This window comes from Mycobacterium gordonae (assembly GCF_001417955.2).
GTDB classification, from domain to species: domain Bacteria; phylum Actinomycetota; class Actinomycetes; order Mycobacteriales; family Mycobacteriaceae; genus Mycobacterium; species Mycobacterium gordonae_B.
The window spans coordinates 1-56,834 of record NZ_LKTM01000057.1 but is presented as its reverse complement, the minus strand read 5'-3'; the positions used below and the strand labels follow the sequence as shown (position 1 = coordinate 56,834).

The window sequence follows — 56,834 nt, the reverse complement described above, 5'->3', positions numbered from 1 at the left end:
CACCGGAATGCGGGCGCGCACGGGCAACTATCCCGGTGTCACCGTCGCCCGCCGGGTCGGCACCGGACGGTACCGCACCGACGACGAGACGAAAACGTTCATCATCGAGGACGTCCCGGGGTGCTACAGCCTGCAACCGGTCAGCCCGGACGAACAGGTGGTGGCCGACCTGTTGCGCGGCGAATTAACAGACGTCCCCGCGCCCGAAGCCCTCGCGGTGGTGGTCGATGTCACCGTGCTGGAGCGGTCGCTGTCTCTGGTGTCTCAGGTCCTGGCGCTGGGCAAGCCCACGATCGTCATCCTCACCATGGGAGACGAACTGACGGCCCGTGGCGGCCAGCTGGACACCGAGCAGTTCGCCGCCGCGCTCGGGGTCCCGGTGGTCAGCGTCATCGGCAGCCGGGGCAAAGGGTTCGAACCGCTGCGGGCCCTGCTGGCGGCGCCGCAGACCTGGCAGCGCGTCGCCATCCCGCCGCCCTCGGATGATGCGGAGTACAACAGCTGGATCGCGTCGATCCTGCATGCCGGACGGTACCGGGCGCCCGAACCGGACCTGCGCAGCGCGCGGATCGACAGGGTGCTGTTGCACCCGGTGTGGGGATCGCTGTTCTTCATCGCGGTGATGTTCGCGTTCTTCCAGATCATCTTCACCCTGGCGGCACCGCTGCAGGATGCGATCGAGAAGTCGTTCGGCTGGCTGGGCGCCCTGGTGGACGACAACGTCAGCAACCATGCGGTGGCGGGTCTGCTCGGGCACGGGGTGATCGGCGGCGTGGGCGCCGTGCTGGTGTTCATCCCGCAGATCGTGCTGATGTTCCTGCTGATCTCACTACTGGAGAACATCGGCTACATGACGCGCGCCGCCTTCCTGGTGGACCGCATCATGGCGACCACCGGGCTCGACGGGCGGGCCTTCGTGGCAATGCTGTCGTCGCTGGCCTGCGCGGTGCCCGCGATCATGGCCACCCGCACCATCCCGTCGTCGCGCGACCGGCTCGCCACCTGCATGGCCGCCCCGCTGATGACCTGTTCGGCCCGCCTGCCCGTGTACATCCTGCTGATCGGGATGCTGGTCAGCCCGCAGGACCGGTGGGGGCCCGTCTCGCTGCAGGGCGTGGTCATGTTCGGGATGTATCTGCTGGGCGGCGTCTCGGCGATGCTCACCGCCTGGCTGTTCAAATCGGTGGTGCTGGGCGGCGATCTGCTGCCCTTCTACATGGAGATGCCGCCCTACCGCTTCCCGTCGGTCAAGTCGGTGGTGATGACCGTGTGGGACTCGGCAAAGGTGTTCCTGCGCAAGGCCGGAACGATCATCCTGGGCACCTCCGTCGTGTTGTGGTTCCTGCTCAACCTGCCGGTGCGCACCGCGCAGACCGCCGGCATGGACCAGGCCGCGGCCACGGCCTACGTCGTCAACCACTCCTTCGCCGCCGGCCTGGGCAAGATTCTGGAGCCTGTGTTCGCGCCGTTGGGTTTCGACTGGCGGGTCTGCGTCGGCCTGATCGGGGCGATGGCGGCGCGCGAGGTGTTCGTGGCCACGCTGGGACAGATCTTCGCCACCGGCGAATCGGGTGACCTGGTCTCGGCCACCCATTCGGCGGTGTTCACCTCCGGCCCGCACCACGGTGAGCTGGTATTCACGGCGCCGACCATCATTGCGTTGCTGGTGTTCTTCGCTTACGCCCTGCAGTGCATGTCCACCATCGCCACGCTGCGCCGCGAGACCAACTCGTGGCGCTGGCCGCTGACGGCGTGGGGGTACATGTTCGTGCTCGCCTGGGTGGCGGCGTTCGCGGCGCGGCACATCACGATGTGGCTGACGGGCTGAGCGTGCCGGTACCGCTGCTGCACCCGCAGGCCACCGATGACCCCCGCCTGATGCGGTGGCTGATCGGGACCCGGCAACTGCCTGGTGTGCCGCCGCAAGTACGCGCCCTGATCGATGAGGGTGTGCTGGAACGGGCGGAAGTGGGTCCGGGCGAGGTGCGAACATGGTTGGGCGCCAACCGATCCTGGGATGTCGACGGACCCCGGGTGCGCTCGGCGCTGTTCGATGCGCTGTCGGCTCAGGCCGCCGACGTCAGCGAACAGGAGTTGCGCGACGGGATCGACGAGATTCTGGCCAGGGAGGTGTCGCCGGTAGCCGCCTCACACGGGGGTGCGATCACGGTGCACTCGGTGCGCGACGGTGTCCTCACAGTGGAGCTGACCGGAGCCTGCCTGGGCTGCCCGCTGAGCGGTCGGACCCTCGGCGACCTGATCACCCGCAGCGTGCAGGCCCGCTACCCGCAGATCCGCGAGGTCAAGGCGGCTCAGCCGCGCCGCGCGTGGCTGAAATTAAAACGACGGTAGCGCGAGGGTGAGCTCAGCCGGCCGGGCAACCCTCGCGGTTGGCCCCGTCGAGCGCCTTGGGCGCGTCCTCGATCGCCTTGTTGAGCGTGTCCAGCACCTGCGGATCCCACGTCAACGCGGTGTTCCAGTCCAGCTTGGCTTCGTTGGAGACATAGATGCTGTGGGTGTCGTCGAAGGTGTAGCAACGCCGGTGCGGCAACACCGGATCGCTGATGTCCTTGGCCAGCGCGCTCTGCAGCGCCACCAGACCGTCGTTGGGCCACACTGCCGGGTTGACCTGACCCGGTTTGGCGAATTTCTTGCCACCGATCAGCACCACCGGGATCTTGTCGAGGACACCCGACTGGAAGTCGTTCCAGCCGTTCTTGCCCATCAGGAAAGCCTGGTTGACCTCTCGGCCGGAGCCGGCCATCAGGCGCAGGACCTCGTCCTTGAATCCCTTCATCGCGTTTTCGCAGAACGTGTCACCGACGCAGTCGGTCAGCGGAACGATGCCGTTGGCGTAGTCCGACAGGTATGAGCCCTGCCAGGGCGTGCCGATCGTGGTCAGCGAGCGGACGTGCACCGGCGCGTTGGTGGTGGCCAGGACGCGAATCGCGGCTCGTGAGTACAGTCCGCCCATCGAGTGGGCGACGACGTCGACGTCGGTGACACCCTTGTCGGTGTGCAGGTAGTTGAGGAACCGGGCGAGGTGCTCACCGGCGGTGTCGATGCTTCCGGTGGAGTCGACGGTCATGTTCTCCGGCAGCGTGACCGGGCAGACGCCGAATGGGCCGAAACCGGTTTGGTCGACCACCTGCCCCCGTCCGGCCATCGCCGGTGAGGTGTAGGCGGTGTAGCCCCGCTTGAGCAGGTATTCGCGGATCGCGGTGTCGGTGTTGCCGGCGGCCAAACCGGTGGCGCATGCCTGGTCGGGGGTGGTGTACGGGCTGGTCGCGTCTCCGCCGGACACGATCACCACTGCCTGAGAGGCCGGGCGTTTGCCGGATTCGTCGGACTTGTGTCCGCACCCGGGCAGCATCGTCGCCAGCGCCATCACAACGGTCAGAACCAGGAGTCGTCGCACGTCACAGGATGCTAGACCGACTGGAAGGGTGACTTTGCCGCTGGCCGACGTCGGAGGGTTCGACGCGATGTGAGAAACCCGGCCCGAGGCGATGAAAGCCGCGGCGCCCGGCTCCATGCGACGCGGTCGGCGCGCGTAGTTGGGCGGCGCCCAGTCGAGCAGGGGTGGGGCGACAGTTGCCGTATCGACTTCGCCCGCGCGGTGGCCCGCGCGAGTCGGAGAACCTATCGTCCTAAATGGTGGATGGGTGATTGCGGTACGCCCGAGCACTGGCACGCAATTCTTGATTTCGGGCGCGATGAATGGGGAAGCTGATGCGACGGATCCAGGCGCCTCTTGGAAAAAGCGGCTCAACGGCCCAACTGGCGCGCCGGGCTGCCATGTCAGCCTTCATCCGCTGCGCGACGCTCTTCCCGGCGAGTGTGGTCTCGGTGCTGCTTGTCGGCTGCGTTGCATGCCCGACGGCCCGGGCCGAAACCACCTACGGGCCCGGTACCTACACGGTGCCCGGCCAACTGCCCCACGGCATCTACACCGCGGGTGCGGACATGCGCGACTTTGCGCCAGCCTGCTCGTTCAGCACGTGGACCAGCGATGGGAAGTTCATCAATGGCGACAGCGTCACTGCGGGCAAGACACTGACCGCAAACATTTCGGCATCCGTGGTCGCCCAGTTCATTACGCACGGCTGCACACCGTGGATCAAGCAGGAATGAGTCAGGAGCGAAGTTTGGCGCCCTGACCGCGTCTGCCCGGTTCAGACGGTGTCCGATCCCGGCACGCGCGCCGCCGCGGAGCCGACGTGGTTCATTCGCCTGATGATCGCGTACTTGTGCACCTCCGTGGGCCCGTCGTAGAGCCGGAATCCACGAATGTCGCGGAAGATCATCTCGATCGGTGTTTCGTCGGTGACGCCGATTCCACCCATCACCTGTATGCACCGGTCGACGACCTTGAAAAGCTCCTCGGACACAAAGGCCTTGCTTATCGAACTCTCGTGTCGCGCCTTGTGCCCCTGGTCCAGGACCCAGGCCGTGTACCAGATCGCCAAGCGGCACTGCGTGAGCGCAATTTCGTTGTCTGCCAGCAGGAATCCGACGCCCTGGTGGTCGACGATCGGGGCGCCGAACGCGGTGCGGGTTTTCGCATGCTCCAAGGCGATGTGCTGGGCGCGGGATGCCGCACCCAACCAGCGCATGGCGTGGGTCAGACGCGCGGGGGCCAAACGCATCTGCGCGTAACGCATGGCCTCACCGACTTCGCCGAGCACGTTGAACGCGGGCACCCGCAGGTCGTCGAATACGACGACGCCGTGTCCTTCGACATAGTTGCGGTCCATCGAGTTCATCACCCGCTCGATGACGATGCCGTCTTCACCGCCCTTGGCCAGGAAAAGCGTTGGTCCGCAGTGGTTTTCGTCACCGACCACGTTGGCCATGATGATCCAGGTGCCTGCCCCGTTAGCGCCCGTGATGAGCCACTTGCGGCCGCTGATGACATAGGAGTCGCCGTCGCGTCGCGCCTCGGTGAGCAGTTGCGACGGATCCGAACCCGCTCCTCCGGGCTCGGTCATCGCGAAGACCGATCGCACGGTGCCGTCGAGAAGGGGCTTCAGGAAGACGTCGGCCTGCTCGTCGGTCGTCAGCTTGTCGAGCAGGAACATGTTGCCCTCGTCCGGCGCGGCGCAGTTCATCGCGACGGGTCCGAGGGTGGACCATCCGGCCGCCTCATAGATCACGGACTGCTCGATGTGCGAAATGCCCTTGCCGCCGAACCGGGCAGACGCCTGCGGGGTCAGCAGCCCTTCCTTGCGGGCCAACTCGACCAGCTCCTGCCGCAACTCGTCGTTGGGGCCGTGCTGTGTGAGTCGGGGATCGCGCTCGTAAGGGATGATGGCGTCGATGACGAATCTGCGGACCCGTTCGCCGAGTGCCGTCAGTTCCGGGGGTACGGAGAAGTCGATCACGGAGCCATCCTTTGGGTAGTGGGTGATCAGATGTGTTCTGCCGAAAGGGAATCGGCGGTAGCAACCAGGACCGCCGTCGCGATGCGGTTGAACGCGGCGTACTTGGGGCCGACGAGCGCCCCGCGTTGATGCAGCACGTACAACTGTTGCCAGGCGATCGCGAGCCGCAGCCGGCCCAGCGCCAGATAGAAGCCGACCGGCACCGCTTCGCGTCCAGCCGCGGCGAAGTACCTGGCCGCGAGTTCTTTTCGGTCCGGGAAACCCGGCTGCAGGGACGGGGACAATCCGAGTTCGCGGATGACGTCCGCGTCGTCGGCCTGCGCCCAGTAGGACAGCGTGACGCCCAGATCGAAGAGTGGATCCCCCAGCGTCGACATGTCCCAGTCGATCACGGCGGTCGCCGCGCCGGTGGCATCGAAGATCACGTTGTCGAACTTGAAATCGTTGTGCAGCACGGTCGGTTTCGTTGACGGGTCGGGTGCGGTGGCACCCAGCCAGGACACGATGTGCTCGACCGTCGTCGGCGGTGATCCGTCGAACGCGTTGTGCGCCCGCCGATTCCAGCCGGAAATCTGTCGTGCGATGAATCCGCCGGGCCGACCGAGCTCGGCGAGCTCGGGATGCGAGTCGAGGTCGATCGAGTGCAGGTCTGCCAGGGCCGTCACGAATTCGTCGGCGAGCCGGGCGGTCGGGATGGCGGCGAGCTGCTCCGGAACGGTGTCCGACACGACCGTGCCGGGCCGGTATTCGATCAGCTGGAAGGGGCTGCCCAGTACCGAGGGGTCCTCGCAGAAGGCCACCGCCCGCGGGGCGCGGGGGTAGTGCGCGTGCAGTCGGCCCAGTACCCGGAATTCGCGCGCCATGTCGCTGGCACCCTCGGCCAGCTGTCCACCCGGTGGCCGGCGCAACACCATGGGCCGGCCGTCGACGGAGATCAGGTAATTCAGATTCGCCAGACCGTTGGCGAACTGGCGCGGCTCATCATCGTCGAGCGCCATCCCGCGGCCACGCAGCCAGACGCTCAGCGCGTCCCAGTTCTGCGGCGAGCAGTCGGTGCGAAAGGTCTGCTGTTCAAGGGCGGCACCAGCGTCACTGTGATCGTGGCGTGTGGTCATCGGGCTCCTTCAAGACATATCGCGTCACTCGGACCTTACGGCCGACCCCGATAAGCGTGAACAAGCCCCGAGGCGTCCGTTGATCTGATCTTCTGCCTACGCCCCTATGTACGCGCCTCAAGCCGCAAGAAGAGTCCCGAATATGAGGGTCAAAAGACACTAGCCAGAGCAGTTTTCGACTGCTGAGACTGAGTGGTGAAGATCGGACTGGCGGCGACCGCTGCTAATTCCAGCCGATGGCGACACAGTATCGCACGGCAACCGCGGACTCCGGTGACGTCTTCAAAACTTCAATGGTGTTGCCGCAAAGGAGATCTCGGTGGAAGACCCGCCTGAAACTCACGCCACCTGCGAAGAACAGGATGTTTCACGAACATGAGCCATAAGCAGTGGTGCCAGTGGGTCTCACCTGACATCGACCACATCGAGGCATGCCCGGGCCTTCCAATTCCGCCGGATGGTTCGCTGTGAACAAACATATGCCGCGCCTGTCGGCACGTTGGCGCCACGGCGAAATCGGAGAGTTACTTTGAGTAATTTGATTATCAACGAAAAGATATTCTCGGTGAGTGGCGAATTCTGGGTGACGGACCAGGCCGGATATCCTCGCTATCAGGTCAAAGGTAGTTTTTTAAAGATTCCAAAAGAATTTCGCATCTACGACAGCCAAGGTCGCGACCTGGCCAGGGTCACTCATACTATGATTTCGTTGATGCCGCGCTTTACGCTGGAAATTGGCGGCGTGCAGGTGGCGACCATTCAGAAAAAGTTCAGCTTTTTTAAGCCCAAGTACAGCATCGATGCCTACGGCGTCGAAGTCGTGGGCAACGTGTGGGGCATGAATTTTGAAATCCAGCGCGGTGGTGCCGTGATCGGGCGAATCGACAAGCGATGGTCGATCCGTGACCAGTACAGGGTTGAGGTGCCGGATCCCCGCTACGAGCTCCTGGTGCTGGGCCTGGTGCTGGCCATCGACTACGTCAAACGGCAAGAGGCCGGACGACGGTCGGCAACTCCCGGACTGCCTTCGGCCGGAATGACATGGCACCCAGGCTGATCGACGCCACCTGGTCACGTCGGCGCGCGGCCGGGACCCGCCCGCATGGCCTGCGCCTCGGCTTCCATGACGGGCGGGCACATGCTGCTCATCGACCGCGAGAATTGGTGATAATCCTGACGAACTATGTGACGTGTCGCAATGAACCCGATAGGGGCCTGCGGCCACACCACCGCTACCGCCCGGCTCGTATCCGGATCCGGGTGGAAGCGGGCAGCGCTACTGGGACGGCAGCGTTTGGTCGGTATACCGCATGAATTCACCCGCCAGCCCACCGGCCGTTGCAGACACACCCGTACCCGACATCAAGTTGGCGGTCTCGCCGCTGCGCTGGATTTTCTGGGGTGCGCTGATTTGTCTTGTCGACCTCACCTACAGCCAAACGGTCAATGGTGTCGGATGGAAGTTTGATTTCGCCAACGACGCGGTCGGGGTGTTGATCATCCTGTGGGGAATATCCCGACTGGCCAGAATTCGGGTCCACGATCGATACCGATCTGCCCTGCGCTTCGTGAAAGTCACGGTGGTCTTTTCGCTCGTGGATGCGATCCACGCCCATTTCATTTACGACACTCCTGCGGCAATTTCACTGTTCTTCTCGCTGGTGAATGCCGCGGAGATGGTCGCCACGGTGGTGTTCTGCGTTGCGATGCGCTGGCTGAGCGAAGCGGCGGGCCTCCAGCGATCAGCGAAGAGCTGGAAAATCACCACGTTGCTGTTCGTGATCATTTACCTGATTCCCTTGGGAGCGCTTTCCTGCGCCGCAGCGATCGCGATTGCGCTGAGATCGCCTTTCCACCTCGATATGGGACCGGCCGGTCTGTGGCTCCTGCCGGTGTTCGCCGCCCCTTTGATTCACTTCTTCGTCTCGACCACGCGGATGAAGGCCGACGCCCAATCGCCGGCACACGAACCTCCCCCGCACCCGCCACAAGCCAGTCAGCAACCCGACCGGACCAGAAGACGCCCGCTCCTGCGCGTGCTGGCGGCGGCGAGCGTGGTCGCGGTCGCGGGCATGTTTGCTCTGCTCTATTACCGGTCGCAGGCGGCAAAACCCGTGATACCGCCCACCGTGCAGGTCGACAACGGCCCGTACGCGGTGGCGGTGGATCCGGGCACCCACACCGTCTACGTCACGAACACGAAGGACAACACGGTGTCGGTGATCGACGGAAAGACCCGCACCGTCACCGCCACCGTGTTCGTCGGCGATTATCCGACCAGTGTGGCGGTAGATCCGAACACCCACACCGTCTACGTCGCCAGCCTTCACGACGGCACGGTATCGGTGATCGACGGGAAGACGCACGCCGTCACCGCCACCGTCAACGCCGGCAAGAACCCGGTCGCCGTGGCGGTGGATCCGGCCACCCACACCGTCTACGTCGCCAACTATCAAGACGTCACGGTGTCAGTGATCGACGGGAACACGAATGCCGTCACCGCCACGGTGAAAGTCGGCCCCCAGCCGAACGGGGTAGCGGTGGATCCGGACACCCACTCCGTCTACGTCACCAATTCTTACGACGGCACGGTATCGGTGATCGACGGGTCGACGCGCACGGTCACCGCCACCGTAAAGGTCGGCGAGTGGAACGACCGCCAGTTCAACACGGTGGCGGTGGATGCGGGCACCCACAGCGTTTACGTCGCGAACCTTCAAGGCGGCAGGGTTTCGGTGATCGACGGATCGACGCACAAGGTGACCGCCACCATTGATGCCGGCAAGTACCCGAACGGGGTGGCGGTGGACCCGGACACCCACACCGTCTACGTCACCAATAGCACGCACAACACGGTGTCGGTGATCGACGGATCGACGCACACGATCACCGCCACCATTCCCGTTGGCCGGTGGCCGGACGGCGTGGCGGTGGATCCGGCCACCCACACCGTCTACGTCGCCAACAACAGCGATGCCACGGTGTCGGTGATCGAACGTCGATAGGGCTCAGCACCGCTCATCGTTATGGCTTAAACCGTCAGACCTCATCGCGATCCCCTCGGCAGCTTCACCACCCGATCGTTGCGGGCATCGGCGACGTACACGGCGCCCGAGCCATCGACCGCCACCCCGCCGGGGTCATCCAGGCCACGGACCCGCAATCCGGTCTGCGTGCTGGACCCGGGCGCCAGCGTCAGGACTCGACCGGCGAGGCTTTCGACGACGTACACGGTGCCCGAGCCATCGACCGCCACCCCGGTGGGATATTCGAGGCCAGTGAAGGGCAGCGCCGTCTGGGTACTGGATCCGGCCGCCAGCTTCAGCACCCGACCGTGGTAGTAATCGGCGACATAAACGGCCCCCGCGCCGTCCACCGCGACCCCGGCGGGGTTGCTGAGGCCATGGAACCGCAATCGGGTCTGCGTGCCGGATCCGGCCGCCAGCGTCAGCGCCTCGTCGCGAAGCCTGTCGACGACGTAGAGGTTGCCGGCGCCGTCCACCGCCACCCCGGTTGGGTCTTGAAGATCGGTGAACGGCAGCACGGTCTGGGCGCCTTCCCCCGCAGCCAACTTCACCACCCGACCGCTGGCGTTGTCGGTATCGGTGACGTACACGGTGCCCGCACCGTCCACCGCCACCCCGGCGGGGTGTTTGAGGCCGGTGAACGGCAGCACGGTCTGGGCGCTGGATCCGGCCGCCAACTTCACCACCCGACCGTTGTCCCGGTCGGCGACATACACCGTGCCGGCGCCGTCCACCGCCACCCCGGCGGGGTGTCTGAGGCCGGTCAACGGCAGCACCGACTGCGCACCGTACGAAGGCTCAATGTTGCTGACGATCAGCCTGATAGCGGCAGCGGCGATGGCGACGCTCAGCAGGACGGCGGGGATCAGGACTGCCTTGCGGCGCCACCACCGGCGGGGGGCACCCGCCCCGTTCTCCACCACGGCCCTCCCTCTACCAAGCTCGCAACCACGGATAACGCGACCTGAAGCTCAGTCCTGTTCTTTGCAAGAACCGGCGACAGCTTCGCTACCGGCTCGATGGCCTCCCGTTGTGTGGTGGCTGATTGCTAACGCGACGTCAATCGTCTCGCCGAGGGTGCGGTATGCAGCAGGGTATTTCGACCCGTACCGGCGCGGTCTTTGGTAGCCCAAGACCCCCTGCGCTCACAACGAATACACATTCTCGAAGCTCACGAACGTGCCATGACTGGTGCGGTCGTTGACGCCCCCCGTGGCCTGCGCGAGAAGACGCAAAGTCACCTCATTTCGGCACGAGATGGGTGACTTTGCGTCTGCTCGCCATGGGAAAAGTGGGCGCGGACGGTATCGAACCGCCGACCGCTGGTGTGTAAAACCAGAGCTCTACCACTGAGCTACGCGCCCTTGTGCCCCGGCGCAGGCTACACGCCAACAGCCCATCCACCCAAAACTAAACGCGCAACGCCTCCAGCGCCTGGGTCCACACCGCACGATCCCGCGCCTCGCCGGGTTGCTTCATCTCGGCGAACCGGATGAACCCCTCCTTGTCGACCACGAAGGTGCCTCGGTTGGAGATGCCGGCCACCTCGTTGAACACCCCGTATGCCTGACTGACCTCGCCATGCGGCCAGAAGTCCGACAGCACCGGGAACAGGAAGCCGCTCTGCACCGCCCAGATCTTGTGCGAGGGCGGCGGCCCTACCGAGATGGTCAGCACCGCGCTGTCGTCGTTCTCGAACTCCGGCAGGTTGTCGCGCAGCTGGTCCAGCTCGCCCTGGCAGATCCCGGTGAACGCCAGCGGGAAGAACACCAGCAGCACGTTCTTGTCGCCGCGATAGCTGCTGAGCGTGACGGGTTGCTGGTTCTGGTCGCGCAGCGTGAAGTCGGGGGCGGTGGCTCCGACGTCGAGCATCAGCGCTTACCGGCCCGCGACTTCGGCTGCACCAACCGGCTGGCCGCCCAGTTGCCCAGGTTGACCGATGACGTCGGCATCAGGCCCGCGGTGGGGGCCGCCTCCGCGATGTCGGCGGGCAGCACGTGGCCCGGCCGGCCCGTCTTGGGCGTCAGCACCCAGATGACGCCATCCTCGGCCAGCGGGCTGATCGCGTCCATCAACAGGTCCACCAGGTCGCCGTCACCGTCGCGGTACCACATCAGGACGACGTCGACGACCTCGTCGGTGTCCTCGTCAAGTAATTCGCTGCCGCAGGCATCCTCGACATCAGCGCGGATGTCGTCGTCGGTGTCTTCGTCCCAGCCCCATTCCTGGACGACCTGGTCCCGTTGGATGCCCAGTTTGCGAGCGTGATCCGCCGCGACCACCGTGGAACCTCCTAAACAACCGAGCGCAAGACAACCGAGAGCGACGAACGTAATCGTCGCACAGGCACTACTAGCTTCATACGGCTAACCCACGCACATTTTCAACGCCTTGGTCTTGGCGTCGTTGAGCCGGTCGACCCGACGGTTGAACTCACCGGTGGACGCGTGGGTGCCGATCGCGTTGGCCACCTGCCGGGCAGCGTCGTTATAGGTGTTCATCGCGTCGCGCATCTGCCCCGGCAGCGCGTCGCTGTAACTGTTCTCCACCGCCGAGGCGCTGGCGTTGAGCGCGTCGATGGCCGGACCTTCGGCTGGTCCGGTGTTCTTGCCGCCGTTGAAGGCCGCGACGAAGGCGTTGACCTTGTCGATCGCTTCCTTGCTGGTGGTGGCGAGCGTGTCGCACGAGGTGCGGATCGCCCTGGTGGTGACCGACGCGATGCGCTGGGATTCCCGGACGCTGGACGTCACCGACGACGCCGACACCGACGCGGACACCGAGGACCGGTACGCCGGGGCGACATTGGTGTCCGGCGCTCCGGACCCCTCGGTCACCTTCGTACAGCCGACAATGCCGATCGCCACCACAGCGATGGACCCGAGAGCCAGGGCGCCTCGCCTGGGGAACGCCCCCACGCGCCTGCGCGGGACGGCACGCCATCCGATGAGCACGGGATCTGACGTTACCGGGTCCCGATCCCATCTGCCCCACTAGCACCGACTTCGGTGTGGCACCCGCGAGCGGAACACGGGTACCCGCCGGAGACGCCGGTGCGGCACGATAGAGGGACGATCCCTCGAGCATCATCCATGCCGACTACAGGAGCGGAAGTTGACCACCGAGTTCGCCCGCAACGATCTGGCCAAAACCTCAAGCAGCACAAGCGAACCCGATCGCGTTCGGGTGATCCGGGAGGGTGTCGCGTCGTATCTGCCCGACATCGATCCGGAGGAAACCTCCGAGTGGCTGGAGTCGTTCGACGACCTGCTGGCGCGCTCGGGGCCCGCGCGGGCGCGTTATCTGATGCTGCGCATGCTCGAGCGCGCCAGCGAGCAGCGGGTCTCGATCCCCGCGCTGACGTCGACCGATTACGTCAACACCATCCCCACCGAACTGGAACCGTGGTTTCCCGGCGACGAGGACGTGGAGCGGCGCTTCCGCACCTGGATCAGGTGGAACGCGGCCATCATGGTGCACCGCGCGCAACGGCCCGGTGTCGGCGTCGGCGGCCACATCTCGACATATGCGTCCTCCGCGGCGCTCTACGAGGTCGGCTTCAACCACTTCTTCCGCGGCAAATCGCACCCCGGCGGCGGCGACCAGGTGTTCATCCAGGGGCACGCCTCCCCCGGCATCTATGCCCGCGCCTTCCTCGAGGGCCGGCTGAGCAGCGACCGCATGGACGGCTTCCGCCAGGAACACAGCCACGCCGGCGGCGGCCTGCCGTCCTACCCGCACCCACGCCTGATGCGCGACTTCTGGGAATTCCCCACGGTGTCGATGGGGCTGGGTCCGATGAACGCCATCTACCAGGCCCGGTTCAACCACTACCTGCACGACCGCGGCATCAAGGACACCTCCGATCAGCACGTGTGGGCCTTCCTGGGCGACGGCGAGATGGACGAGCCGGAAAGCCGCGGGCTGATCCAGGTGGCCGCCAACGAAGCGCTGGACAACCTGACCTTCGTCATCAACTGCAACCTGCAGCGTCTGGACGGCCCGGTGCGCGGCAACGGCAAGATCATCCAGGAGCTGGAGTCCTTCTTCCGCGGGGCCGGCTGGAACGTCATCAAGGTCGTGTGGGGCCGCGAGTGGGATGCGCTGCTGCACGCCGACCGCGACGGCGCGCTGGTGAACCTGATGAACACCACGCCCGACGGTGACTTCCAGACATACAAGGCCAATGACGGCGCCTACGTGCGCGACCACTTCTTCGGCCGCGACCCGCGCACCAAGGCGCTCGTCGAGAAGATGAGCGACTCCGAGATCTGGAACCTCAAGCGCGGCGGTCACGACTACCGCAAGGTCTACGCCGCCTACCACGCCGCCGTCGCGCACAAGGGCCAGCCCACGGTCATCCTGGCCAAGACCATCAAGGGCTACTCGCTGGGCGCGCACTTCCAGGGCCGCAATGCCACCCATCAGATGAAAAAGCTTGCGGCCGAAGACCTCAAGCACTTTCGCGACGCAATGCGGATCCCCATCACCGACGCCCAGCTCGAGGAGGACCCGTACCTGCCGCCGTACTACCACCCCGGCCCGGACGCCCCCGAGATCCGCTACCTGCTGGACCGCCGGCGGACCCTGGGCGGATTCGTCCCCGAACGCCGCACCAAGGCCAAGGCGCTCAAGCTGCCCAGCCGCGATGTGTACAAGGCGCTGAAGAAGGGGTCCGGCAACCAGGAGGTCGCCACCACCATGGCACTGGTACGCACCTTCAAAGAACTGTTGCGGGACAAGGAGATCGGCCACCGCATCGTCCCCATCATCCCCGACGAGGCCCGCACCTTCGGGATGGACTCGTGGTTCCCGTCGCTGAAGATCTACAACCGCAACGGCCAGCTCTACACCGCTGTGGACGCCGAACTGATGCTGGCGTACAAGGAAAGCGAAGTGGGCCAGATCCTGCACGAAGGCATCAACGAGGCCGGCTCGGTGGGTTCGTTCACCGCGGTCGGCACCTCGTACGCCACCCACGACGAGCCGATGATCCCGCTCTACATCTTCTATTCGATGTTCGGGTTCCAGCGCACCGGCGACAGCCTGTGGGCCGCGGCCGACCAGATGGCCCGCGGGTTCGTGCTGGGTGCCACGGCTGGGCGCACCACGTTGGTCGGCGAGGGCCTGCAGCACGCCGACGGGCATTCGCTGCTGCTGGCGGCCACCAATCCGGCCGTGGTGTCCTACGACCCGGCGTTCGCCTACGAGATCGCCTACATCGTGGAGAGCGGTTTGGCGCGGATGTTCGGCAAAGACCCGGAGAACGTCTACTTCTACATCACCCTGTACAACGAGCCCTACCCACAGCCGCCGGAACCGGAGAACTTCGACCCCGAAGGCCTGCTGCGCGGCATCTACCGCTACCGCGCGGCGAAGGAAAAGCGCTCCAGCACGGCCCAGATCCTGGTGTCCGGCGTCGGGATGCCCTCGGCGCTCAAAGCCGCCGAGATGCTCGCCGAGGAGTGGGACGTGGCCGCCGACGTGTGGTCGGTGACCAGCTGGGGCGAGCTCAACCGCGACGGGGTGGAGATCGAGAAGCAGCGGCTGCGTCATCCCGACAAGCCGGCGGGCGAGGCCTACGTGACGAAGGCGCTGAAGGACACGCGAGGCCCGGTGGTGGCCGTGTCGGACTGGATGCGCGCGGTCCCCGAGCAGATCCGGCCGTGGGTGCCTGGCACCTACGTGACGCTGGGTACCGACGGGTTCGGCTTCTCCGACACCCGGCCCGCCGCACGGCGCTACTTCAACACCGACGCCGAATCGACCGTGGTGGCGGTGCTCGAGGCACTGGCCCGCGACGGGGAGATCGACCCGTCGGTGGCCGTCACGGCCGCCCGGCAGTACAAGATCGACGACGTCCAGGCCGCCCCCGAGCAGACGTCCGACCCCGGCGTGGCGTAGGCCTGCGGGTTCTCTCGTCGAATGCGCGGCCCGCCGCACCCTCGGTGCCGAGTGTGCAGCTAGCCGCACACTCGCGCTGGGGGCGACCAGCCCTTTAGCGGACTCCGACAGAAAAAGGGCGTAGCTTTTAGGAGTGGGCGACAACAACTTGGCGCAGCAGCTCGGGCGTCCCCGGTCGCCGCTGGAGCTGCTGGACACCGTGCCGGACTCCCTGCTGCGCAGGTTGAAGCAGTACTCGGGCCGGCTGGCCACCGAAGCGGTGTCGGCCATGCAGGAGCGGCTGCCGTTCTTCGCCGATCTGGAAGCCTCCCAGCGCGCGAGCGTGGCCCTGGTGGTCCAGACGGCCGTGGTCCACTTCGTGGAGTGGATGCAGGACCCGCACAGCGACGTCAGCTACACCGCGCAGGCCTTCGAACTGGTGCCTCAGGACCTCACCCGGCGCATCGCGCTGCGCCACACCGTGGACATGGTGCGGGTCACCATGGAGTTCTTCGAGGAAGTGGTGCCGCTGCTGGCCCGCACCGAGGAGCAGCTGACCGCGTTGACCGTCGGGATCCTGAAGTACAGCCGCGACCTGGCGTTCACCGCCGCCACCGCCTACGCCGACGCCGCCGAGGCCCGGGGCACCTGGGACAGCCGGATGGAGGCCAGCGTCGTCGACGCGGTGGTCCGCGGTGACACCGGTCCGGAACTGCTCTCCCGGGCGGCCGCGCTGAACTGGGACACCACCGCGCCGGCCACCGTCATCGTGGGAACCCCGGCACCCGGACGCGCCGACGGCGAGGCCGGCAGCGAGCGCGCCAGCCAGGATCTGCGCGACATCGCCACCCGACACGGCCGGGCGGCCCTGACCGACGTGCACGGCACCTGGCTGGTCGCCATCGTCTCCGGTCAGCTGTCGCTCACCGACAAGTTCCTCAAGGACATCTTGGTGGCCTTCGCCGACGAACCGGTAGTGATCGGGCCGACGGCACCCATGCTCACCGCGGCCTATCACAGCGCCAGCGAGGCCATCTCGGGGATGAACGCGGTGGCCGGCTGGCGCGGGGCCCCGCGGCCGGTGCTGGCCCGGGAACTGCTTCCGGAACGGGCCCTGATGGGTGACGCGTCGGCGATCGTGGCGCTGCACACCGACGTCATGCGGCCGCTGGCCGACGCCGGGCCGACGCTCGTCGAAACCCTGGACGCTTTCTTAGATTCGGGCGGCGCTATTGAGGCTTGTGCCAGGAAGTTGTTCGTTCATCCAAACACCGTGCGCTACCGGTTGAAGCGGATCACCGACTTCACCGGGCGTGATCCCACCCAACCACGGGACGCGTACGTCCTGCGGGTGGCGGCGACGGTGGGCCAGCTGAACTACCCGACGCAGAGTCCCAGCGCCGCCAACAACACGGTGCCACAGCTTTCGTCGCCGGTCAGAGGGGGTTCCGGAGCCGTTTCCGGCCGATAGTGATTTAGATGACAGGTAGCGGGTGTATCTCAAACACGTAGCTTACGGAGCTATTTTGTAGGAGGTATACAAAAACCTAAGACCAGGTTCATAATCTGTTACACCCCGCAAAACCGTCTTCACAGTGTTCTCTTAGACACGTGATCGCTTTGCTTGCGCCCGGACAGGGCTCTCAAACTGAGGGAATGCTGTCGCCATGGCTGGAACTGCCAGGCGCGGCGGACCAGATTTCGGCATGGTCGACGGCCAGCGGCCTGGACCTGGCGCGCCTGGGCACCACGGCGTCGATCGAGGAGATCACCGACACCGCCATCGCCCAGCCGCTGATCGTTGCGGCCACCCTGCTGGCCCACCAGGAGCTGACCCGGCGCGGGCTGCTGTCCGGTCAGGATTTCATCGTCGCGGGCCACTCCGTCGGCGAGATCGCGGCCTACGCGATCGCCGGTGTGCTGGCCGCCGATGACGCCGTCATGCTGGCCGCCACCCGCGGCGCCGAGATGGCCAAGGCGTGTGCCGCCGAGCCCACCGGCATGTCGGCCGTGCTCGGCGGCGACGAGTCGGAGGTGCTTGCCCGGCTCGAGCAACTCGACCTGGTCCCTGCCAACCGCAACGCCGCCGGCCAGATCGTCGCCGCCGGACGGCTGACCGCGCTGGAGAAGCTTGCCGAGGACCCGCCCGCCAAGGCCCGCGTCCGCGCGCTGGGTGTGGCCGGAGCGTTCCACACCGAGTTCATGGCGCCGGCCCTGGACGGCTACGCCGCGGCCGCGGCCGGCATCGCGACCGCCGAGCCCACGGCCACGCTGCTGTCCAACTACGACGGAAAGCCGGTGAGTTCTGCCGCCGCGGCGATGCAGACCCTGGTATCTCAGCTGACCCGGCCGGTGCGCTGGGATCTGTGCACGGCTTACATCCGTGAGCAGAATGTCTCGGCGATCGTGGAGTTCCCGCCCGCGGGCACCCTCACCGGTATCGCCAAACGCGAACTTCGGGGGGTTCCGACGCGAGCCGTCAAGTCACCCGCAGATCTGGACGAGCTGGCGAATCTCTAACCGCCCGCTTCGCCCCAGAAACCAAGTACGTCAAATCGGTTTACACACAACACATTACGAAGGGAACTAACTGTGGCCGTCAGTCAGGAAGAAATCATCGCCGGTATCGCCGAGATCATCGAAGAGGTCACCGGTATCGAGCCGTCGGAGGTCACCCCGGAGAAGTCGTTCGTCGACGACCTGGACATCGACTCGCTGTCGATGGTGGAGATCGCCGTGCAGACCGAGGACAAGTACGGCGTGAAGATCCCGGACGAGGACCTCGCCGGTCTGCGCACCGTCGGTGACGTCGTCGCCTACATCCAGAAGCTCGAGGAAGAGAACCCCGAGGCTGCCGAGGCGCTGCGCGCCAAGCTGGAGACGGACAACCCCGAGGCTGCTGCCAACGTCAAGGCGAGGCTGGAAGCGGACAGCAAGTGACCAAGCCTTCCACTGCTAATGGCGGTTACCCCAGCGTTGTGGTAACCGCCGTCGCGGCGACGACATGCCTCGCGCCGGACATCGAGAGCACGTGGAAGGGCTTGCTGGCCGGCGAAAGCGGCATCCACGTTCTCGAAGACGACTTCGTCTCCAAGTGGGACCTGCCGGCCAAGATCGGCGGTCACCTCAAGGAACCGGTCGACATCCACATGGGCCGACTGGACATGCGACGCATGTCGTATGTCCAGCGGCTCGCCAAGTGGCTGAGCGGCCAGTTGTGGGAGTCCGCCGGCAGCCCTGAGGTCGATCCCGATCGCTTCAGCGTCGTGGTGGGCACCGGTCTGGGTGGCGCCGAGCGGATCGTCGAGAGCTATGACCTGATGAACGAGGGCGGCCCCCGCAAGGTGTCGCCGCTCGCCGTTCAGATGATCATGCCCAACGGCGCCGCCGCGGTGGTCGGCCTGCAACTCGGTGCCCGCGCCGGCGTGATCACGCCGGTGTCGGCCTGTTCGTCGGGCTCGGAGGCCATCGCCCACGCGTGGCGTCAGATCGTCATGGGTGACGCTGACTTCGCGGTGTGCGGCGGCGTCGAAGGACCCATCGAAGCGCTGCCCATCGCGGCGTTCTCGATGATGCGGGCCATGTCCACGCGCAACGACGAGCCCGAGCGGGCGTCGCGGCCGTTCGACAAGGACCGGGACGGGTTCGTGTTCGGCGAGGCCGGAGCGATGATGATCATCGAGACCGAGGAGCATGCCAAGGCACGTGGCGCCAAGCCACTGGCCCGCCTGATGGGCGCCGGCATCACTTCGGACGCCTTCCACATGGTCGCCCCTGCCGCCGACGGCACTCGTGCCGGCGGGGCAATGCGACGGGCGATGGAGTTGGCGGGCTTGTCCCCCAGCGACATCGACCATGTCAACGCGCACGGCACCGCGACACCTATCGGTGACACTGCCGAGGCCAATGCGATCCGGGTCGCCGGATGCGAAAACGCCGCCGTCTATGCGCCGAAATCGGCGCTCGGGCACTCGATCGGCGCCGTTGGCGCGCTCGAATCGGCGCTCACGGTGCTGACCCTTCGGGACGGAGTCATACCACCGACGTTGAACTATGAGACCCCGGACCCAGAGATCGATTTGGACGTGGTCGCCGGTGAGCCTCGCTACGGCGAGTACCGCTACGCGATCAACAACTCGTTCGGGTTCGGCGGCCACAATGTGGCGCTCGCTTTTGGACGCTACTGAGTGGCGCTGTTAAGTACGGAAGGAACGTGGCACAAGCCATGACAGAGCTGGTTACCGGGAAAGCCTTCCCGAATATTGTCGTTACCGGCATTGCCATGACGACCGCATTGGCAACCGACGCCGAGAACACGTGGAAGTGTCTGCTCGACGGGCAAAGTGGCATTCGGGTTCTCGAGGACGATTTCGTCGAGGAGTTCGACCTGCCGGTGAAGATCGGCGGGCACCTGCTCGAGGAGTTCGACAGTCAACTGACGCGAATCGAGCTGCGCCGCACGGGTTATCTGCAGCGGATGTCCACCATCCTGGGACGTCGGGTGTGGGAGAACGCCGGTTCACCGGAGGTCGACACCAACCGGCTGATGGTCTCCATCGGCACCGGGCTGGGTTCGGCCGAAGAGCTGGTCTTCGGGTACGACGAGATGCGGGTGCGCGGTTTCCGTGCGATCTCCCCGCTGACCGTGCAGAAGTACATGCCCAACGGCGCGGCCGCGGCGGTGGGCCTGGAACGGCACGCCAAGGCCGGAGTGATGACTCCGATCTCGGCGTGTGCGTCCGGGGCCGAGGGCATCGCCCGTGCCTGGCAGCAGGTTGCGCTGGGTGAGGCCGACATCGCGATCTGCGGTGGTGTGGAGACCAAGATCGAGGCGGTGCCGATCGCCGGTTTCGCCAACATGCGAATCGTGATGTCCACCAACAACGATGACCCGCAGGGCGCGTGCCGCCCGTTCGACAAGGACCGGGACGGTTTCGTGTTCGGTGAGGCCGCCGCGTTGATGGTGATCGAGACCGAGGAGCACGCCAAGGCCCGGGGTGCCAACATCCTGGCCCGCATCATGGGCGCGAGCATCACCTCGGACGGCTTCCACATGGTGGCGCCCGACCCCAACGGAATCCGGGCCGGGCACGCGATCACGCGGGCAATCCAGCTCGCCGGCCTGCAGCCGAGCGACATCAGCCACGTCAACGCTCACGCCACCGGCACTCAGGTCGGCGACGTGGCCGAGGGCAGGGCGATCAACAACGCGCTCGGCAGCAACCACCCGGCGGTGTTCGCACCGAAGGGTGCGCTGGGGCACTCGGTGGGTGCGGTCGGCGCGGTCGAGTCGATCCTGACCGTGCTCGCATTGCGGGATCAGGTCATCCCGCCGACACTGAACCTGGTCAACCTCGACCCCGAGATCGACCTGGACGTGGTGGCCGGCAAGCCCCGATCCGGGAATTACGAGTACGCGATCAACAACTCGTTCGGGTTCGGCGGTCACAACGTGGCGATCGCTTTCGGGCGTTACTAGAAAGCTCCAAGGATCACGGGATAAACCCAGAGCACCACAGGCGAACTAGGAGATCTGCGATGACAATCATGGCCCCCGAGGCGGTTGGCGAGTCGCTCGACCCCCGCGATCCGCTGTTGCGTCTGAGCAACTTCCTCGACGACGGCAGCATCGAGCTGCTGCACGAGCGGGACCGCTCGGGCGTGCTCGCCGCGGCCGGGACCGTCAATGGCGTACGGACAGTGGCGTTCTGCACCGACGGCACCGTGATGGGTGGCGCCATGGGCGTCGAGGGTTGTGCGCACATCGTCAACGCCTACGACACCGCCATCGAGGAGCAGTGCCCGATCGTGGGCATCTGGCACTCCGGTGGTGCCCGGCTCGCCGAAGGCGTCAAGGCGCTGCACGCGGTCGGTCTCACCTTCGAGGCCATGATCCGGGCGTCCGGTTACATCCCGCAGATCTCGGTGGTCGTCGGCTTCGCCGCCGGCGGCGCCGCCTACGGGCCCGCCCTGACCGACGTCATTGTGATGGCGCCGGAAAGCCGGGTCTTCGTCACCGGGCCGGACGTGGTTCGTAGCGTCACCGGCGAGGACGTCGACATGGCGTCCCTGGGTGGGCCCGAAACCCACCACAAGAAGTCCGGGGTGTGCCACATCGTCGCCGACGACGAGCTGGACGCCTACGAGCGCGGTCGCCGGCTGGTCGGATTGTTCTGCCAGCAGGGACATTTCGACCGTAGCAAGGCCGAGGCCGGCGACACCGACATCCGGGCGCTGCTGCCGGAGTCGTCGCGACGGGCCTACGACGTGCACCCGATCGTCACCGCGGTGCTCGACGCAGAGGCTCCTTTCGAGGAGTTCCAGGCCAAGTGGGCGCCGTCGATGGTGGTCGGCCTGGGCCGGTTGTCGGGTCGCACGGTCGGCGTGCTGGCCAACAACCCGCTGCGGCTGGGCGGCTGCCTGAACTCCGAAAGTGCGGAGAAGGCCGCGCGTTTCGTGCGCCTGTGCGACGCGTTCGGCATTCCGCTGGTGGTCATCGTCGACGTGCCGGGTTACCTGCCCGGTGTCGACCAGGAGTGGGGCGGTGTAGTGCGACGCGGCGCCAAGCTGCTGCACGCCTTCGGTGAGGCCACGGTTCCGCGGGTCACCCTGGTGACGCGAAAGATCTACGGCGGGGCCTACATTGCGATGAACTCCCGTTCGCTCAACGCGACGAAGGTGTTCGCCTGGCCGGACGCCGAGGTCGCGGTCATGGGCGCCAAGGCCGCCGTCGGCATCCTGCACAAGCGCAAGCTGGCCGCCGCCCCGGACCACGAGCGCGAGGCACTGCACGACGAGTTGGCCGCCGAGCACGAGCGCATCGCCGGTGGGGTGGACAGCGCCATCGACATCGGCGTGGTGGACGAGAAGATCGACCCCTCGCACACCCGCAGCAAGCTCACCGAGGCGCTGGCTCAGGCGCCGGCACGCCGCGGCCGCCACAAGAACATCCCGCTGTAACAGTTCCCCCGCGAGCAGTCGCAAAGTCGCACGTTTCCCTTCGGGAACGTGCGACTTTGCGTCTGCTCACCCCCTCACCCCAGCGCCAGGATCCTTCCGAGCGCCTGTTGCAGTGCTGCAGCGGGGTCGGGCGGCAACTCCTCGGACCGCCATCCCACGAAGTCGTCGGGGCGCACCAGCAGGGCTCCCGTCGCGCCTAAATCGGTGACGGCCAACCACTCTGGCTCATCGATGCGTTGCATGGCGACCTCCAGACGGTCCGCCGCGGCACGCCACCGCTCGTCGGCCGACAGCACCGTGAACCGGGGACCCAACAGGTCGAGTGTGGAAACCCGCCGACCGTCGCGGTCCAGCCACACATGCGGAACACGCGTGCCCGGTTGCCCCCGCAATTCCGGTACCAACTCGAGGTTCCCGGAGTCCGGGTCGTCGGTCAGCACCGCAGCCGAGCGGTACCGGTAACCGATCAACAGCTCGAACATCGAGCACTCTTCGTCGGGCGCCAATTGCGGCCGCTCGTCGCCTAATTCGAGCGCGGCCAGCGTCGGGCCGCTCAGCGACTGGTGGGCCGCGAACCGGCCGACCGGGTGCCGCTCGCGGTGGTAGGTGTCCAGCAGCGCCGGCCCGGCTCGTCCGTGCAGAACGGCAGCCAGCTTCCAGGCCAGGTTGTGCGCACTCTGAATGGCGGTGTTGGCTCCCCCGGCCTTGAACGGCGGCATGGTGTGCGCACAATCGCCGACCAGAAGGACACGGCCACAGCGGAACTCATCGGCCACCTGTTCGTAGGGCTGCCACGACGCGATCTCGATGATCTGCACCTCGGCCTGCTCGCCGATCGCCGCGGTCACCAACTCGGCGCACCGGTCAGGTGTGAATTGTTGGGCTGTCTCGCCTTTGGCGGGAAAGTAGGTCGTGATGAACATGCCGCGGTCCTCGTCGATCGCGAGGAAGATCCCCGGCGCGGCCGGGTTGCTGATCTGCACGGCATCGCCGGTGTTGACGTAGGGGGCGAACGTGCGCCAGGCGGCCCGAAAGTAGATGAAGACGACGAAGATCGGCAGCGCCCCGTACCCGGAAGTCGGGATCGACAGCGCCTTGCGGATCGGACTGTGCACGCCGTCGGCAGCGATCAGATACTCGGCTCGCACAGTCTGCGTGCTGCCCGAATCCCGTTCCGCGACAGTGGCGGTGACACCCTGGTCGTCCGCCTGAAACGAAACGAGCTCCGTACCGTACCGGACTTCGCTGCCGCGACTTCGCGTCGCTCGCAACAACATCGGCTCCGACTCGCTCTGCGGACAGTACTGCGCGGCAGGTTCGGGACTCACCGCGTCCAGGCCGCCGAAGATTGCGTCCATGTCGATCGCCGGGCGCCCCGGGTCCGTGCTGGCCAGCGTCGGCTTCACCACCATGGTCGACACCCGACCGGCCACCGCGTGTACCTCGTCGCCCAGTCCGAGCCCGCGCAGGATTTCCAGGCTCCGGAAGCTCAGATTGCGCGCCTTGGGGTAGATGAACGTCTCAAGGCGCCGGTCGATCAGCAACGAGCGCACGCCGTGCTGGGCAAGCAACGCCGACGTCGCCAGGCCACCCACCCCGGCTCCGACGATCAATACCCGAGGGTCCTCCCCCGTCACGGTTACGAAACTACAACTCGCGCACGGTTGTCGCGAGAGTCAGCGCAGGGCTCCCAGGAACTCCTCAGCCACGGCGACCACCTTGTCGCGGTCCCTCTGCACCAGCCCAATGCGGGTGCGCCGGTCGAGGATGTCACCGACTTCCAGTGCACCCTCGTGGGTTACCGCGTACTCGAACTCCGCGCGGGTCACGTCGATCCCGTCGGCGACCGGCTCGGTGGGCCGCTCACACGTGGCCACCGCGACGACGTTCGCCGCCTCGGCGCCGTACCGCGCCACCATGGAGGCCGGCACGCTACCCGGGCCCGCGGCGGGCCCGGGATTGGCCGCGGCCCCGATCAGCGGGAGGTTACGGGTCCGGCACTCCCCGGCCCGCAGCTGGCGCACCTTGACCGCCCGGTTGAGCACATCCTCTGCCATGTAACGGTATTCGGTGAGCTTGCCCCCCACCACGCTGATCACCCCGGTCGGCGACTCGAAGATGGCGTGATCACGCGAGACGTCGGCGGTGCGCCCTTCGCCGGTGTCGATCAGCGGCCGCAGCCCGGCGTAGGAGCCGATCACATCCGCGGAAGAAACGGTGGTCCCCAGCGCCGTGTTGACCGTGTCGAGCAGGAATGCGATCTCCGCCGAAGACGGCTCCGGTACATCGGGAATCGGACCGGGCGCGTCCTCGTCGGTCAGCCCGAGGTAGATCCGGCCGAGCTGCTCGGGCATCGCGAACACGAACCTGTTCACTTCGCCGGGGATTGGAATGGTCAGCGCCGCAGTCGGATTGCCGAACGTGGCCGCGTCGAAAACCAGATGCGTTCCCCGGCTTGGCCGTAACTTCAATGCCGGGTCGATGTCACCACCCCACACGCCCGCGGCGTTGATCACCGCGCCGGACTTCACCTCGAACGACTCCCCGGTCCGCTGGTCGGTCAGCCGCACCGAGGTGGCGGTGGCATCGGAGGCTGCGACGTAGGTGAGGATCCGGGCGCCGTGCTGGGCCGCGGTACGCGCCACCGCCGCCACCAGCCGGGCGTCGTCGATCAACTGCCCGTCGTAGTTGAGCAGCCCGCCCGCCAGGCCGTCACGCTGGACGGTCGGCGCCAACTCCGCCACCCGTTGCGCGGAGATCCGCCGCGACCGCGGCAGCGTCGACGACGACGTTCCCGCCAGCACCCGCAGCGCGTCGCCGGCCAGGAAGCCGACGCGCACCAGGGCGCGGTTGAAGTGGTTCATCGCCGGCAACAGCGGAACCAGTTGCGGCATGGCATGAACAAGGTGTGGGGCGTTGCGCGACATCAGGATTCCGCGCTCGATGGCGCTGCGCCGGGCGATGCCGATGTTGCCGCTGGCCAGGTAACGGAGCCCGCCGTGCACCAGTTTGGAGCTCCACCGGCTGGTGCCGAACGCCAGGTCGTGCTTTTCCACCAGCACCGTGCGCAGGCCCCGGGACGCGGCGTCCAGGGCGATGCCGGCGCCGGTGATGCCGCCACCGATCACGACGACGTCCACCTCGGCGCCATCGGCCAGTGCGGTCAGGTCCGCGGTACGACGGGCAGCATTGAGAGCGGTCAGGTTATCCATCAGGACAGGTATCCGTTCAGTGTGTAGGCGAGTTGGGTGGCCAGGGCCTCGTCGTCGAGGATCGGTTTGACGATGTCGGCGGATTGAATGGTGGACTGGGCGATCAGCAGGATCATGGTCGCGAACTGGCGGGGGTCACCGGGCCGGACGCTGCCCGCAAGTTGTGCTTCCGCGAGCCGCTGTGCCAGTCCCTCGATCAGGAACTGCTGGCTGACACCGAGGCGCTCGGTGATGTAGACCCGCGCCAACTCTGAGTGCATGACCGACATGATGAGCTCATCCCGGCGCAACCGGTCGGCGACCGCCACCACCTGCTTGACCAACGCCTCCCGGTCGTTGCCTTCGAACGGGACCTCGCGCATCACGTTGGCGATGTGGTCGGTCAGCAGCGTGGACATGATCGACTGGGTGTCCGGCCATCGGCGGTAGACCGTCGGGCGGCTCACCCCCGCCCGGCGGGCGATCTCGGCGAGCGTCACCCGATCCGCGCCGAAATCGACCACGCAGCTCGCCGCGGCAGCTAATATCCGATCCCCGGTATCCAAATTTGGGTCATTACTCATTGACACCATGTGTAATACTGTAACGCATGACGCACCTCGAGGAACTCCTTCCGCCAATGAAATGGAACGCGTGGGGGGATCCCGCCGCGGCCAAGCCACTCTCCGACGGGATCCGCGGCTTGCTGAAGCAGGTTGTGGGCCTTGCAGATTCGGATGAAGACGAGCTGCAGCCCGAAGAGGTGAAGCTGCGCCCGTGCGCCCTGTCGCAGGCCGACCAGGACGGGCTGGCCAAGATCGTCGGCGGCGAATTCTTCCGTACCGCCGACCGGGACCGGTTGCTGCGCGCCGGCGGCAAGTCCACCCCCGACATGCTGCGCCGCAAAGACCGCGGCGTCCAGGACGCGCCCGACGCGGTGCTGCTGCCCGGCGATGACGACACAGTTCTGGAGATCCTGCGCTACTGCTCCGACCACGGCATCGCGGTCGTCCCGTTCGGCGGCGGCACGAACGTCACCGGCGGACTGGACCCCACCCGTGGCCAGTTCTCCGCGGTGATCTCGCTGGATCTGCGCCGCTTCGACGAACTGCACTCGCTGGACAAGGTGTCCGGGATCGCCGAATTGGGTGGCGGCGTCACCGGTCCGGACGCCGAACGCCTCCTGGGCGAACAGGGCTTCTCTCTGGGGCACTTCCCGCAGAGCTTCGAGTACGCCACCATCGGCGGCTTCGCGGCGACCCGTTCGTCCGGACAGGACTCGGCCGGCTACGGCCGGTTCAACGACATGATCCTGGGACTGCGCATGGTCACCCCGGTCGGCATCTGGGACCTGGGCCGGGTGGCAGCCTCGGCGGCCGGCCCGGATCTGCGTCAGCTGGCAATCGGCTCGGAAGGCACCCTGGGGGTCATCACCAAGGTGCGGCTGCGGGTGCACCCGGTCCCCGAGACCACCCGCTACGAGGCGTGGTCCTTCCCGGATTTCGCGACCGGAGTCGCGGCCCTGCGGGCCATCACCCAGACCGGCACCGGCCCGACCGTCGTCCGCCTGTCCGATGAGGCGGAGACCGGGGTCAACCTCGCCACCCACGAGACGATCGGCGAAAACCAGAACGCCGGAGGATGTTTGGGCCTGACGCTGTTCGAGGGCACCAAGGAGCACGCCGAGAGCCGGCACGCGGAAACGCGCGCGCTGCTGGAAGCCAGCGGCGGCACCTCGCTCGGCGAAGGACCGGCCAGGACCTGGGAGCACGGCCGGTTCAGCGCACCCTACCTGCGCGATTCGATGCTGGCCGCCGGTGCGCTGTGCGAGACGCTGGAAACCGCCACCGACTGGTCCAACATCCCGGCCCTGAAGGCCGCCGTCACCGAAGCGCTGACCAGTTCACTCGCCGAGTCGGGCACCCCGGCGCTGGTGATGTGCCACGTGTCGCACGTCTACCCGACCGGTGCCTCGCTGTACTTCACCATCGTGGCCGGGCAGCGCGGCAATCCGCTCGAGCAGTGGTGGGCCGCCAAGAAGGCCGCGTGCGACGCGATCATGGCCACCGGCGGAACCATCACCCACCACCACGCCGTCGGCGCCGACCACCGGGCCTGGATGCGCGAGGAGGTCGGTGACCTCGGTGTGCAGTTGTTGCGCGCGGCCAAGGCCACCCTGGATCCAGCCGGAATTCTCAACCCCGGCAAGCTGATTCCGTGACGCAGCAGTCCCCCGTCCTGAGCCGGCGCGAGATCGCGAAGATCACCGCGCTGACCAATCCCCTCTCTGGGCACGGCGCCGCGATCGAGGCGGCGCAACGTGCGATCGCCCGTTTCCACAAGCGCGGGATCGAGGTGGTCGAGATCATCGGCGACGGCGCCGAGGACGCCCGCTTTCTGGTCGCCGCGGCATTGGAGAAGGGCACCGACGCCGTCGTCGTCACCGGCGGCGACGGCGTCATCTCCAACGCGCTGCAGGTGCTGGCCCAGACCGATGTGCCGCTGGGCGTCATCCCGGCCGGCACCGGAAACGACCATGCGCGCGAATTCGGGATTCCCACCAAGGATCCCGAGGCCGCCGCGGATGTCGTGGTGGACGGCTGGACGGAAACCATTGACCTGGGCCGCATCAAGGACCAGCACGGCGTCAACAAGTGGTTCGGCACCGTGGCGGCAACGGGATTCGACTCGTTGGTGACCGACCGGGCCAACCGGATGACCTGGCCGCACGGGCGGATGCGGTACTACATCGCGATGCTTGCCGAACTGTCGCAGTTGCGGCTGCTGCCGTTCCGGTTGGTGCTGGACGGGCAGCAGGTGATCGAAACCGACCTGACGATGACCGCTTTCGGCAACACCCGCAGCTACGGCGGCGGAATGCTGATCTGTCCCAACGCCGATCGGTCGGACGGCCTGCTCGACCTCACCATGGTGAGATCGGAGTCGCGGACGAAGCTCATCCGCTTCTTCCCCACCGCTTTGAAGGGCACGCACGTCGGACTCGACGAGGTCACCACCGCACGGGCCAAGACCGTCGAAGTCGAATGCCCAGGAATCAACGTGTACGCCGACGGCGACTACGCCTGTCCACTGCCGGCCGAGATCTCGGCGGTACCGGCCGCGCTGCAGGTGCTGCGGCCGGCCCACCACGTGTAACGAACCGGTCACGCGATGCGACATGTTCAGCATGTCAGCTTTGGGCAAGGCAGCGTGGGCCGTGGTGGTGGCCGCCGTTCCGCTGTGCGTGGCTCCGGCGGCCCACGCGGGTGAAGTCGCTTCCTGGAACGGCGAATACCTCGTCGTGCTGGGCGCCAACGCTAAGTCCGGCACCAGCGTGGCGGCCGGTCAACCGGAGTTCGCGCACCGTTCCACCGTCTCGTTCACCTCGAACTGCGCCGCGGGTGTCTGCGTCGCGACGGTCGACAACCCGCCCGCGCCGAAGAACGAATCGATGCCGCGCACAATCGAATTCACCTGGAACGGGTCACAGTGGGTGCGCGAGATGACGTGGAAATGGGACTGCCTGCTGCCGGACGGCACCATCGAGTACGACCCGGCGAAGTCGATAACGGTCTACACCCCAGGGCAATACGGCATTCTCACCGGCGTCTTACACACCGACATCGCCAGCGGCACGTGTCAGGGCAATGTCGATATGCCGGTGTCGGCCAAGCCCATTTCCGGTCCGGTCACCTAACCCCGCCGAGCAGAAGCAAAATCGCCCGGGAGCGTGCGCTCCAAGGGCGATTTTGCGTCTGCTCGCGGGGCGAACGCTAGCCGACTCCGCGGCTTAGCCAGGTGACCTCACCGGCGTCGCCACCGTCGCGGTACGGCTCGAGGGCCTCATCCCAGGCGGTGCCGAGCACCGAATCCATCTCGGCGGCAAGAGTATCGGCGCCCTGGGCCATCAGCGTGCGCAACCGCATCTCGCCCACCATGATGTCGCCGTTGGCGCTCATCGGCCCGCTCCACAACCCCAGCTGCGGGGTGTGGCTGAACCGGTGCCCGTCGACGCCGGGGCTGGGATCCTCGGTCACTTCGAACCGCAGCACCGACCACGAGCGCAACGCGTTCGCCAAGCGGGCGCCGGTACCGACCGGCCCAACCCAGTTGGTGACCGCGCGCAACTGCCCGGGCATGGCCGGCTGCGGCGTCCACACCAAATTCGCCTTGGCTTGCAAGGTCGACGACAACGCCCACTCGACATGCGGGCACACCGCCGCTGGCGAGGCGTGGACGTACACCACACCGGCCGTCACGTCGGCGAACTGATTCGACGCACGCATCTTCTTGCTCCTTCGGTTCCACGAGGGACGTCTTCCCCAACGACCTGGTGAACCCGATCAAGAGATACTGCGCGATATATTTTCTTGTGTCCTGCGTGTCTATTGTGCCTTGTGATACCTGTGTTGCGCTAGTGTGCATTTTCCTTTCCGGCGTACGCAGCTAAAACCGCGTCCGAAAGCGCCGGCCAGGGCTTCAGTGCCCACTCCCCGAAGTCGCGGTCGGTGAGCACCACCAGCGCCAGGTCAGCATCGGGATCCACCCAGATGAACCCGCCTGACTGGCCGAAATGACCGTAGGTGCGCACCGAGTTGCCCGCGCCCGTCCAGTGCGGCGACTTCGAATCCCGCAGCTCGAATCCCAGCCCCCAGTCGTTGGGCCGCTGGGACCCGTATCCCGGCAGCACCCCGTCGAGACCCGGGAACTGCACGGACGTCGCATCGGCGTGCATCTGCGCCGAAACCGTCGTCGGGCGCAGCAGGTCACCCGCGAACCGGACCAGGTCGTCGACCGTCGAGGTCGCGCCGTAGCCGGCGGTGTCGGCGCCCCCGTCGAGTCGCGTTGAGGTCATCCCCAGCGGCTCGCACACCGCCTCGGCGAGGTAGCGGCCGAACTCGATGCCCGACTCGTGCTCGATGGTCTGGGCCAGCACGGCGAACCCGTAGTTCGAATAGATGCGGCGGGTCCCGGGCCGCGCCAGCACGTCACCGGAAAGCATGGCCAGTCCGGAGGCGTGCGCGAGGAGGTGACGCACGGTGGACCCGGGCGGGCCGGCCTCGGTGTCGAGTTCGACGACGCCTTCCTCGACGGCGACCTGTGCGGCCCGCGCGACGATCGGCTTGGTGACCGACGCCAGCGCGAACTCGCGCACGGTGTCACCGTGGGTGGCCCGCACTCCGTCCGGGCCGACGACCGCGGCGGCGGCGTTGGGGACGGGCCAGTCGTCCAGAACGCTCAGGGCGCTCATTTGCGCGCGATGTAGTAGTTGTTGATCGGGTCCGACTCGACTTCGGCGACCACCACGTCACCGAAGCCGGCATCGGCCAGCATCGAGGTGGCCAGTTGCGTCCCCCAGGCCGCCCCCAGCCCGGCGCCGCCGTGGGCCAGCGACACCGTCATGCAGTGCATCAGAGACACCGTGTAGAGATAGGTGCTCATCGGTACGTCGACGTTGTCCTCGAGCCGACTCGATGCCTTGACGTCTGCCATCAGAAACACGCCGCCCGGCCTCAACGCGCGGTGGATGTTCTCCAGCACGCGCGCCGGTTGGGCCTGGTCGTGGATGGCGTCGAACACCACGATGACGTCGTAGACCGCCTCCTTGTCCAGCGTGGGCAGGTCGTGGCTTTCGAAGGTCACATTGGACAGACCGAGCCGCGCGGCCTCGTCGCGGCCGGCTGCGATCGCCTCCTCGGAGAAGTCGATACCGGTGAACCGGCTGGCCGGGAACGCCTGAGCCATCACGTTCACGGCATGTCCACTGCCGCAACCGAAGTCGGCGACGTCGGCACCCGATCGCAGGCGCTCCGGAAGACCGTCCACCAGCGGCAGCACCACATCGACAAGCCCGGCGTCGAACACCACACCACTCTGCTGAGCCATCAACGTGTGGAAGCGGGGATATTCGCTGTAGGGCAGCCCGCCGCCCGCCCGGAAGCAACCGAGGATCTTCTGCTCGACCTCGCTCAGCAGCGGCACGAACTGGGCCACCAGCGCGAGGTTGTTCGGCCCGGCCGCACTGGTCAGCACCGCCGCGCGCTGGGCCGGCAATGTGTAGGTCCCGCTCTCGGCGTCGTAATCGACCACGCGTCCGGTTGTCATGCCGCCCAACCACTCTCGGACATAGCGCTCTTCGAGCCCAGCGGCTTCGGCGATCTCTGCGCTGCTGGACGGCGGCAGTGCCGCCATGGTGTCCAGCAGCCCGGTCTGATGTCCCAGGCTCAGCAGCAGCGTGAGGCTCGCGTTGTCGATCGTCGACACCATCCGGTCGGTGAAGGCTTGGACAGTTTCGGGAACGGTCTCGGGTGCCGTCATGCGAAGCGACGCTACACCGTAGTTTGGAGGCCATGAGTCAGACAGTGCGCGGCGTCATTTCGCGGAGCAAAGGGCAACCCGTCGAGTTGGTCGACATCGTCATCCCCGACCCCGGACCGGGCGAGGCGGTCGTCGATATCACCGCGTGCGGTGTGTGCCACACCGACCTGACCTACCGCGAGGGCGGCATCAACGACGAGTACCCATTCCTGCTCGGGCACGAGGCCGCCGGCACGGTCGAAGCGGTCGGGCCCGGCGTCACCCACGTCGAACCCGGCGACTTCGTGATCCTGAACTGGCGCGCGGTGTGCGGGCAGTGCCGGGCCTGCCGGAGAGGCCGGCCGCATCTGTGCTTCGACACCTTCAACGCCGAGCAGAAGATGACGCTGACCGACGGCACCGAACTCACCCCCGCACTGGGCATCGGGGCGTTCGCCGACAAGACGCTGGTGGCGGCCGGGCAGTGCACCAAAGTCAATCCGGAGGCCGACCCGGCCGTCGCGGGCCTGCTCGGGTGTGGGGTCATGGCGGGCCTCGGCGCGGCGATCAACACCGGCGGCGTCACGCGTGACGACACGGTCGCGGTGATCGGCTGCGGCGGCGTGGGTGACGCCGCGATCGCCGGTGCCGCGCTGGTCGGGGCGAAGAAGATCATCGCCGTCGACACCGACAACGCGAAGCTGGAGTGGGCCCGCAAGTTCGGCGCCACCCACACCGTCAACGCCCGCGAATTCGATGTCGTGGAGACCATTCAGGACCTCACCGATGGCTTCGGGGTCGACGTGGTGGTCGACGCCGTCGGCCGGCCCGAGACCTGGAAGCAGGCCTTCTACGCCCGCGACCTCGCCGGGACCGTGGTGCTGGTCGGAGTGCCGACCCCCGACATGCGCCTGGACATGCCGCTGGTGGACTTCTTCTCCCGCGGCGGCTCGCTGAAGTCTTCCTGGTACGGCGACTGCCTGCCCGAGCGCGACTTCCCCACCCTGGTCGACCTGTACCTGCAGGGCCGGCTGCCATTGGAGAAGTTTGTCTCCGAGCGAATCGGGCTAGACGGCATCGAGGAGGCTTTTCACAAGATGCACGACGGCAAGGTACTGCGTTCGGTGGTGATTCTCTGATGGTGGTCATCGACCGGCTGGTCACCCACGGCACCTTCGAACTCGACGGCGGCAGTTGGGAAGTCGACAACAACATCTGGCTGGTGGGCGACAACTCCAACGTTGTGGTGTTCGACGCGGCCCACGACGCGGCACCGATCATCGAGGCCGTCGGCGGCCGGCACGTGGTGGCGGTGGTGTGCACGCATGGCCACAACGACCACGTGACGGTGGCTCCGGAGCTCGGTAAGGAGCTCGACGCGCCGGTGTTGCTACACCCCGCCGACGAAGTGCTGTGGCAGATGACCCACCCGGACAGCAACTTTGAGCCGATCTCCGAAGGGCACGCGCTGAAGGTGGGTGGCACTGAGTTGCGGGCCATCCACACCCCGGGGCACTCCCCCGGATCGGTGTGCTGGTACGTCCACGATCTGGGTGTGGTGTTCAGCGGTGACACCCTGTTCTCCGGCGGGCCGGGGGCTACCGGCCGGTCCTACTCGGATTTCCCCACGATTCTGCAGTCGATCTCCGAGCGCCTGGGCAAGCTGCCCGGGGATACCGTCGTGCACACTGGCCACGGCGATAGCACGACGATCGGCGACGAGATCGTGCACTACGAGGAGTGGGTGAAGCGCGGGCACTAGGTCTGTTGCTTTCACCCGCGAGCGTGCACTCAATGCCAGCCGTACCGGCGTGTCGCTGTACATTTGCGCACGCTCGCCGACGACACCAAGCTACAGCCCTTCCATAACCCGCCGCTTCTCCGCCTGGAACTCCTCCTCAGTCAACGCACCCGAGTCCCGCAGCGCGGCAAGAGTTTTCAGGCGCTCCACCCGCACGCCCTCACCAGAGGGCTCATACGCCGCCGGCGGTGCGACGACGGCGAATCCGCCGCCGACAGAAGGCACCGGCCGCCGGCGCACCCGCGCCAGCCACATGATCGACAGCGTCAGGTCGACCAACCCGACGACGAACAGCGCCACGAAGACCCAGACCAGATACCCGTACGAGCTCTGATGCCCGAAAGCCAGCCGCGGGTTGATGTATCCGTTGACCTGGCCATCGGTCACGACCTGGTAGGTGCCGTCGGCCGGCACCTGGACGTTCCACACCCGGATATGCGCGTCGTTGTTGACTGTCGTTGTGCTGCCGATACTTTCGGTGACCTCCGGCTGCGGCACACCATCCGGCGGGGTGATCGAGATGCGCATCGGCGGCACCGGTAGGCCGCCGCCGTCGGTCCCGCCGATGACCAGGGTATGCAGGCTGACGGTCGCCTGCCCGGCAGGCAGATGCACGCTCCCGGATCCCGGTACGGGCACCTCCCCGTAGGCGTCGTAGTCGTCCAGGAAGAACACGTTGAGCACCAGCGTCGTGATGAAGCCGGCGACCGACACGACCAGCGTCACAATCGCCAGGATCAACGAAGCCTTGGCGACGCGTCTGCTATTCATCCAGGCAGTGTGTCACGCACGGCAGCGACAGGGGACACTGTTTGCGACCACAGACGCAGCAACCGGAGAAGGAGTTCTCAGATGGCCAACGATCTCGTCGCCACGGTGCCCGATCTGACCGGCAAGCTGGCAGTTGTCACCGGATCCAACAGCGGCCTCGGCTTCGGCCTGGCCAAGCGCCTGGCCGCGGGCGGTGCCGACGTCGTGATGGCCATCCGCAACCAGGGCAAGGGCGAGGCCGCCATCGAAGAGATCCGCAAGTCGGTCCCCGACGCCAGCCTGACCATCAAGCCACTGGACCTATCATCGCTGGACTCCGTCCAAGCCCTGGGTGCCCAACTCAACGCCGAGGGCCGGCCGATCGACATTCTTATCAACAATGCCGGTGTCATGACGCCGCCCGAGCGCGACACCACCGCGGACGGCTTCGAATTGCAGTTCGGCAGTAACCATCTCGGGCATTTCGCGCTCACCGGGCACGTGTTGCCGCTGCTGCGCGCGGCGCAGGCCCCCCGCGTCGTGTCGTTGAGCAGCATCGCCGCGCGCCGTGGCCGCATCCACTTCGACGACCTGCAGTTCGAGAAGTCCTACGCCTCGATGGCGGCCTACGGGCAGTCGAAGCTGGCGACGCTGATGTTCGCCCTTGAACTGGACCGGCGCAGCCGCCAGGGCGGCTGGGGCATCACGTCCAACGCGGCGCACCCCGGGCTCACCAAGACCAACCTGCAGATCAGCGGACCGTCACACGGCCGGGACAAGCCGGCGCTGATGCAGCGTCTGTATACGACGTCCTGGAAGTACGCCCCGTTCCTGTGGCAGGAAATCGACGAAGGCATCCTGCCGGCGCTGTACGCGGCCGTCACCCCCAGCGCCGAGGGCGGCGCGTTCTACGGACCGCGCGGGTTCGCCGAGGCCGCCGGCGGCGGGGTCACCGAAGCCAAGATACCCAAGCGTGCCGCCAATGATGATGACTGCAAACGACTTTGGGAGATCTCGGAAAGGCTCACCGGTGTCAGCTACCCCGCGCCGAACTGAGCCGCAGCGCAAGGTCCGCCTGCCCGAATCGAGTGTGGTGGTGCGGCCCGAGCCGATGGAATCGGCGACCTACACCCAGTCGTCGCGACTGCAGGCGGCCGGATTGCTGCCCGCCGTCGCGTTGTTCGAACAGGCGGCACAACAGGTGCCGCTGCCCAAACCCCCGCAACCGGTCGTCGTCGCCGACTACGGCGCTGCCACGGGCCATAATTCGCTGCGGCCGATGGCCACCGCGGTCGAGGTGTTGCGCGGTCGCACCCGACACGATCACGCCATCCTGGTGGCGCACACCGATGTGCCCGAGAACGACTTCACCGCGCTGTTCCACACCTTGGCCGACGACCCGGACAGTTACCTGAACAACGACGCGGCCAGTTTCACCTCCGCCATCGGACGGTCCTTCTACCAGCAGATCCTGCCGACCGGCACGGTCAACCTCGGTTGGTCGTCGTGGGCGATCCAGTGGCTGAGCCGGGTCCCCGAGGGCGCCCCGGAGGTCGCCGACCACGTGCAGGTCGCGTTCAGCAGCAACACCGAGGCCCGGCGAGCCTACGAGCACCGATCGGCGCTGGACTGGAATGACTTCGTCGCCTTCCGCGGCAGGGAACTGTGTCCGGGTGGCCGGTTGGTGGTGCTCACCATGGCCCTCGATGAGGACGGCGAGTTCGGCTACCGCCCGCTGAACGAGGCACTGATGGCGACGCTGGAAGAGCTGGCCGAGCACGGTCTGGTGCGCCGGGAAGAGGTGCGGCGCATGGTGATTCCCGTGGTGGCCCGCACCGAGAAGGATTTCCGTGCCCCGTTCGCACCGCGCGGCTGGTTCGAAGGTCTGACCATCGAGCACCTCGATATGTTCAACGCCGACGACCGGTTCTGGGCCAGATACCAGAAGGACTCGGACGCAGAGGCTTTCGGCGCACAATGGGCCGCGTTTGCCCGGGCCGCCCTGTTTCCGACCCTGCGGGCGGGCCTGAGCGGCGGGTTCGACGACCCGCGGGGCATGGATTTCATCGAGCAGCTCGAGGCCGGTGTCGCCGGGCGTCTGGCCAGGGCGCCCGAGCCGATGCGGATTCCGCTTGCGTCCCTCGTGTTGGCAAAGCGGCAGTAACGGGAGTTTCGGCTCCACGCCGATGTGGTAACCCTCACTTTGGGTCGGGTCGCATAGCAACTCCTTAAGGGGGCCACACGTATGAGCGCGCACGAGGAAGAATCGGCTGGTCAGGACGACAGCAAGACCGATGACGGTGCCGTGAGTACGGCCGAGGCCGACGAGAAAGACGACGACAGCAACGACGGCGTCCAGCAGACGGGCGAGAAGCCGGAGCCGGACGAGGATGCCAAAGAGAAGGCCGCAGAGATGATGACGGCCTACGAGGACAAGCCCACCTTGGTGATGCCCGGTTCCGGCAAGACCATTACCGGCACCGCGGTGAACGAATGGCTCGACGACGACGGCAACCCCAAATACGCCGAGGACGAGGATTCGCCTGCGGCCAAGGCCAAGTCAGAGGCGTCCGAGGCCGGCGACAAGAAAACCGACGAGACCGACGACGCGCCCGCCGAGCACAGCTCCAAGGACGGCGATGACGGTAGCCGCGCGAAGAACACCGCCGAAAGCGAGCGGGCGGCCGACGCCGACGAAAATGCCGAGGACGAGAACAAGTCGGTCGAGCAGCTGCAGGAAGAGGCCGAGCAGCGCGTCAAAGACAACATGGAGAAAGACAAGGAATTCAACCAGCAGATCATCGAGGCGACCAAGCAGGACCGGGAGGACCGCGAGAAGGCCGGTACCTAAACGGGTCAGCCGACCTTCGGCACGTGGCCGATTCCGGGGATCTGCGGTAGGCCCGGAATCTGCGGTAGCTGCGGAATAGCCGGTGGTGCAGGCGGATTCGGGTTGGCGGGCCCAGGCAGCTGCGGGATCTGCGGCACCGGCGGCGCGGTCGTCACCGGCGGCTGGGTGGTAACCGGCGGCTGAGTGGTGACGGGCGGCTGGGTGGTCACTGGCGGGGGCGCTTCGGTGGTGGGCGGCGGTGCTTGCGTGGTCTGCACCGGTGCAGGAGCCTGGGTCTGCGGGGGCGGTGCGGGAGCCTGACTCGTCGGCGCGGGTTCGGGTGTCGAGGCCGGCGGCGGCTCGGGGCTCGGGCTCTCGGTGGTCGCGGGCGCGGAACTGCGGGGCGTGGTGTTCACGCCGGGAGACTTGGTGCCTTTGCTGCCGTGCGAGGTCAACCCGATCGCCACCGCGGTGCCGACCAGCAGCACCGCCACGATGGTGCTGATGATGATCACCGCCGGCAGCCGGTACCAGGGCAGCGGCGAGGCCTTGCGCTCGGGTTCGGGTCGCTCTTCGTGCTCGAACTTCATCTGCGGACGGGCGGCCGTGTAGCCCGATCCGGAGCCGGAACCCGGCGAAACCGCGGGCATCACCCGTGACTCGTCCTGGGCTTCCGACCAGGCCAGCGCGGGTTGCATCGCCGACACCGGAGCCGCGGCGGGCACGTCCTGGAATTCCTCCACGGGCGTTGGTTCCGGCGCGGGAACCAACGGCGCGGGCGGCGCGGCCGGCGTCAACGTCGTCGCGCTGACGTCGGCGGGGCCGCGCGCCGCGCGCAGCGCGCCACCGATGGCGGCGGTCAATTGCGGGCGCGGTGTGGTGATCACCGGGACTCCGAACCGCCCGGACAGCGACGTGGTCACCGCCGGGATGGTTGCGCCGCCCCCGAAGGTGACGATCGCGACCAACCCGGTTGCGTTGCGGCGCAACGATTCCTCGAGGACACCCAGTACCCCGGCCAGCGAACCGCGGATCGTCTCCTCGAGTTCGTTGCGGGTCAGCCGGATCTCCCCGCGCAGTCCCGGCACTTCCTCTGCGAGCGTGGTCGCCGTCGTCGCGGAGAGCCGTTCCTTGGCGCCGCGACAGGCGGCCCGCAGCCGAGTCAACGACCCGATCGCCGCGGTGGCGGACGGGTCGAAGGAGCCCGTGGCCGGCATCTCGGACATGACGTAGCTCAGCAGCGACTGGTCGATCAGGTCGCCGGAGAAGTCGTGATGCCGGACCGTGGGGCCCAGCGGCTGGTAGTCGGCGCCGGCGTCGACCAGGGTGATGCTGGTTCCGCTGCCGCCGAAATCGCACACCGCGACGGTTCCGCGCGCCGGAATACCCGGGTTGGCCCGCACCGCGAACAACGCGGCCGCCGCGTCGGGGATCAAGGTGACCGGCGTGGCCTGGTGCGACCATTCCGACACCCGGCTCACCGCGCCGCCCAACGCGTCGACCGCCGTCGGCGCCCAGTGGGCCGGATAGGTCACTGCGACGTTGTCGGGCAGCGCGCGGCCCCCGGTGGTCGCGTAGGCCAGCGCCCGCAACCCGTCGGCGACCAGTGCCTCGCTGCGGTGCACCGAACCGTCGGCCGCCACGATGCCGACCCGGTCGCCCACCCGGTCGACGAAGTCGGTGATCACCAGACCGGGCTCGTCCAGCCGGGGATTCTCCGAGGGGATCCCGACCTCGGGTGGACGCTGCCGGTACAGGGTCACGACGGGTTTGCGGGTGAGGGCATGGTCGGGCGTGACGGCGGCGAGGTTGGTGGCACCGATCGACAGGCCCAGCGCGGGCCTAGCTCCATCTGCCATCTGGACTCACCCCCGTGTCCCCCGACTCATTTTCTCGGTAAAACCTATAGGCATTCTCAGTATCGGCTATGCGCCGGCTGTATGAGCGCTGGTCAGCGGATCGTACCCGCGCCCGGGATGAGTGGCAGATCCAGCGCGGTGACCCAGCCCGGGGAAAGCTCGTTGACCGCCGGAACGGCGTTGAGCGCCCGCAGGCCAGTGGCCAGGCATCCGGCGGCCGCGGCGTCCCGGCCCGAGCCGTCGGTGAAACGGAACGCGGTTTCCTGGAAGATGCTGGGCGTGCCTTCGATATCCACCCGGTAGACGTCGTTGTCGTGGCCCGTCGGCCAGTCCGGGGCGGCGTCGAGCCCGATGCGGTTGACGTGCTCGAGCTGGATCCGCGTCTCGCCCTGGTAGAGCCCGTTGATGGTGAACCGGACGGCGGCGACGTTGCCCGCCTTGATGACGCCCTTGGCCGACTTGCGGTCAGTGGGCGTCACCCACTTGTCCCAGGTGGTGGTCATCTCGTCGAGCATGATGCCGGCGGCGTGCGCGATCATCGGCACGGTGGCGCCCCACGCGAAGATCAGCACGTCGCGGTTTTCCAGCATCGGGCTGAACTCGGGTTCACGGCCGATGCCCATCTCCCGCTCGTAGTCGCCCTCGTAGTTGGTGTAGTCCAGCAACTCGGAGGCGCGTACCCGCTTCACTTCCGAGCACAGGCCCATCAGGGTCATCGGGAACAGGTCGTTGGCGAAGCCGGGGTCGATGCCGGTGGTGAAACACGACGCCTCCCCCAGCTCGCAGGCCTGGGTGATCGGGGCGATCCAGTTGGGCGGGTTCTGCGGCATGGTCGGCCAGATCCACGGCGTCATCGCCGTCGAGCACACATCGATACCGGCGCGCAGGAAGCGGGTGATCAGCGAGATGTTGTCCTTGGCGTGCATCGCCGTCGGTCCGTAGTGCACCAACGCGTCGGGTTTGAGCGCGATCAGCGCGTCGACGTCGTCGGTGGCGGTGACGCCGACCGGTTCGTCCAGGCCGCAGATCTCACCGACGTCGCGGCCCACCTTGTCCGGGTTGCTGACGCCGACACCCGCCAACTCGAAGAGCGGGTGCTTGACGATCTCCGGGATCACCATCCGGCCCACGAAGCCGGTGCCCCACACCACCACTCGCTTAACGCCACTCTGCGTCATCGATCAGCCACCTCTTTCGGTTATCCGCTTCACCCTAAGCGTGCGGCGAAGTGACATCTAGCATGAGACCGTACGAGCGGTACCGGGACTGACTCTGGTGTGGCGCCGCGGGTGATGACACGATGACAACCATGACCAGTCGTCGTGCAGCTTCGATCCTGATTGCCACCGGCACCGCCTTCGGCGCCACCTACGGTGTGGCGCACGCGGATCCTTTCCTTCCCCCGGGCGCATTCCCCCAGGTTCACTACGAGGTCACCGGCACCGGCATGGCCGAGTACATCTCGTACCAGACCCAGCACGGTCAGCAGCGAGCGGTGAATGTGCCGCTGCCGTGGTCGACGGACTTCCAGGGCTTCGGTGGCCAGGTCTACGTGCTGAGCGCGCAGGGGCAGGGCACCATCGCGTGCAAGATCGTGGTGGACGGCAACGTGGTCAATGACGCGCACTCGACGGGGACGCCCGGACACACGATGTGTTCGCACTGACGCGGTCTCGCACTGAGGCGGCCTAGGCTCGCCGGTGGCACCTCCTCAACGGTGAGGAGGCAAAGGAGGATGCATGGACCTCAAGATTGACGCGCACTCGGGACTCAAGCCCAGGGCGAACGGGACGCCTCCGCCCGAGATACCGCTGGCCGACATCGCGCTGGGCTCGCTGGATTTCTGGGCACTCGACGACGACTACCGCGACGGCGCCTTCGCCACGTTGCGGCGCGAAGCGCCCATCTCGTTCTGGCCCGCGATCGAAATGGAAGGGTTCACCGGCGGCAACGGGCACTGGGCACTGACCAGGCTGGACGACGTGTTTTTCGCCAGCCGCCACCCGGAGGTGTTCAGCTCGAGCCCCAACATCACCATCAACGATCAGACGCCGGAGCTGGCCGAGTACTTCGGGTCGATGATCGTGATGGACGATCCACGCCACCAGCGGCTGCGTTCCATCGTCAGCCGGGCGTTCACGCCGAAGGTGGTGGCCCGCATCGAGGCCTCGGTGCGCGATCGCGCCCACCAGCTGGTGACCTCGATGATGGCCAACCATCCCGATCGGCAGGCGGACCTGGTCAGCGAGATCGCCGGGCCGCTGCCGCTGCAGATCATCTGCGACATGATGGGCATTCCCGAAGAAGACCACCAGACGATCTTCCACTGGACCAACGTGATTCTCGGCTTCGGCGACCCCGACCTGGCCACCGATTTCGGTGAGTTTCTTCAGGTTTCGATGGACATCGGCGCCTACGCGACCAAGATGGCCGAGGACCGTCGCAGTTCGAGCGCGGATCATCACGACGACCTGACCACCGCCCTGGTGCAGGCCGAGGTGAACGGCGAGCGACTGTCGTCGTCGGAGATCGCGATGTTCTTCATCCTGCTGGTGGTGGCCGGCAATGAAACCACCCGCAACGCGATCAGCCACGGGGTGCTGGCGCTGTCCCGCTTCCCAGAGGAACGGGACAAGTGGTGGGCGAACTACGACGGCCTGGCGCACACAGCGACCGAGGAGATCGTGCGGTGGGCCTCACCAGTGGTGTACATGCGGCGCACCCTGACCCGTGACTTCGAGCTCAGCGGCACCAAACTGGCTGAGGGCGACAAGGTTTCGCTGTGGTACTGCTCGGCCAACCGGGACGAGGCGAAGTTCGCCGACCCGTGGCGGTTCGACGTGGCGCGCAACCCCAACCCGCATGTCGGGTTCGGTGGCGGCGGTGCCCACTTCTGCCTCGGGGCCAACCTGGCCCGCCGCGAGATCCGGGTGGTGTTCGACGAGTTGCGCCGCGAGATGCCGGAGATCGTAGCGACGGCAGAGCCCCGGCGGCTGCTGTCGCAGTTCATTCACGGCATCAAGGTGCTGCCGGTCACCTGGTGAGGTCGTAGACGATCAGCACCCGCGGGTAGACCGTCAGCCACTGCGGTGGTTGCGGAATCCGTTGCACACTAACGGCTTTCGTGGCGAGCCAGGTCAGTGCCTGGCGGTACTCGTCGAGGCGCGCCGGGCGGAACGGGTAGCGGTGGTAGTGGGCGAACGCCCGCACCTGCGCCTGCAACGCGAGCTTGCCGACCAGCCCCTCGGGCATGTCCTCGAACACCAGGATGCGCCGGCGCGCGACGCGTTCGCATTCGGCGGTCAGCCTGACCGGGTCCTGGCTGTGGTGCAGCACCTCGCTGAGGACGACGTGGTCGAACGAGTTGTCCGGGAAGGGGATTGAGGTGCCGTCGAATTCGGTGAACGGGATGTCGGTCTTGCGGAAGTCCCTGACGTCGATGCCTTCCGGCGCCACCCCGTACATGTCGCGCAGATAGACCGACAACAGCCCGGTGCCGCAACCGACGTCCAACACGCTGTCGCCCTCTGCGACGTACCCCTTGAGGGCTCTGGCCTTTTCGCGGGCTTGCTCGTGTAACCGTGCGGCGGGCTGCATGACATGCTGGGCTTCGGAGAGGCGGCGGCGGAACATCTCGGCCAAAACTAGCACGGTGACCTTGGCAGCGATTGCGCGTGGAAGGAGGCGCCGTGAACGTCAGGCGTATTGCGTTCGCGTGCATGGTGGGGACCACCGTCGAGTTCTACGACTTCTACATCTACGGCACCGCCGCGGCTTTGACGTTCCCCACCGTCTTCTTCCCGAACCTGAGCCCGGCCCTGGCGACGGTCGCCTCAATGGGGACATTCGCCGCCGCTTTCGTGTCACGGCCACTGGGCGGAGCGGTGTTCGGTCACTTCGGCGATCGGATCGGGCGCAAGAAGACGCTGGTCGCGACGTTACTGATCATGGGTTTGTCCACCGTGGCAGTCGGTCTCACCCCGGGTGCGGCGACGATCGGTGTGGCGGCGCCGCTGACCGTGCTGATGCTGCGCCTGTTGCAGGGGATCGCGGTCGGCGGCGAGTGGGCCGGATCGGCGTTGCTGGCAGCCGAATACGCACCGGCGGATCAGCGCGGCCGCTACGGCATCTTCACAGCCGTCGGCGCCGGGATCGCGATGGTGCTGACCGGCGTGACCTTCCTGCTCGTCAACGCCACCGTCGGCGAGACGAGTCCGGCGTTTCTCAGTTGGGGATGGCGAATTCCGTTCCTGCTCAGCGGCTTGCTGGTCGCTTTCGCGTTGTACGTGCGGGTCAGCATCGAAGAGACCCCGGTGTTCACCGCCCAGGCCGCGCCGCCGCGGGTGCCACTCGCGGAAGTCTTGCGACAGCAGTGGGGCACCGTGTTGCTGGCGTCGGGCAGCTTTGTGGCGCTGTTTGCGTTCGTGTTCATGGCCGGCACCTACCTGACGGGTTATGCCCACAGCCAATTGGGCCTGTCCCGCAACGCAATCCTGTTCGCCGGGTTGCTGGGTGGGCTGGTGTGGACGGCGGTGGTGCCGGTCTCGGCGGGCTTGTCGGATCGGGTCGGGCGGCGACCGGTCATCCTGGCCGGGTGGGCGCTGGGCCTGCCGTGGTCTTTCGCGGTGCTGCCGTTGATCGACGCCGACAACGCGACGTTGTTCGCGGTGGCGATCGCCGGCACGTACGGAATCGCCGCGTTCGCCTACGCACCGATGACTTCCTTTGTGCCTGAGCTGTTCACGACGTCGCACCGCTATACCGGCGCCGGGTTGGCGATCAACATCTCCGGCATTCTCGGCGGCGCCGTTCCACCGCTGATCGCCGAACCACTGAGCGTGCGCTACGGCAGCTGGAGCATCGGTCTCATGCTGGCGATGCTGGTGGTGCTGAGCCTCTGGTGTACCTATCGGCTGCCGGAGACGCGCGGGACATCTCTCGACCAGGTGATAGCGCCGGCGATATCACGTTCCGGCGGCAGTCATGCCGAGCTCCGCCGGGACGCGAGTGACTGATGTGACGAGTCCGGCTGTCTGAAACCCGCGCCGAGGTGCAGTGGACTTGAGTCACATCCGTCACTCTCGTCTCTGCAAATCAAGGCATGATGCGGTCGCGATCGTGATAGCGCCGGCGATGTCACCGGCCCGCGGTGTGGGCGGCCTGGGCGCCTGATTCAGCACGAGTCACCCGCAGCTGTTCGGCCAGCTCCCGGATCTCACCGCGCAGTTCGTCGATCTGAGCCGCGGTCGCCACCTGATTGGCCGTGTCGGTTTCGGAAACCCGCTGCACAATCCACGAGGCCAGCGACCCGGTAACCACACCGATCAGGGTGATACCGCCCATCATCAGCAGGACCGCGACCACGCGTCCCGTCACGGTGAGCGGATAGAGGTTGCCATAGCCCACGGTGGTGACCGTGGTGATGGCCCACCAGACCGCCTTGCCGAAGCTGTTGATCGTGGTGCCGACCTGTTGGCGTTCGGCGTCCAACACGGCCAGCGCACCCGTATAGACCAACAGCAGGACCCCGGAGATCGTGTAGATCAGAATCTGCCCCCGCACGGCGTGACCGACGGCCTTCTGCAACACGCCCAGCAGCACGATCAGGCGCACCATCCGCAACGGACGCAGGAACGGAAGCAGGACGATCAGCAAGTCGACGATGTGCAGGAGAAACCACTCGCGGCGGTTGTCCGCCAGCACCAGGCGCGCGAAGTAATCCCCGACGAACATGGCCCAGGCAACCCAGCAGAGGAACCACAGGATGCGCGCCTCCGACCCGTGCGGCCGGGCCAGGATCTGCACCGAGTACATGATCAGGAAAGCGACGGCGACCACGGCCAGCGGCCACTCGGTGCGCTGCCTCCACAGCTGTTCCTTGGAGAGAGAGTGCATGTGCCTCACCCTACGAGCTGGTCGGCGAGATCGGCGAAATCACAAGCGTTGACGTCGAACTCGTCCGAATAAGCAACGTCGGCCACGCCGTCGGCGCCGAATTCAAGCGGTCGCGCGATGAAGGCGGTCCGGAATCCGAGTTGGGCGGCGGCGCGCAGGTCGTATTTGTGGCTGGCCACCATCATGATGTCGGCGGGTGGCAGGCCGAGGTACGTGGCCGCCAATTGGTAGGCGCCCGGATCGGGTTTGAAGACCCCGGCCATCTCCGCGGTGAAGATCGCGTCCCAGGGCAGGCCGGCCCGCTTGGACATGTTGATCACCGCGCTGACGTCGGCATTCGACAGCGTCGCCAGCACGTAGCTGCGGCGCAGCCGGGTCAGCCCCGCCACCGCGTCCGGCCACGGACGCAGCCGCTGCCAGGCCAGGGCGAGGTCGTCACGCTCGGCGGGCGTGAGGTCGGTGAAGCCGGCGTCGGCAAGCACGGTGTCGAGGACGTCCCGGTATACCGAGTGCACCGAAACCCAGGTGTCCTGCTTGGGCCGGCGTTCCAAGGCCGCGAAGTAGCCGGCCCGCCAACTGCGGACGACCTCGGGCCAATCCACGCCGGAGTCGCGGCCGGCGCTGATGCGGCGCGCCTCGTCGCACACCGTCGAGTGAAAGTCGGTCGCGGTTCCCTGGACATCGAATAACAGCGCCTTGAGCACCCGACCGAATCTACGATGTGCACCGTGGCTAGCGACTGTCCCCCCGAAGACGTCATCGAAGAGCAAGAGCCCGACTACCGTTTCACCCTCGCCAACGAGCGAACTTTCCTGGCCTGGCAGCGCACCGCGCTCGGCCTGCTCGCGGCCGCGGTCGCGCTGGTGCACTTCGTCCCGGAACTGGTAGTCGTCGGGGCGCGGCGGATCATGGGCATCGGACTGGCCGCACTCGCGATCTCGACCAGCTGGACCGGATTGCAGCGCTGGCGCCATGCCGAGCGCGCCATGCGCCGGGGGGACCCGCTACCGCGGCACCCGTCGCCCGGCCTGCTGGCGATCGGGCTCATCGTGCTCGGGGTGATCACGCTGAGCATGGTGATCGCGAAGGCGGTTCTGGGTTGAGCAACCCAGGTGGCCCCGCCGAACGTACGACGCTGGCCTGGTCCCGGACATCGTTCGCGTTTCTGGTCAACGGAGTGCTGCTGGCGCTGAAGGACGTTCACGGCGCCGGGCACCAGGTGGGCGCGCTGCTGCCGGCCGGGGTGGCCTGCCTCGCCGCATCGGTCACCTATGTAATTGCGCTGCGCCGCCAGCACACGCTGGCCCAACGGCCGTTACCGACGCCGCTGACCGCCCACCGGCAGGTGTACGTCATCGCGCTGGCGACCCTGGTGCTGACCGTCACCACCGCGATTGCCGAACTGTTGTAACGCTTTTCGGCTACCAGAGGTAGACGACGGCGTCCTTGCCGCCGGTGCACCTGATCCACGGGTTGGCGCCGTCGCCGGTGCACTGCATCAGGAAGTTCGCCGCGTTCTTCGGGTCGCAGTTCGCGCCGGGGACGGTGAAGCAGTCGACGGCTCCGGGCGACGACACGGTGCGGGTGCCGTTGGTGGCGTTGTTGTAGGTGTTCCAGTACGCATGCAGTACCGCGTTGGCGAAGTAGCACGACGTCTGTGGCGAGCCGCGCCCGCCGTGTGAGCCGTATCCGGTGACGTTCATCTGGAAGCCCTGATCGCAGCTCTGGTGGCTGGCGCTCTGGTCGGGCCCGGTCACCAGCGGCGGCGCCGCGTTGGTCGGCCGCGGCGGGATCGGCTCCGGCGTCACCGTGGACGTCTCGCCCGAGTACGGCGGGATGGTCGGCGGCACGGTCGCTGTCGACGCCGCAGGCGTGTCTTCTTTCTTCGCCAGCAGTCCGACCGCTACGCCGATACCGCCGAGGACTAACACCGCGCCGAGGCCGATGACGACGGGAGCCAACCAGCGGCGCTGCGGTGTCGCCGGCGTCGGAGTTGTGCTGGGGACCAGGGGCTGGGGTCCGGATGGGAAGGTCTGGGGGTACATCTGCTGGACTGTCGGCGGCTGTGGCGGGGGCGGTGGCGGCCAGGTGGCCGGCCGGGTCGGCGACTCCTCCGTCGGGTCGACCGCGGTGCGCACCCCGCTGCGCAGCGCCCGCTCGGCCGCCCGCCCGAACGCGCCGGCGCTGCCGTACCGATCGTCGGGTTCCTTCGCCATGCCGCGCGCGATGACCTCGTCCAGGGCCGCCGGAACCCGAGGATTCGTCAAGCTGGGCCGCGGCGGTGGTGCCGACAGGTGCGCGGCCACGAAGCCGCCCTGCGACTCGGCGGGGAACGGAAGCTGACCGGTCAGCGCCTCGTACAGCACGCACGCCAGCGAGTAGATGTCGGCGGACGGCGTGATGTCCCGGTCGGAAAACCGCTCCGGCGCCATGTAAGCCCAGGAGCCGACGCGCATATTGGCCGCGGTCAGGCGGGTGTGCTCCCCCATGGTTTCGGCGATGCCGAAGTCGACCAGATAGGCGAAGTCCGCCTGGGTGACCAGGATGTTCTGTGGCTTGACGTCCCGGTGCACGAGCCCTTCGGCGTGGGCGGCATCGAGCGCCGCGGCGATCTGGGCGACGATGGCAACGGCCCGCGCGGGCTCCAGCGGACCGTTGGCGAGCAGGCCCTCCAGGTCTTTGCCGCGGACCAGGCGCATGTCGATGAACAGCGAGCCGTCGATCTCGCCGAAGCCGTGAATCGGGATGACGTGGGGTTCCTGCAGTGTTGCCGCGGCGTGCGATTCACGCTCGAATCGGGTGCGGTATTTGCGGTCGTTGGCGAACTGGGTGTTGATGATCTTGAGGGCGACGGTCCGGCCGATCTGGTTGTCGTAGGCCTCGTAGACCTCGCCCATGCCGCCCTTACCGACGACACCGGTGATGGTGTATTTGCCGAAAGTCGTGCCGACGCGCTGGTCCACCGCTTGAGCCCTCCTCCGTAGGGATTATGCGGCACCGTGGCGAGATGTCTAAGGGTTTCCCGGGCACTGGCCGGCGGGCAGCTGCGGGAGATGGGAGCTCAGCCAGACGGTGGCTTCGTCGAGGGCGCGGGTGCCGTCTTCGAAAGATCCTGACGCCGGCTCGGCCGCGATGGCGACGGCCAGTCGTCCCGAATTGACGACGCCGATCTGGCGCACCAGGTATCTGCCGGCCGGGGACGGACCCCAACCACCCTTGAACTGCGCGCCGGGCAGCGCACCGAGACCCCAACTTTGTTGCGGCGCAATCTGTCCCATCAACGCGAAAATCGGGTCGTTCTGCTTGTCACAGAACGCCCGCGCGGTGAAGTGGGCCTGATTCGGCAGCGACCAGATGGTCTGTCCGAACGCGGTGAATTCCGGTCGCAGCTTTCGTGATTCGACCGTGGTCGGGTCACCGGTTTCCCGCAGTACCTCCTGCACCTTGCCTGCCGCGGTGACCGGATCGCCGAGTTGCTGCCAAAGCGCTTCGGCCGCTGCGTTATCCGATTCGGTGATGGCAGCCTTCATGGTGGCGGTGACCTGGTGTTGCTGACGGTAAGCGGCGATCGCGAGCGGCACCTTGATGGTCGACCAGGCCGGGCCCTGCGGCCAGTCGCCGTATGTCGTGGGCGGTTCGTTGCTCCCGACGGCGGTGACGGCCAGTCCCATCGAGGCGTTGAGGCGGGCGGCCAGTTGCGCGAATTCCGCGGCGAGGTCGGCGTTCTGTGGCGGCGGGGTGCTTCGGGGGGACGACATCGGTGGCCTTTGCGGAGCGGGGGCGTGCCGGTAGGTGTAGACGGCGGTCAAGGTCACAATCGCGGCCGCCACAACCAATGTTGCGAAGACCGCGATCGCGGTGCGGAGGCTAGCCCGCCTTGGCTTGGAGATAGGCGACGATCCCTTGGGTCACGGCGGACGCGTATTTCGCTCGGCCGTCGGCACTTTCGATCTGGGCGGCGTCCTCGGCGTTCTTCATGTTGCCGAGTTCGACGAGCACGGCCGGGTATTGGGCCAGGTTGAGCCCGGCGAGGTCGGCGCGACCGTAGAGGCCGTCGGAGCCGATGTAGTTCGACGGTTGAAAGCCGGCGGAGATCAGTGCGGACCGCATCGCGTTGGCGAGTTGCATGGCACCGCCGGATTGGGCGTCGTTCAGTGGCGGGCTGGAGTAGTTGACGTGAAATCCGTGTCCGGAGGCGGGTCCGCCGTCGGCGTGGATGCTGACGATCGCATCCGGGTGCATCGCGTTGGCGCGGGCGGCGCGCTCGTCGATGCAGGGGCCGACGGAGCCGTCGTCGGGTCTGGACAGCGCGGTCGTGACGCCCAGGTTCTGCAGTTGAGCCGCGACCAGGTTGGTGACGTCCCAGGTGAACGCGTGCTCGGGGTAGCCGTCGCCGGCCGCGGTGCCCGAGGTATTGCACGGCTTGGTACCGCCCCGGCCGTTGGGCACCTGCTGGTTGATCGACGCGTCGGCGACGGCGTTGTGGCCCGGGTCTAGGAAGACGCTCATTCCGGCGATACCGGCGGCGGAGGCGGGCGGGACGGTGACCATCGCGGCCAGCAGGATCGGTGCTGCGGCGGCGCATTTCAGCACGTCGCGCCTGGAAAATCGGCTCACCGCGCGATGGTAACAACCCGGGCCGGCTTGGCGCCCTTCACCTGTGGCGGCGCACCTGGCGCATCAGCTTGGCTCCCTCGACGCCGTAGATACCGCGGTCGTCGCCCCGCAGCACCCAGCGGTGCTGCTGGTCGGCGCGCGCGGCCACAGCGTCGCGGTAGCGGGCGTACTCGGCCTCGCGTTCGGTGTACCAACGGGCGATGGCCCGGGCCAGGAAGAAGAGGCCGACCAGGGCTGCCGCGCCCAGGATCCACCAGATGAATTTGATAATGAGGCCGATGACCAGCAGTAGGCCGAACACCGCGCCGAAACCACCGCGCTCCATGCGACGCAAACTACTGCGGGCCACCGACAACTCAGTCGATCCGCCCGATCGCAACTTGCGCGAACCGTTTCAGGTTTGCGCACGAGCCGAACCCCTGGGTGACCCGGAGTATCCGTTCGCCACTCAGCAAGACCACCAGCGTGGTGGACGGCGGCGTGGTGGTCAGTTCATCAACGCAGGCGGCCTTGAGCCCGATGCCGTCGACCGCTTCGCCGGTTCCGGTGGCCAGCGCGAACTCGGATGACGCGTCGACGGCGAACGCACCCGAGGTCTGCAGGTCGACTTCCACACCATCGCCGACGTCGTGTGGCTTGTCGTAGATGCAGGCGATATCGACTGAGCCGGGTTCGGCGCCTAACGGTTCTGCGTTCACCGGGCCGCCCATGATGCCTGCGGCCTCGGTCGCGCTCACCCAGTCGCACGGCCGGAATGCCGGCGGTTCCGTCGGGTCTATTTCGGCAAGCTCGACCGTCACCGCATCGTGGCGGCCGACCGGCGTTCCGGTCGCGGGCGATACCGCGACGATGCGGTACGTCTTTTCGGCGGGCCGGGCCGGACGGTTGAGGGGGTCGTGGCCATCCGGCGCCACCGCCTTGAGCTGGTAGCACTCCAGGGCCCCATCCTTGGCCTGATACAGAAGGCGCCCAACAACATTCGGCACCGGGCGGGGCCACGTCTGCGCATCGCAGAGCTGCTGCACGGTTTTCGGTCCTGCAGCCCCCGTCACGGTGGGTCGCGACACAGGGTGGTGTGCCGAACAGGCCGCACACACCAGCACGGCGAGAACGGCGACCAGTCGGCGCGACATCATCCGGCCTCAGCCCACCTCGTAGGATTCCTGCGACACCCGGAAGAAGTGACCCGTGCCGGCGTCGCGGCAGGTGATCCCGGATGCTCGCTCTCGCACGTGAGGGCACCGGTGGTCCGGGATTGGCCGAAGTCGAGCACCGGCCGGTCGCTCGGGGGCATGTGCTGAGTCGCGCAGGCAAAGCCGGGTTGTTCGCCCTCGTTGAGCCGGAACTGATTTGCGGTCGGCGCCAACGGGCAGCCCCAAATCGACTGGGCCGGTGCCACCCAGGTGTGATCGGTGATCTCGCACAAGGCATGTGGTCTGTCGGCCCCTAACGAGGTGTACATCATGCAGCGGATGTTTCCCGACGGTGACTGGAACTCGTACCCGGCGTCGGCCTGCGCCGTCCCCGGCGCGGCGATCGTCGTCGCGACAGCGGCAAGCGCCAGCGTGGTGAACCTCTTCATACGGCCACTCCTGTCATCGGGCTCGGCCAGTCAATGTGGTCCGGCTCGCTACCGATCCCAACATCTACGCGATGCGTGCGGCGTTTCTGCGCGATTGCGCCGATGTAGTGAGCGGCACGAGCGACGATCCTGGCTAACATGAGCCAAAACGTGGAGCTGACCTGGAACGATTTGGGCATGAGCGAGTTGCTGCCGACCGGCACGGTGACGCTGCTGCTTGCCGACGTGGAAGGCTCCACCCGGTTGTGGGAAACCCAGCCCGAGCAGATGACAGCTGCGCTGGCCCAGCTCAACCGCACCGTCAACCAGACCATCGCCACCCACGACGGGGTGCGCCCGCTCGAACAGGGCGAGGGCGACAGCTTCGTCGCCGCCTTCGCCCGCGCCTCCGACGCTGTGGCTTGCGCGCTGGCCATACAGCGGGCTCCGCTGGCCCCGATCCGGGTGCGCATCGGCATCCACACCGGCGAGATCCAACTGCGCGACGACGCCAACTACGCGGGCCCCACCATCAACCGCACCGCCCGGCTACGCGACCTCGCCCACGGCGGCCAGACCGTGTTGTCGGGCGTGACCGAGTCGCTGGTGATGGACCGCCTGCCCGACGGCGTGTGGTTCACCGATCTGGGCAATTACCCGTTGCGCGGCGTGCCGCGCCCCGAACGCGTCGTGCAGCTGTGCCACCCCGACTTGCGCAACGAGTTCCCACCGCTGCGGGTACGCACCGCCGTTGCCGCGCACAATCTTCCGGCTCAACTGACGAGTTTCGTCGGGCGCGCAACCGAGATGACGGAGCTGCACCAGCTCGTCACGAGCAATCGGTTGGTTTCCCTGACCGGCGCCGGGGGTGCCGGCAAGACCCGTCTCGCGGTCGAGGTCGCGGCCGGCCTGACCGCCGAATTCGGCGACGGGCTGTGGTACGTCGACCTGTCCCCCGTCACCAATCCGCTCGTCGCGCCGGTCACCGTGGCGCGCACCCTGGGACTGACCGACCAACCTGGATGCTCCCACGTGGACTTGCTGGTGAGATTCATTGCGGACAAGCACGTGCTGCTTATCCTCGACAACTGCGAGCATCTGCTCGATGCGTGCGGGATTCTGGTCGCCGAGTTGCTGACGGTATGCAGGCAGTTGACCATTCTGACCACTAGCCGTGAACCACTGGGCGTTCCCGGCGAGCTGGGCTGGCGGGTGCCCTCACTCACCATCGCCGACGGGGCCGTCGAGCTGTTCGAAGATCGGGCGCGGCACGTGCGCCCGGATTTCGTTGTGGGCGAACAGAACCGCCGACTTGTCGAAGACATCTGCACCCGCCTGGATGGCATGCCGTTGGCGATCGAGCTGGCCGCGGCTCGGATTCGGGCGTTGTCGCTGCAGCAGATCGCCGACAGCCTGCACGACCGGTTCCGGCTGCTGACCGGCGGCGCGCGCACCGCCGTGCGCCGACAGCAGACCCTGCGCGCCTCGGTCGACTGGTCCCATGCGCTGCTCACCGAACCCGAGCAGGTGCTGTTTCGACGGCTGGCGGCCTTCGCCGGCGGATTCGACCTCGACGCCGCCGCGGCCGTCGGCGCCGGCAACGAAGTCGAAAGCTACCAATTAATAGACCAACTGAGCTTGCTGGTCGACAAGTCACTGGTCGTCGCCGATGACACCGGCGACGGAATGCGATACCGGTTGCTGGAGACGGTGCGTCAGTACGCCCAGGAGAAGCTCGGCGAATCCGGCGAGGCCGACCGGGTGCGCACCCGGCACCGTGACTACTACGCGCAGACCGCAGCCGCGAAGGAGGCGCGAGGCCACGCCTACGATGAGCAGCTGTTGGCTTGGGCCAAGGTCGAAATCGACAATCTGCGAGCCGCTTTCGCGTGGAGTCGGGAGAACGGGGAGCTGGAGACGGCGCTGCAAATCCTACTGTCGTTGCGGCCGTTATGGTTACGGGGCGGCCGTGTTCAGGAGGCGCTGTTCGGGTTGTCCGCAATTCTGGCTGAGGACCGCTCCCGACTGGCACCCGCGGTGTGGGTGGGCGCAGTGGCACGGTACGCCATTCTGGCTGGCTTCGTCGGTTTCCCGGTGGAGCTCGGTCGAGCGCAGGAGGCGCTGGCGGTCGCGCGCGACATCGGCGATCCCGCATTGCTCAGAAAAGCCCTGATCGCATGCGGACTGATCGCGATCTACGCACCGGGCACCGCCGAGCCCTACCTCACCGAAGCGGTCGAACTGGCTCGCGCAGCCCACGATCAATGGAGTCTGTGCGAGATCTTCAGCTGCCAGGGGGTCGCCGCCGTGATGGCAGGTGAACCGGGTGTGGCCATCCCGGCGAACGAACAAGGACGTCAACTCGCCGATGCCATCGGCGACAAGTTCTTCTCCCAGAATTGCCGTGCATGGCAGTGCATCGCCGTGACACTGCACGGCGACCCCGCCCGTGGTATCGCAATCGCCGAGTCCATGATCGGCGAAGCCGAGACCGACGGAGACTCGACCATGGCGGTTTTCGGCTATGTCACCCTCGGTCAGGCGCTGGCCTACCACGGCCAGCCGGAAGCGTCTCACGCGGCCGCCCAGACTGCGTTGGAAATAGCCGCCGCGATGGGTGCCTTCTTCGACGACGCGATGTATGCGGTATTGGCCTCTGGCGCCCTCGCGGCCGGCGACGCCGCGGCGGCCCGGACTGCGGCCGAAATGGCTTATCGGCAGAGCAATCCGATGCGCGAATTGTTCACCAAATGCATCACTCCGATGGCTGAAGCGTTGCAAGCGTGCGGGGATCTGGAGGCCGCCCGGCGCTCGGCGGACGAAACCTTGGCGGTAGTGCCGGGCTGCTATCGCATGCTGGCCTTGTTGGCCCGAGCCAATGTTGCTCTGGCACAAGGTGAACCAGAACAGGCCGAACACGACGCCCAGGAAGCCCTGACCGTTGCCGCGAATACCCAGGCCTTCATACGGGTGGACGATATTCTGGAGTGCCTCGCCACCCTTGCGGCCGCCGAATCAAATCACGCGTACGCGGTGCGCCTGCTCGGTGCCGCCGACGCGCAGCGTCGACGCATCGGGCACCCGCGCTTACCCATGTACCAGGCCGACTACGACACTGCGGTGGCCTCGGCACGGGAGGCGCTGCCGCCCGAGGACTTTGACACCTGGTGGGCGGAGGGCGCCGCGCTGTCGATCGACGAGGCGATCGCGTACGCCCAACGCGGACGCGGCGAGCGCAGACGCCCGTCGACCGGTTGGAGGTCGTTGACGCCGATGGAGCTCGATGTAGTGCGCCTGGTTCAGGAAGGGCTGGGCAACAAGGACATCGGTGCCCGGCTGTTCATCTCACCGAGGACGGTGCAGACCCACCTGACGCATGTGTACGCCAAGCTCGGGGTGACGTCGCGTGTCCAACTCGCCCAGCAAGCGGGTCGTTAATCGGGGCGAGCAGACGCAAAATCACCGTGGAGCGTCCGTTCCAGGGTGATTTCGCGTCTGTTCGGCGGGTAGGGCCGCGCGGAAGGTGCTAAGACCACACCATGCGAATCCTCATGCTCGCGCCTGTTGCGGCCGCAGCCGCACTCGCGCTTCCCGCCACGGCCCACGCCGACCCGCAGAACTTCCGCACCCCGTCGGGCAACATCGTCTGCACACTGGACAGCTCCGGCGCGGCGTGCGATATCAACGAGTACACCTACACCCCGCCGCCACCGCCGGAGTGTGCCCAGCACATCGCGTGGGGCAACCGCTTCGTTCTCGACGTAGGCAAGCCCGCTGCGATTCATTGCCACGGCGACACGTTGGCCGTACCTGGCGAACGGACCCTGAACTACGGCCAGACCGCGTCGGCCGGAACCCTCAGCTGTATCAGCCAGGAGTCCGGCGTGAAGTGCACTGACAGCAGCAGCGGGCACTTCTTCGAGGTCTCCCGCGACGCGTTCAAGCTCGGCTAACCCTCGCGAGCAGACACTAACTCGCACAATTTCGCGCCTCAATGTGCGAGTTTGTGACTGATCGCGGGTCGACGGTCACAAGTCGAGGTGCAGTCGGAGCGCATCGTCGAGTTGCGAAAGCTCGGTCGCGGAGATGCGGCCGAGCCGACGCCGGAACCGTTCGGCCGCAACGGATCTGATCTGCTCGGCCTGCGCCTTCGAATCGACCGTCAAACCCGTTCCGCCGGCGGTCAGCAGGACCTGGAACGGATAGACGCTGGCGACATTGCTCGTCACCGGCACGACGGTCACAACCCCACGCCCCAGTCGGGATGCGGTCGCGTTGGCCCGATCGTTGCTGACCACGACTGCGGGACGAATCTTGTTGGTTTCGCTGCCGCGAGATGGGTTGAAGTCGACCTGCCAAACCTCACCGCGCAGCATCGCCCAGCCCGTCCCCGGTGGCGTCATCCCAGAGGTTGCTGTCGCCCGTCGACCACTCCGCCCAGGCTTTGCCGTAGTCCTCTTCGAGCGACGGGTGGCGCAGCATGCGAATCGCCCGCTGTACCGCGGCTGATCGCGAAGGCAACCCCGTCCGTTGCATGTACTCGTCCAACACGCGGACATCGTCCTCGGACAGGCTGACACTCAACTTCATCCCATCGATGCTACCCATGTACTACTACGGTAGGAATGAGCACCAGGCGGCATGCGGACCCAAGATCGGCGCGCGGTTTGCCAGAATGGTTAACGGACGGCAAACGCGCAGCTAACCTGGCGCGACGGCGGGCCCGGTGAAATGCTGTGACTGGTCACAGGTGCTCGCGTTACAGTCGGGCCAGCGGTGACGGTTGTGGGAGGCGTTGTTGCAGGAGACTTCGTTCGGTAAATACCGGCTCATCGAGTTGATGGGCCGGGGCGGCATGGGCGAAGTATGGCGCGCCTATGACGCCGACACCGACCGTGTCGTTGCGCTGAAGATCCTGCCCTCCGCCGTTTCCAACGACGAGGTGTTCCAGCAACGTTTCCGGCGCGAGGCACACGCCACCGCGCGGCTCAATAGCCCCCATCTGATCCCCATCCACACCTACGGCGAGATCAACGGCCGGTTGTTCGTGGACATGCGACTGATCGAGGGCTACGACCTGCAGGCGGTCCTGAACCAGGGACCGCTGTCGCCGGCCCGAGCGGTAGCCATCATCGACCAGGTAGCCAAAGGCCTGCACGCCGCGCACCGGGAGCGCCTCCTGCATCGCGACGTCAAGCCGTCGAACGTCCTGCTCGACCACGACGACTTCGCGTACCTGATCGACTTCGGCATCGCCCGCGCCGCGGACGACCTCTCGCTGACGGCGACCGGGAACTTCATCGGGACCTACCACTACATGGCCCCGGAACGGTTCACCGCGGAAACGGTGGACTCCCGCTCCGACATCTACTCGCTGGCTTGCGTGCTCTACGAGTGCCTGACCGCTCAGTCGCCGTTTCCCGGTGACACGCTGCAGGAGCAGATCACCGGCCACCGCATGGCACCGCCGCCGCGAGCGTCCAACACCAATCCGGACATTCCGGCGAGCCTGGACATGGTCATCGCGCGCGGCATGGCCAAGAACCCGGGCGACAGATACGACACGGCTATCGAACTCGCGCGCGACGCTCACAGCGCGCTCACCGCGACGACGGTGACTCCGACCATCAGGATGGAGCCGGCCCCTGCCGCCTACACCAATCCGCTG

Annotated in this window: 54 protein-coding genes, 1 tRNA gene and 3 pseudogenes (1 of these 58 running past the window's edge); 29 read left to right on the top strand and 29 right to left on the bottom strand. The window is 66.8% G+C overall.

The window, feature by feature from the left end; all coding sequences use genetic code 11:
* Positions 1-1,828 carry the 3' portion of a ferrous iron transporter B gene (gene feoB / locus AO501_RS07945; RefSeq protein ID WP_055577207.1) on the top strand. 113 nt of this gene lie to the left of the window's left edge, so 1,828 of the gene's 1,941 nt are visible here — the last part of the coding sequence; the start codon falls outside the window, past its left edge; the stop codon is at positions 1,826-1,828.
* Positions 1,813-2,352 carry a NifU family protein gene (locus tag AO501_RS07940; RefSeq protein WP_231752389.1) on the top strand — a complete coding sequence of 180 codons (540 nt, stop codon included), beginning with the start codon at positions 1,813-1,815 and terminating at the stop codon, positions 2,350-2,352. Before feoB ends, AO501_RS07940 begins: the two co-directional genes overlap by 16 nt.
* 13 nt (positions 2,353-2,365) lie before the next feature.
* Here the strand turns inward: AO501_RS07940 and AO501_RS07935 are convergent, their stop codons facing one another.
* Positions 2,366-3,418 (bottom strand): esterase/lipase family protein, encoded by a 1,053-nt coding sequence (locus AO501_RS07935; RefSeq protein ID WP_231752388.1) that lies wholly within the window; start codon positions 3,416-3,418, stop codon positions 2,366-2,368.
* A 302-nt stretch (positions 3,419-3,720) separates the two neighbouring features.
* Here AO501_RS07935 and AO501_RS07930 point away from each other — a divergent pair, with 302 nt between their 5' ends.
* On the top strand, positions 3,721-4,134 hold the full coding sequence (locus AO501_RS07930) for a hypothetical protein (protein WP_156452390.1): 414 nt from the start codon (positions 3,721-3,723) through the stop codon (positions 4,132-4,134).
* Positions 4,135-4,175: 41 nt separating this feature from the next.
* Here the strand turns inward: AO501_RS07930 and AO501_RS07925 are convergent, their stop codons facing one another.
* Together AO501_RS07925 and AO501_RS07920 are read right to left on the bottom strand one after the other, a co-directional pair.
* Complete coding sequence (locus tag AO501_RS07925) at positions 4,176-5,384, bottom strand: acyl-CoA dehydrogenase family protein (RefSeq protein ID WP_055577205.1); 1,209 nt, start codon at positions 5,382-5,384, stop codon at positions 4,176-4,178.
* A gap of 26 nt (positions 5,385-5,410) precedes the next feature.
* Positions 5,411-6,499, bottom strand: coding sequence for a phosphotransferase family protein (locus tag AO501_RS07920; protein WP_063892830.1), 1,089 nt, complete (start codon positions 6,497-6,499; stop codon positions 5,411-5,413).
* Between the two features lie 538 nt (positions 6,500-7,037).
* Here AO501_RS07920 and AO501_RS07915 point away from each other — a divergent pair.
* The 3 genes and pseudogenes from AO501_RS07915 to AO501_RS40495 all read left to right on the top strand — a co-directional run bounded on the left by AO501_RS07915 (position 7,038) and on the right by AO501_RS40495 (position 9,504).
* Positions 7,038-7,556: an LURP-one-related/scramblase family protein gene (locus tag AO501_RS07915; protein ID WP_055577204.1), complete on the top strand. Its 519-nt coding sequence runs from the start codon at positions 7,038-7,040 to the stop codon at positions 7,554-7,556.
* 193 nt (positions 7,557-7,749) lie between these two features.
* Positions 7,750-7,821 (top strand): annotated as a pseudogene (locus AO501_RS40090) (DUF2510 domain-containing protein); the annotation flags it as partial.
* The gene (locus AO501_RS40495) at positions 7,810-9,504 is read left to right on the top strand and encodes a beta-propeller fold lactonase family protein (RefSeq protein ID WP_055577203.1); all 1,695 of its coding nucleotides are present in this window, start codon (positions 7,810-7,812) and stop codon (positions 9,502-9,504) included. The pseudogene AO501_RS40090 and the gene AO501_RS40495, both read left to right, overlap by 12 nt.
* A 41-nt stretch (positions 9,505-9,545) precedes the next feature.
* On the opposite strand, the pseudogene AO501_RS40660 reads toward AO501_RS40495, so the two are convergent.
* From AO501_RS40660 to AO501_RS07885, 6 genes and pseudogenes are all read right to left on the bottom strand, one after another.
* Positions 9,546-9,635: pseudogene (locus tag AO501_RS40660) on the bottom strand (hypothetical protein); the annotation flags it as partial.
* A 180-nt stretch (positions 9,636-9,815) separates the two neighbouring features.
* Positions 9,816-10,307, bottom strand: a pseudogene (locus tag AO501_RS40655) (hypothetical protein); the annotation flags it as partial.
* Positions 10,308-10,817: 510 nt separating this feature from the next.
* A tRNA-Val gene (locus tag AO501_RS07900) sits at positions 10,818-10,889 on the bottom strand.
* A 46-nt stretch (positions 10,890-10,935) separates the two neighbouring features.
* Positions 10,936-11,397 (bottom strand): peroxiredoxin, encoded by a 462-nt coding sequence (locus AO501_RS07895; protein WP_055577201.1) that lies wholly within the window; start codon positions 11,395-11,397, stop codon positions 10,936-10,938.
* Positions 11,397-11,807: a DUF3052 domain-containing protein gene (locus AO501_RS07890; protein ID WP_055577200.1), complete on the bottom strand. Its 411-nt coding sequence runs from the start codon at positions 11,805-11,807 to the stop codon at positions 11,397-11,399. The genes AO501_RS07895 and AO501_RS07890 overlap by 1 nt, the downstream gene beginning before the upstream one ends.
* A gap of 84 nt (positions 11,808-11,891) precedes the next feature.
* Positions 11,892-12,476: a hypothetical protein gene (locus AO501_RS07885; RefSeq protein ID WP_082658464.1), complete on the bottom strand. Its 585-nt coding sequence runs from the start codon at positions 12,474-12,476 to the stop codon at positions 11,892-11,894.
* Positions 12,477-12,636: 160 nt separating this feature from the next.
* On the opposite strand from AO501_RS07885, the gene aceE reads away from it, so the two are divergent.
* The 7 genes from aceE (at position 12,637) to AO501_RS07850 (ending at position 22,365) form a co-directional block, all read left to right on the top strand.
* Positions 12,637-15,426 carry a pyruvate dehydrogenase (acetyl-transferring), homodimeric type gene (gene aceE, locus AO501_RS07880; RefSeq protein WP_055577198.1) on the top strand — a complete coding sequence of 930 codons (2,790 nt, stop codon included), beginning with the start codon at positions 12,637-12,639 and terminating at the stop codon, positions 15,424-15,426.
* Between the two features lie 133 nt (positions 15,427-15,559).
* Positions 15,560-16,876 (top strand): PucR family transcriptional regulator, encoded by a 1,317-nt coding sequence (locus AO501_RS07875; RefSeq protein WP_055577197.1) that lies wholly within the window; start codon positions 15,560-15,562, stop codon positions 16,874-16,876.
* A 140-nt stretch (positions 16,877-17,016) separates the two neighbouring features.
* Entirely contained in the window at positions 17,017-17,925 is a 909-nt protein-coding gene (locus tag AO501_RS07870; protein WP_055577196.1) for an ACP S-malonyltransferase, read from the top strand.
* A 72-nt stretch (positions 17,926-17,997) separates the two neighbouring features.
* The gene (gene acpM, locus AO501_RS07865) at positions 17,998-18,345 is read left to right on the top strand and encodes a meromycolate extension acyl carrier protein AcpM (protein WP_055577195.1); all 348 of its coding nucleotides are present in this window, start codon (positions 17,998-18,000) and stop codon (positions 18,343-18,345) included.
* A complete protein-coding gene (kasA, locus tag AO501_RS07860) occupies positions 18,342-19,592 on the top strand; it encodes a 3-oxoacyl-ACP synthase KasA (protein ID WP_055577194.1) in 1,251 nt (416 codons plus the stop codon). Before acpM ends, kasA begins: the two co-directional genes overlap by 4 nt.
* 38 nt (positions 19,593-19,630) lie before the next feature.
* Positions 19,631-20,884, top strand: a complete 1,254-nt coding sequence (kasB, locus tag AO501_RS07855; protein ID WP_055577193.1) for a 3-oxoacyl-ACP synthase KasB — start codon at positions 19,631-19,633, stop codon at positions 20,882-20,884.
* A 59-nt stretch (positions 20,885-20,943) separates the two neighbouring features.
* Positions 20,944-22,365 (top strand): acyl-CoA carboxylase subunit beta, encoded by a 1,422-nt coding sequence (locus tag AO501_RS07850; RefSeq protein WP_055577192.1) that lies wholly within the window; start codon positions 20,944-20,946, stop codon positions 22,363-22,365.
* A gap of 74 nt (positions 22,366-22,439) precedes the next feature.
* On the opposite strand, the gene AO501_RS07845 is transcribed toward AO501_RS07850, so the two are convergent.
* From AO501_RS07845 to AO501_RS07835, 3 genes are read right to left on the bottom strand one after another with little or no spacing between them, the layout of a single operon-like run.
* On the bottom strand, positions 22,440-24,002 hold the full coding sequence (locus tag AO501_RS07845) for an FAD-dependent monooxygenase (protein ID WP_055577191.1): 1,563 nt from the start codon (positions 24,000-24,002) through the stop codon (positions 22,440-22,442).
* 39 nt (positions 24,003-24,041) lie between these two features.
* Positions 24,042-25,577 (bottom strand): glycerol-3-phosphate dehydrogenase/oxidase, encoded by a 1,536-nt coding sequence (locus AO501_RS07840; RefSeq protein WP_156452388.1) that lies wholly within the window; start codon positions 25,575-25,577, stop codon positions 24,042-24,044.
* Positions 25,577-26,149, bottom strand: a complete 573-nt coding sequence (locus tag AO501_RS07835; protein ID WP_055577189.1) for a TetR/AcrR family transcriptional regulator — start codon at positions 26,147-26,149, stop codon at positions 25,577-25,579. Before AO501_RS07835 ends, AO501_RS07840 begins: the two co-directional genes overlap by 1 nt.
* A gap of 47 nt (positions 26,150-26,196) precedes the next feature.
* Between AO501_RS07835 and AO501_RS07830 the strand changes: the two genes are divergently transcribed.
* The 3 genes from AO501_RS07830 to AO501_RS07820 are packed head-to-tail and all read left to right on the top strand — an operon-like array spanning position 26,197 to position 29,253.
* Positions 26,197-27,777, top strand: coding sequence for an FAD-binding oxidoreductase (locus AO501_RS07830; RefSeq protein ID WP_156452395.1), 1,581 nt, complete (start codon positions 26,197-26,199; stop codon positions 27,775-27,777).
* 17 nt (positions 27,778-27,794) lie between these two features.
* A complete protein-coding gene (locus AO501_RS07825) occupies positions 27,795-28,712 on the top strand; it encodes a diacylglycerol kinase (RefSeq protein ID WP_156452394.1) in 918 nt (305 codons plus the stop codon).
* 31 nt (positions 28,713-28,743) lie between these two features.
* On the top strand, positions 28,744-29,253 hold the full coding sequence (locus tag AO501_RS07820) for a hypothetical protein (protein WP_055577238.1): 510 nt from the start codon (positions 28,744-28,746) through the stop codon (positions 29,251-29,253).
* Between the two features lie 76 nt (positions 29,254-29,329).
* Here the strand turns inward: AO501_RS07820 and AO501_RS07815 are convergent, their stop codons facing one another.
* From AO501_RS07815 to AO501_RS07805, 3 genes are all read right to left on the bottom strand, one after another.
* Positions 29,330-29,842: a DUF3145 domain-containing protein gene (locus AO501_RS07815; protein WP_055577186.1), complete on the bottom strand. Its 513-nt coding sequence runs from the start codon at positions 29,840-29,842 to the stop codon at positions 29,330-29,332.
* A 128-nt stretch (positions 29,843-29,970) separates the two neighbouring features.
* The gene (locus tag AO501_RS07810; RefSeq protein ID WP_055577185.1) at positions 29,971-30,807 is read right to left on the bottom strand and encodes a serine hydrolase domain-containing protein; all 837 of its coding nucleotides are present in this window, start codon (positions 30,805-30,807) and stop codon (positions 29,971-29,973) included.
* Positions 30,804-31,823, bottom strand: coding sequence for a class I SAM-dependent methyltransferase (locus tag AO501_RS07805; protein WP_371935004.1), 1,020 nt, complete (start codon positions 31,821-31,823; stop codon positions 30,804-30,806). The genes AO501_RS07810 and AO501_RS07805 overlap by 4 nt, the downstream gene beginning before the upstream one ends.
* Positions 31,824-31,906: 83 nt before the next feature.
* Here AO501_RS07805 and AO501_RS07800 point away from each other — a divergent pair, with 83 nt between their 5' ends.
* Together AO501_RS07800 and AO501_RS07795 are read left to right on the top strand one after the other, a co-directional pair.
* Positions 31,907-32,992, top strand: coding sequence for an S-(hydroxymethyl)mycothiol dehydrogenase (locus AO501_RS07800; RefSeq protein ID WP_055577183.1), 1,086 nt, complete (start codon positions 31,907-31,909; stop codon positions 32,990-32,992).
* On the top strand, positions 32,992-33,615 hold the full coding sequence (locus AO501_RS07795; RefSeq protein ID WP_055577182.1) for an MBL fold metallo-hydrolase: 624 nt from the start codon (positions 32,992-32,994) through the stop codon (positions 33,613-33,615). The genes AO501_RS07800 and AO501_RS07795 overlap by 1 nt, the downstream gene beginning before the upstream one ends.
* 90 nt (positions 33,616-33,705) lie before the next feature.
* Here AO501_RS07795 and AO501_RS07790 read toward each other — a convergent pair whose 3' ends face one another.
* Positions 33,706-34,425, bottom strand: coding sequence for an SHOCT domain-containing protein (locus tag AO501_RS07790; RefSeq protein ID WP_055577181.1), 720 nt, complete (start codon positions 34,423-34,425; stop codon positions 33,706-33,708).
* 81 nt (positions 34,426-34,506) lie between these two features.
* On the opposite strand from AO501_RS07790, the gene AO501_RS07785 reads away from it, so the two are divergent.
* From AO501_RS07785 to AO501_RS40650, 3 genes are all read left to right on the top strand, one after another.
* Positions 34,507-35,460: an SDR family oxidoreductase gene (locus tag AO501_RS07785; RefSeq protein ID WP_055577180.1), complete on the top strand. Its 954-nt coding sequence runs from the start codon at positions 34,507-34,509 to the stop codon at positions 35,458-35,460.
* A gap of 55 nt (positions 35,461-35,515) precedes the next feature.
* On the top strand, positions 35,516-36,568 hold the full coding sequence (locus AO501_RS07780; protein ID WP_055577237.1) for an SAM-dependent methyltransferase: 1,053 nt from the start codon (positions 35,516-35,518) through the stop codon (positions 36,566-36,568).
* Positions 36,569-36,649: 81 nt separating this feature from the next.
* Entirely contained in the window at positions 36,650-37,255 is a 606-nt protein-coding gene (locus AO501_RS40650; RefSeq protein WP_082658463.1) for a hypothetical protein, read from the top strand.
* A gap of 5 nt (positions 37,256-37,260) precedes the next feature.
* On the opposite strand, the gene AO501_RS07770 is transcribed toward AO501_RS40650, so the two are convergent.
* The gene (locus AO501_RS07770; RefSeq protein ID WP_055577179.1) at positions 37,261-39,093 is read right to left on the bottom strand and encodes an Hsp70 family protein; all 1,833 of its coding nucleotides are present in this window, start codon (positions 39,091-39,093) and stop codon (positions 37,261-37,263) included.
* Between the two features lie 92 nt (positions 39,094-39,185).
* Positions 39,186-40,271: a dihydrodipicolinate reductase gene (locus AO501_RS07765; RefSeq protein ID WP_055577178.1), complete on the bottom strand. Its 1,086-nt coding sequence runs from the start codon at positions 40,269-40,271 to the stop codon at positions 39,186-39,188.
* Between the two features lie 131 nt (positions 40,272-40,402).
* On the opposite strand from AO501_RS07765, the gene AO501_RS07760 reads away from it, so the two are divergent.
* Together AO501_RS07760 and AO501_RS07755 are read left to right on the top strand one after the other, a co-directional pair.
* Complete coding sequence (locus tag AO501_RS07760; RefSeq protein WP_156452387.1) at positions 40,403-40,759, top strand: MmpS family transport accessory protein; 357 nt, start codon at positions 40,403-40,405, stop codon at positions 40,757-40,759.
* 73 nt (positions 40,760-40,832) lie between these two features.
* Positions 40,833-42,137 carry a cytochrome P450 gene (locus AO501_RS07755; RefSeq protein ID WP_055577176.1) on the top strand — a complete coding sequence of 435 codons (1,305 nt, stop codon included), beginning with the start codon at positions 40,833-40,835 and terminating at the stop codon, positions 42,135-42,137.
* Here AO501_RS07755 and AO501_RS07750 read toward each other — a convergent pair.
* Entirely contained in the window at positions 42,127-42,726 is a 600-nt protein-coding gene (locus tag AO501_RS07750) for a class I SAM-dependent methyltransferase (RefSeq protein ID WP_055577236.1), read from the bottom strand. The two genes, AO501_RS07755 and AO501_RS07750, sit on opposite strands and share 11 nt — an antisense overlap.
* A gap of 86 nt (positions 42,727-42,812) precedes the next feature.
* On the opposite strand from AO501_RS07750, the gene AO501_RS07745 reads away from it, so the two are divergent.
* Positions 42,813-44,108 carry an MFS transporter gene (locus AO501_RS07745; protein ID WP_082658462.1) on the top strand — a complete coding sequence of 432 codons (1,296 nt, stop codon included), beginning with the start codon at positions 42,813-42,815 and terminating at the stop codon, positions 44,106-44,108.
* A gap of 121 nt (positions 44,109-44,229) precedes the next feature.
* Here the strand turns inward: AO501_RS07745 and AO501_RS07740 are convergent, their stop codons facing one another.
* Both AO501_RS07740 and AO501_RS07735 read right to left on the bottom strand, forming a co-directional pair.
* Positions 44,230-44,988, bottom strand: coding sequence for a potassium channel family protein (locus AO501_RS07740; RefSeq protein WP_055577174.1), 759 nt, complete (start codon positions 44,986-44,988; stop codon positions 44,230-44,232).
* A gap of 5 nt (positions 44,989-44,993) precedes the next feature.
* Entirely contained in the window at positions 44,994-45,692 is a 699-nt protein-coding gene (locus tag AO501_RS07735; protein WP_055577173.1) for a haloacid dehalogenase type II, read from the bottom strand.
* Positions 45,693-45,707: 15 nt separating this feature from the next.
* On the opposite strand from AO501_RS07735, the gene AO501_RS36950 reads away from it, so the two are divergent.
* Positions 45,708-46,091 carry a YidH family protein gene (locus AO501_RS36950; protein WP_055577172.1) on the top strand — a complete coding sequence of 128 codons (384 nt, stop codon included), beginning with the start codon at positions 45,708-45,710 and terminating at the stop codon, positions 46,089-46,091.
* The gene (locus AO501_RS07725) at positions 46,088-46,399 is read left to right on the top strand and encodes a DUF202 domain-containing protein (RefSeq protein ID WP_055577171.1); all 312 of its coding nucleotides are present in this window, start codon (positions 46,088-46,090) and stop codon (positions 46,397-46,399) included. The genes AO501_RS36950 and AO501_RS07725 overlap by 4 nt, the downstream gene beginning before the upstream one ends.
* A gap of 10 nt (positions 46,400-46,409) precedes the next feature.
* On the opposite strand, the gene AO501_RS07720 is transcribed toward AO501_RS07725, so the two are convergent.
* The 6 genes from AO501_RS07720 to AO501_RS07695 all read right to left on the bottom strand — a co-directional run bounded on the left by AO501_RS07720 (position 46,410) and on the right by AO501_RS07695 (position 51,187).
* A complete protein-coding gene (locus tag AO501_RS07720; RefSeq protein WP_055577170.1) occupies positions 46,410-47,951 on the bottom strand; it encodes a serine/threonine-protein kinase in 1,542 nt (513 codons plus the stop codon).
* Between the two features lie 48 nt (positions 47,952-47,999).
* Positions 48,000-48,746 carry a class A beta-lactamase-related serine hydrolase gene (locus tag AO501_RS07715; protein WP_231752385.1) on the bottom strand — a complete coding sequence of 249 codons (747 nt, stop codon included), beginning with the start codon at positions 48,744-48,746 and terminating at the stop codon, positions 48,000-48,002.
* 109 nt (positions 48,747-48,855) lie between these two features.
* Positions 48,856-49,539: an Rv3717 family N-acetylmuramoyl-L-alanine amidase gene (locus AO501_RS07710; protein ID WP_082658468.1), complete on the bottom strand. Its 684-nt coding sequence runs from the start codon at positions 49,537-49,539 to the stop codon at positions 48,856-48,858.
* Positions 49,540-49,642: 103 nt separating this feature from the next.
* On the bottom strand, positions 49,643-49,930 hold the full coding sequence (locus AO501_RS07705; RefSeq protein WP_055577167.1) for a hypothetical protein: 288 nt from the start codon (positions 49,928-49,930) through the stop codon (positions 49,643-49,645).
* Positions 49,931-49,961: 31 nt separating this feature from the next.
* Positions 49,962-50,591, bottom strand: a complete 630-nt coding sequence (locus AO501_RS07700; protein WP_156452385.1) for a hypothetical protein — start codon at positions 50,589-50,591, stop codon at positions 49,962-49,964.
* Between the two features lie 146 nt (positions 50,592-50,737).
* Complete coding sequence (locus AO501_RS07695; RefSeq protein WP_055577165.1) at positions 50,738-51,187, bottom strand: hypothetical protein; 450 nt, start codon at positions 51,185-51,187, stop codon at positions 50,738-50,740.
* Between the two features lie 138 nt (positions 51,188-51,325).
* On the opposite strand from AO501_RS07695, the gene AO501_RS07690 reads away from it, so the two are divergent.
* Positions 51,326-54,604, top strand: a complete 3,279-nt coding sequence (locus tag AO501_RS07690) for a helix-turn-helix transcriptional regulator (protein WP_231752384.1) — start codon at positions 51,326-51,328, stop codon at positions 54,602-54,604.
* A 101-nt stretch (positions 54,605-54,705) separates the two neighbouring features.
* Complete coding sequence (locus AO501_RS07685; RefSeq protein WP_055577164.1) at positions 54,706-55,119, top strand: DUF6636 domain-containing protein; 414 nt, start codon at positions 54,706-54,708, stop codon at positions 55,117-55,119.
* Between the two features lie 75 nt (positions 55,120-55,194).
* Here AO501_RS07685 and AO501_RS07680 read toward each other — a convergent pair whose 3' ends face one another.
* Together AO501_RS07680 and AO501_RS07675 are read right to left on the bottom strand one after the other, a co-directional pair.
* Positions 55,195-55,542: a type II toxin-antitoxin system PemK/MazF family toxin gene (locus AO501_RS07680; protein ID WP_055577163.1), complete on the bottom strand. Its 348-nt coding sequence runs from the start codon at positions 55,540-55,542 to the stop codon at positions 55,195-55,197.
* Entirely contained in the window at positions 55,529-55,774 is a 246-nt protein-coding gene (locus AO501_RS07675; protein WP_231752383.1) for a ribbon-helix-helix domain-containing protein, read from the bottom strand. The genes AO501_RS07680 and AO501_RS07675 overlap by 14 nt, the downstream gene beginning before the upstream one ends.
* A 190-nt stretch (positions 55,775-55,964) precedes the next feature.
* Here AO501_RS07675 and AO501_RS07670 point away from each other — a divergent pair.
* Positions 55,965-56,834: serine/threonine-protein kinase (locus tag AO501_RS07670; RefSeq protein WP_156452384.1), on the top strand; the 870-nt coding region annotated here is incomplete at its 3' end.

Coding starts and splice junctions, on each gene's coding strand:
- AO501_RS07800 (WP_055577183.1), top strand. CDS start 31,907: ATGAGTCAGACAGTGCGCGGCGTCATTTCGCGGAGCAAAGGGCAACCC.
- AO501_RS07835 (WP_055577189.1), bottom strand. CDS start 26,149: ATGGTGTCAATGAGTAATGACCCAAATTTGGATACCGGGGATCGGATA.
- AO501_RS07920 (WP_063892830.1), bottom strand. CDS start 6,499: ATGACCACACGCCACGATCACAGTGACGCTGGTGCCGCCCTTGAACAG.
- AO501_RS07815 (WP_055577186.1), bottom strand. CDS start 29,842: ATGCGTGCGTCGAATCAGTTCGCCGACGTGACGGCCGGTGTGGTGTAC.
- AO501_RS07765 (WP_055577178.1), bottom strand. CDS start 40,271: ATGACGCAGAGTGGCGTTAAGCGAGTGGTGGTGTGGGGCACCGGCTTC.
- AO501_RS07755 (WP_055577176.1), top strand. CDS start 40,833: ATGGACCTCAAGATTGACGCGCACTCGGGACTCAAGCCCAGGGCGAAC.
- AO501_RS07780 (WP_055577237.1), top strand. CDS start 35,516: ATGGAATCGGCGACCTACACCCAGTCGTCGCGACTGCAGGCGGCCGGA.
- AO501_RS07760 (WP_156452387.1), top strand. CDS start 40,403: ATGACCAGTCGTCGTGCAGCTTCGATCCTGATTGCCACCGGCACCGCC.
- AO501_RS07930 (WP_156452390.1), top strand. CDS start 3,721: ATGGGGAAGCTGATGCGACGGATCCAGGCGCCTCTTGGAAAAAGCGGC.
- AO501_RS07690 (WP_231752384.1), top strand. CDS start 51,326: ATGAGCCAAAACGTGGAGCTGACCTGGAACGATTTGGGCATGAGCGAG.
- AO501_RS07705 (WP_055577167.1), bottom strand. CDS start 49,930: ATGGAGCGCGGTGGTTTCGGCGCGGTGTTCGGCCTACTGCTGGTCATC.
- AO501_RS07785 (WP_055577180.1), top strand. CDS start 34,507: ATGGCCAACGATCTCGTCGCCACGGTGCCCGATCTGACCGGCAAGCTG.
- AO501_RS40495 (WP_055577203.1), top strand. CDS start 7,810: ATGAATTCACCCGCCAGCCCACCGGCCGTTGCAGACACACCCGTACCC.
- AO501_RS07840 (WP_156452388.1), bottom strand. CDS start 25,577: ATGGATAACCTGACCGCTCTCAATGCTGCCCGTCGTACCGCGGACCTG.
- AO501_RS07810 (WP_055577185.1), bottom strand. CDS start 30,807: ATGAGCGCCCTGAGCGTTCTGGACGACTGGCCCGTCCCCAACGCCGCC.
- AO501_RS07680 (WP_055577163.1), bottom strand. CDS start 55,542: ATGCTGCGCGGTGAGGTTTGGCAGGTCGACTTCAACCCATCTCGCGGC.
- AO501_RS40650 (WP_082658463.1), top strand. CDS start 36,650: ATGAGCGCGCACGAGGAAGAATCGGCTGGTCAGGACGACAGCAAGACC.
- AO501_RS07710 (WP_082658468.1), bottom strand. CDS start 49,539: ATGGTCACCGTCCCGCCCGCCTCCGCCGCCGGTATCGCCGGAATGAGC.
- AO501_RS07895 (WP_055577201.1), bottom strand. CDS start 11,397: ATGCTCGACGTCGGAGCCACCGCCCCCGACTTCACGCTGCGCGACCAG.
- AO501_RS07715 (WP_231752385.1), bottom strand. CDS start 48,746: ATGTCGTCCCCCCGAAGCACCCCGCCGCCACAGAACGCCGACCTCGCC.
- AO501_RS07745 (WP_082658462.1), top strand. CDS start 42,813: ATGGTGGGGACCACCGTCGAGTTCTACGACTTCTACATCTACGGCACC.
- AO501_RS36950 (WP_055577172.1), top strand. CDS start 45,708: ATGTGCACCGTGGCTAGCGACTGTCCCCCCGAAGACGTCATCGAAGAG.
- AO501_RS07685 (WP_055577164.1), top strand. CDS start 54,706: ATGCGAATCCTCATGCTCGCGCCTGTTGCGGCCGCAGCCGCACTCGCG.
- AO501_RS07820 (WP_055577238.1), top strand. CDS start 28,744: ATGTCAGCTTTGGGCAAGGCAGCGTGGGCCGTGGTGGTGGCCGCCGTT.
- AO501_RS07695 (WP_055577165.1), bottom strand. CDS start 51,187: ATGAAGAGGTTCACCACGCTGGCGCTTGCCGCTGTCGCGACGACGATC.
- AO501_RS07790 (WP_055577181.1), bottom strand. CDS start 34,425: ATGAATAGCAGACGCGTCGCCAAGGCTTCGTTGATCCTGGCGATTGTG.
- AO501_RS07675 (WP_231752383.1), bottom strand. CDS start 55,774: ATGGGTAGCATCGATGGGATGAAGTTGAGTGTCAGCCTGTCCGAGGAC.
- AO501_RS07850 (WP_055577192.1), top strand. CDS start 20,944: ATGACAATCATGGCCCCCGAGGCGGTTGGCGAGTCGCTCGACCCCCGC.
- AO501_RS07795 (WP_055577182.1), top strand. CDS start 32,992: ATGGTGGTCATCGACCGGCTGGTCACCCACGGCACCTTCGAACTCGAC.
- kasB (WP_055577193.1), top strand. CDS start 19,631: ATGACAGAGCTGGTTACCGGGAAAGCCTTCCCGAATATTGTCGTTACC.
- AO501_RS07750 (WP_055577236.1), bottom strand. CDS start 42,726: ATGTTCCGCCGCCGCCTCTCCGAAGCCCAGCATGTCATGCAGCCCGCC.
- AO501_RS07740 (WP_055577174.1), bottom strand. CDS start 44,988: ATGCACTCTCTCTCCAAGGAACAGCTGTGGAGGCAGCGCACCGAGTGG.
- AO501_RS07770 (WP_055577179.1), bottom strand. CDS start 39,093: ATGGCAGATGGAGCTAGGCCCGCGCTGGGCCTGTCGATCGGTGCCACC.
- AO501_RS07805 (WP_371935004.1), bottom strand. CDS start 31,823: ATGGTGTCGACGATCGACAACGCGAGCCTCACGCTGCTGCTGAGCCTG.
- AO501_RS07830 (WP_156452395.1), top strand. CDS start 26,197: ATGAAATGGAACGCGTGGGGGGATCCCGCCGCGGCCAAGCCACTCTCC.